Here is a 57092-nt window from a genome sequence, read left to right on the forward strand (position 1 = left end):
CGGAAGGGCGCCGGTCCGTCCTGCCCCACTCCAGGGTCGTGCTGCACCAGCCTGCGGCGCAGGGGCGTGGCACGATCCCGGACCTCATCCTCGCGGCGGACGAGGTGGTGCGGGTGCGCACGCAGCTGGAGAACATCCTGGCCCGGCACACCGGCCGGAACGTGGCCGAACTGCGCCACGACACCGACCGGGACCGCGTGTTCGACGCAACGGGCGCGGTCGAGTACGGGCTCGCCGACCAGGTGCTGGACCAGCGGGCCTAGGCGACCATCAGCAGCGGGCCCATCGCCACCGGGCCCGAGGGACGGCCGGTGGGACGTGACGTGTGGAAGTGGCTGACCTGCTGGACGCGGAGGTTTCGGACCTGACCGGCGATGCCGATCAGCAGGTCGGCCAGGTCGACGCCCAGCGCGCCGGCGACCGCGGCGATCATCTCGCTCGACGGTTCCTTGCGGCCGCGCTCGATCTCGGACAGGTACTGCACCGAGATGCCCGCCCGTTCGGCCACGTCGACCAGGCGGTCGCCCCGTTCCTCTCTGGTCTCGCGCAGCTTCCGGCCCAGGGCCTCACGCCACAACGGTTCGGGAGCGCGCTTGAAGTCCAGGATCTCCGCCATGTCGTCATGGTGACAGCACCGCGACCACCTCAAAGGAGCGTTCTGCTGTCAGCAGAAAGCCGGCCCTAAAACCACCCGAAGGTGACCGAAAGAGCGCTGAGCAGGCTGTTCCCCGCAAGGCAACGACCACCAAGGGGAGAACAGCATGAGAATGCTCATCGGGCTGGGTGCCGCCACGCTCGCCGCGATCGCCATGCCCGCCGTCGCGCACGCCGCACCGCACACCACGGTGTACGTGCAGAACAAGGTGCTGATCGTCGAGGCGGAGGCCGGCAAGACGAACAACATCGTGGTCGGGCTGGACACGGCGAACCACCGGCTCACCGTCACCGACTCCGGTGACCTGCTGGCCGTCGGTGCCGGCTGCACGCTGAGCGGCGCGAACGTGAACTGCGCCTACGAGTCCGGTGCCACGAAGCTGATCACGTCGATCCAGGTGAAGGCGAACGACCTCAACGACCGGATCAGCATCGCCTACGACAACACCAACGCCGACGCGATGCCGGCCAGCGTCTACGGCGAGGCGGGCAACGACGTCATCGAGACCCGCGCCAAGGGCCTCATCAACGGTGGCGACGGCAACGACACGTTGCGGCCGAAGCGCGGTGGCGTCTCCGTGTACGGCGGCACCGGCACGGACCGGGTCGACTACAACAACGGCAGCGCGCTGCACCCGAACTCGGGCGTCTCGGTGACCATCGGCTCGGGTACCGACGACGGCTACGACACGCTCGCGCTGAAGGACTACGTCGCGAGCGACGTCGAGAACTTGACCGGCACCAACTTCGTCGACCATCTGGTCGGCAGCGCGTCGGTCAACAACATCCTCGCGCTGAACGGCAACGACCTCATCTGGGGGCTGGCGGGCAACGACACGCTCAACGGCGGCCTCGGTGTGGACACCTGCCTGGACGCGGAGGACGGCGACGTCCTGGTCAGCTGCCCCTGACCTTAATGCGGCTTTAAGCGAGCGCGGCATCCTTCGGATCCGCGGGCTGAGAGGCCCGCGGACCCGAAGGGGGATGGACGTGAAGGTGATGAGCACGGCCCTGCTCGTGCTGAGCTTGACCAGCCCGGCTGCGGAAAGCGATGAGGTCGGGGTGGTGCAGAGCACCAGCCCGGCGACGTCGGTGGGAAAGACCGTCTCGGTCAGCTGCCCGAGCGGCACGAAGGTCGTCGGCACCGGCGGCTCGGTGACCGGTGAGCGGACGACGATCACGCGAGTCCGGCCGGGTGACGACCTCACCAGCGTGGAGGTCACGGCGGTCGAGCACGGGGCGGGGACCGTGCAGCCGTGGACGGTGACCGTGCGGGCGAACTGCGCGCCCGGCGAGTTCACCCTGGTGTCCAAGAGCGGCACGAAGAACGCCGAGGCGGCCTGCCCCGGCAACCAGAAGGCGCTCGGCGTCGCGGGGGAGACCGCCGGCGGGCACTTCACGAAGATGGCGCCCAAGAATAACCTCAAGGGCGGCGTGATCGAGACGTCCGGGAACGCGGACGTCACGGCGCACGCGATCTGCGGGACGCGACCCGGGCTGGTTCTGCGCGGCGGCAGCCCCTCGGTCGTGATGACCAAGACGGCCTCGAAGTCCGTTGCCTGTCAAGGTGACGAGCAGGTCGTCAGCGCCGGTGGTGCGGTCGCCGGCGCGATCATCGACGACGTCGTCCCCGCCGGCTCCGGCGCGACCGTCACCGGGGAGGGGACGGACGCGCAGGGCCAAGCCATTCGCTGGTCGATCACGCCCTACGTCGTGTGCTCGCAGTGAAAGGACGCGGGTCGACCTCGATCTCCCGCATCCGCGTGACGTAGGTCTGGTAGCACCTCCGAGCCTCGCCATGACTCCCTGCGGCGGCGAGGACGCGCACCAGCATCAGGTGCGCAGGCTCGTCGTACGGGTCGCGTTCAAGTACGCGCAGGCAATACCTGCTGGCCAGCGCGTACTCCCCACTGGACTCGGCCCGTGCGGCGAGCACCCCCACCACCTGCAGGTAGATCAACCGGGCTTCCTCGCGCAACCGCGCCGCCCAGTCCTCGTACGGATCTTCCTCCAGGAAGTCGCCGTGATAGGCGGACTCGGCGGCCGCCAGCAGTGACTGGGCCTCGGACGAGTTCCGTTGTGCCGCAGCGAGTCCGGCCCGCGCGTCGGCGAGGAACGCGGCCACGTCTACCGGCAGCACGTCCGTGTCGAGCCGGATCGCGTCCCCCTCTGCGACGATGCCCGTGCCCGCCCTGAGCACACTGCGGGCCGTGGACAACGCGACCGCCAGCCGGTTCGCAACTTTCTCCGGTTCCTCGTCCGGCCAGAGCAGGTTTCCCAGCGCCTCACGGGTGATCGGCCGTCCGCGCCGCGCGATCAGGATCTTCACCAGGTCCCTGGCCTTGCGCGACTGCCACGCGGCCGGTGGCAGCGGTTCACCGTCGCGCAGCACCCGGAACCCGCCCAGGGTCTGGATGAACAACGCGGGCCTGCTCGCCTTCCGGCACGTCTCGGCAACCGTTGCCGCCGCTTCGGCGAGCACGCGCGCACCGAGATCCGCAGCCTGGTGCCGTGCCTGTCCTGCCAGTTGTTCTCCCGCGGCACCACCGACGAGCGCCGCCTGCGCCGTGCGCACTCTCACCTCACCGAGCGGGTTGCCGATCTCGTGCCACAACGTCAGCGCCTGGTCGAGCAGCACCGGGTCGTTCTCCACGAGTCCCCGCAGCTGCAACGCCCGCGCGAACCCCGCCCGGTCACCCCGCCTGGTCGCGATCTCCGCGGCCTCCTGGCACAGGTCCTTGGCCTCGTCGAGCCGCGCCAGCACCAGCAGTGCCGCAACACTTTCGCCCAGCTCCAACGCCTTGCGGGCGTGCTCACGTGCGAGATCCGGGTCGTCGTCGGCGAAGAGCTCGGCGAGCCCGACGTGCGCCAGAACCAGGTGCGGCACGGTGTTCTTGGCCGACGCGAGCCGCAACGCCTCCTGCAGCGCGAATCCCGCCAGCGCGCGGTCACCTCTGAGCCGGTGCACCTCGCCCAGGTAGACCAAAGGCGCGGCCGCGAGCCAGCTGCCGGCCTGGTCGAACACCTGTTGCGCGGCGTGGAAATCGGCCGCGGCCTCGTCCAGCCTGCCGAGTCCGAGCAACGCCTCGCCGCGGTTGTGCAGCCCGATCGCCCGGTACGTGGCGAACCCGGTGACGTCCGCGAGCGGCAGCATCTCCTCGATCTCCTGCAACGCCGCCCGGTGCTCACCGGCCTCGACGTGGTGCGAAGCCCGGTTCGAGCGGATCCGGATGACACCGAGCACGTCGCCGGCCTTCTGCGCGTGGTCGAGCGCGATGTCGTAGTGCTCGGTCAGCTCGTCGCGTTTTCCTTGTGCCGCAGCGACCATCGCGAGCACGGTGTGCGCGGTGCCCATCGCGCCGTCGCTGGTGGCCGTCTTCAGAGCTTCAGCCGCCTTGGCCGACGCGGCCTCCAGATCACCCAACGCCCAGTGCGCGCTGGCGGCAGTGCTCAGCAGCATCGACTCCGCCGTCGGGTCATCGCCGTCCGGCACGTAGCCGTCGCAGATCTTCAACGCGTCCTGCGGCCCGCCGCGCAGGTGCTGGATCCACGCCATGCGCCACGCCAGTTCCGCGGTCAGCCCGTCCTCGGTGGCACGTGTGAACCGGTCCGCCGCCTGCCGCCATTCACCGCGCAGCTGGTGTGCGACGCCTTCGAGCTGCCACACCTCGGCCGTGCGCTGGTCGTCCGGCACCAGGCTCGTCGCGGTCAGCACGGCGTCCGCGCCTTTGGTCCGCAGCACGTCGTCGAGCAACGCCGTCACGCCGGGCCAATCCTCCAGCGCGGCAAGGGAATCCACCGCGCGAACGTACTCACCGCGTGACGTGAACCAGCCTGCCGCATCCGCGTGCACGCCAACCGCGGGCTCCAGGAACTCCCGCGCCAGCGGAACGAGCGCGAACCACCCCGGTTCCGCACGGACGTGCTCGACGAACAGCCCGCGCCGGGCGAGGTCCGGCAGGATCGCCGCCGCTTCCGTGTGCCCCAAGGAAGTCAGCAGATCGATGGTGAACCGGTCGAACGCGGCAGCGGTCCTGAGCAACTCCCGCGTCTGTTCCGGTTCTCTGCCGACGACCTCGTCGACGAGGTCGGCGAGCTCCTCGACCGTGCCCGTCTCCGCGACCAGCCGCACCGCGATCGGCCACCCACCGGTGACGTCGTGCACGTCGTGGCCGGCGACCACGGTGGTCTCCTCGGCCGTGAACGCCAGCTGGGCCGCGGTGATCTCGGTCAGCTCGCCGTCCACCTTCAAGCGCCGCAACGAGAACGGCGCCGGCGTGCGTCCGGACAACACGAGCCGGGCACTCGGCGGCAGCTGGAGGCAGAGCGCCTCCAGAAGTTGTACGGCCGAATCTCCTTGTCTCAGAACATGTATGTCGTCCAGCACGATGAGCACGTCTTCCGGCCAGGCTTCGGCCAGCAGCCCGGCGATGGCGTGCGCCCTGCCGGATTCGTCCTCACCGGACACCGCCGGGACGCTGGTCCACCCGGCTGCCAAAGCGGAAGCCATCGGCTGCAACAGCCGATGGCCTTCCTGGCAGGTGTGCCACACGACCGGACGGTCGGTGTGCGCTTGCGTCAGCAGCGTCGTTTTGCCGTAGCCGGCGGGTGCGACGAGCGTCGTGAGCCTCGTCGTGCAGAGCAGCCCCTCGAGCCGGGGCCGCCGGATCACCGTTGTCCTCCCACGCCCCAAGATCGCCGCTTCTCCGCCAACGTTACGGATGTATTCGGGCATACAGCGACAGGTTGGCAGTGACTGCCAACCTGGCGTACGGTGGCAGCATGGGAGTCGACTTCAGGAAGCAAACGGTGCTGGTCACCGGGGCGAGCTCGGGTATCGGCGCCGAGTTCGCGAGGCAGCTCGCGGCGCGTGGATCCGGCCTCGTGCTGGTCGCGCGTCGCAAGGATCGGCTGGAGGAACTGGCAGAGCAGCTGCGGGCGGCTCACGGCGTGACCGTGCACGTCGTGGCCGCGGACCTCGCTCAACCAGGCATCGGCGAGCGGCTGGCGCAGGAGGTCGCCGGATTCGGCGTCACCAGCGTGATCAACAACGCCGGGTTCGCGAACTTCGGGTCGTTCCACGAGGAGGAACCCGAGCGGTTGCGGCAGGAGATCGCGGTCGACGTCAACGCGGTCGTCGAGATCAGCAGGGCGTTCATCGAGTCGTTGCGCGCCAACGGTGACGGCTTCCTCGTGAACGTGGCGAGCATGGCGGCCTACCAGGCGAGCCCCTGGATGTCGGTCTACGGGGCGACGAAGGCGTTCGTCGTGAGCTTCACCGAGGGACTGTGGGTCGAGTCGCGCGGCACGGGTCTGCGCGTCATGGTGTTGTCACCCGGCGCGACGCGCACCGAGTTCTTCGAGGTCTCCGGCAGCGAGGAGATGGCGGTGGGGCTTCGGATGCAGACCGCGGAAGAGGTGGTCGCGACCGCGTTGCGCGCGCTGGACCGCCGGGTCACGCCTCCCGGTGTCATCGCGGGCAGGATGAACCGGCTGATGGCGTTCGCCTCGCGGCACCTGGCCTCCCGCGCTCTCAACGCCAGAGTGATCGGGCGAATGGCGCAACCCCACTAGAGTGGCGTCATGGAGAAGCCGGCGACGTTGTGGGACCGGTCGCGTCAGGCCGTGGTCGCCGAGATCGTCGACACGGCACTGACGTTGTTCGCCGAGCAGGGGTACGAGGCGACCACCATGGCGCAGGTCGCCGCGAGGGCGGGCGTGTCGCAGCGCTCGCTGTTCCGGTACTTCGGCACCAAGGAGGACCTCGTCTGCGGCGAGCAGGACGCGCTGGGTGAGCTGCTGGTCGCCACCGTCGCGGCCCAGGCTCCCGAGGTGTCTGCCTGGGACGCTCTGCGGGCCGGGTTCACCGCGATCCTCACCGCCTCCGGCCACACTCCGGAGAGGGTGCTGGAGATCTCCACGCTGATCTTCGCGAACCCGCCGCTGCGCGCCAGGTACTTCGAGAAGCGGCTGAAGTGGCAGCGGGCACTGACACCCGTCATCGAGAAGCGGATGGGCATCGAGCCCGGCGAGATACCGGATCCTGGCGCGATGGGCCTCATCGCCACGGTGTTCGCGTGCGTCGACACCGCGTCGGAACTGTGGGTCCGCCACGGCGGCAAGGCTGATCCGTTCGAGCTGTACGAACAAGCGCTTGCCGCCGTGCGCGATTAGACCATCACCTGTGACTTCTTGCGACGCAACCGAAGCACGACCGTCACCGCCAGCAGCACGACGAGCACGCTGTAGGCGACCGCCGCGAACGGACTGGTGACCAACGCGCTGAGCGAGCCCTCGCTGATCTGCAGGGTGCGCCGGACCTGTTCCTCCGCCATCGGCCCGAGGATCAGCCCGACCACCAGCGGTGCGACGGGATAACCGTGCCGCCGCATGAAGAACCCGACGACACCGATCACCAGCAGCACGATCAGGTCGTCCACGACGAAGTTCACCGCGTAGGTGCCCAGCGCCGCGAACAGCAGGATGCCGGCGTACAGGTACGGCCGCGGAATCTGCAGCACCTTCACCCAGATCTTCACGAGCGGCAGGTTCAGCACGAGCAGCATCACGTTGCCGATGTATAGCGACGCGATCAGCGCCCACACCATCGCCGAGTTGTTGGTGAACAACAACGGCCCCGGCTGGATGCCGTAGCTCTGGAACGCCGCCACGATCACCGCGGCCGTCGCCGTCGTGGGCAGGCCCAGCGTCAGCAACGGCACCAGAACGCCCGCCGCTGCGGCGTTGTTGGCCGCCTCCGGACCCGCCACGCCCTCGATCGCGCCCTTGCCGAACTCCTCGGGCCGTTTCGAGAGCTTCTTTTCCGCCGCGTACGACAGGAACGTCGACACGTCCGCGCCGCCGGCCGGCACGGTGCCGATCGGGAAGCCGATGAACGTGCCGCGCAGCCACGGCTTCCACGAGCGCGCCCAGAAGTCCCGCGTGAACCACTTGCCGCCGATGGGGATGACCTCGATCGGCCCGTGCCGCAGCCGTGACGCCACATACAGCGCCTCGCCGACCGCGAACACCCCGACCGCCACCACGACCACGTCGATGCCGTCGGCCATCGTCGCCACCCCGAGGGTGAAGCGCTGCTGCCCTGACAGCGTGTCGGTGCCGACGAGCCCGATGAACAGTCCGAGGCCCAATGACGCCAGCCCGCGCACGGGTGACGACCCGAGCAGTGCCGCCACGGTCGTGAACGCCACCACCATCAGTGCCACGTAGTCCGCCGGACCCAGCTGCACGGCGACGTCAGCGATGGTCGGTGCCAGCAGGGTCAGCAGCACCGTGGCGATCGTGCCCGCCACGAACGAGCCGATCGCCGCCGTCGCCAGCGCCGCCGCGCCGCGCCCGGCTTTGGCCATCTTGTTGCCCTCTAAGGCAGTCACGATGGACGCCGATTCGCCCGGCGTGTTCAGCAGGATCGAGGTCGTTGATCCGCCGTACATTCCGCCGTAGTAGATGCCCGCGAAGATGATCAGTGCGGCAGTCGGTTCCAGCGAGTACGTCAACGGCAGCAGCAACGCCACCGTCATCGCCGGTCCGATGCCCGGCAGCACGCCGACGGCGGTGCCGAGCGTGACTCCCAGCAGCGCGTAGAGCAGGTAGGCGGGCTGCGCGGCGGTGGCGAAACCCTCCAGCAGGGCGGTGATGCTATCCATCGAGGAACGGCACCCCTTCGAGAATCCCGGCGGGCAGCGACAGGCCCAGACCGGACGCGAACACCACCTGCACGACCAGCGCCAGCACCACCGCGATCGGCAGCGCCCGCCACCAGACCGCGCCCAGCGCCCACGCCGCACCGAAGAACAGCACGGTCGCCGCGACCGGCCAGCCGACCAGGTCGATGAGCACCAGGTGCGCCACCAGAATGGCCACCAGCTTGCCCACGGTCACCCAGTCGGTGCGGACGGACTCGTCGACGTCCTCGGCCTCTTCTGCCTGGCCGAGCTTTCCCCGTGCGGTGGCGATGATCGCCGCCAGGCCCGTCACGACGAGGAGAATCCCCACGGCGTAAGGGAATGCGCGCGGCCCGACGGCGTTGTCGTCACGAGCGGCGATCGTGGTCGCGTCGACGAGGGTGAAGACCCCGATCGCCGCGACCAGACCACCGAACGCGTACTCCTCGGCCTTCTCAGCGATCACTTGATGAGCCCGATGTCCTGCAGCGCGGGCTTGACGCGGCCGATCTCCTTGAACAGGAACGTGGAGAACTCGCCGCCGGTCAGGAACGTGTCGGTCCAGCCCTTCTTCTTGAGCTCGTCCTTCCACGCCTGGCTGGCGTGCATGTCGGTGACCAGCTTGGTCAGCCGGTTCTTGGCCTCGGCCGAGATCGAGCCGGGCGCCACCACGCCACGCCAGTTGATCAGCTCGACGCCCAGGTCCTTGAACGTCGGCACGTTCAGGTCGGCGTGCGGGTTGGGGCCGGACGTGCCGAGCGCGCGCAACTTGCCCGCCTTGATCTGCTCCCTGTACTCGCCGACACCCGAGATGCCCGCGTCGACCTTCTTGCCCAGCAACGCCGCCAGCGACTCGCCGCCACCGGAGTAGGGCACGTAGTTCAGCTTGGCCGTGTCGATGTTCTTCGCCTTGAGCAGCAGCCCGGCGAGGATGTGGTCGGTGCCGCCGGCGGAACCGCCGGTGATCGACACGCCCTTGCCCTTCTCGTTGACGGCGTTGAGCAGGTCGTCGATCGTCTTGTGCGGCGAGTCGGCCGGCACCACGACCACCTCGTCCTCGGCCGTCAGCCGGGCGATCGGCGTGGTCTCCTCGAGCCGCGCCTTCGACGAGTTGGTCTCCACCGCGCCGACCATGACCAGGCCGGTGACCATGAGGAACGACTCGGAGCGCTCCGAGGTGAGCTTCTGCAGCCCGACCGTGCCACCCGCGCCGCCGACGTTGCTGACCTGCACGGAGTTCGCGAGCTTGGCCCCGCTCACCGCCGTCTGCATCGACCGCGCGGTCTGGTCCCAGCCACCACCGGGGTCGGCGGGCGCCATGATCTCCAGCTTCGCGATGGAGTCACCGCCGCCGGCGCTCTTCGTCCCCTGGCCGCATCCCGCGAGCACCAGTCCGACAGCGGCGACCGCGGCCGCTCGTCTCCAGCCCGTGTTCATCGAGCACTCCTCGCTTCGTTGCGAACGTTGTGCGGGGACGCTAGGTAACTGCCGGAGGTCTCGTAAGTCTTCGGTCATAAGGTCCGTATTGGTCGTTTAGTTCGTGACCTGTTTCATAGCCGATACGTCAGAATGCCATTCATGTTCCGTCGGTCTGTTTCGTTCGCAGCTTTGCTGCTGGCGTTGCAGGTGGTCATCGTGCTGATGACGACCTGTGCCGCCGGTCTGCTCGCGGCCAAGCTGCAGAGCGATCGGATCAGGGAGGCCTACAAGGACAGGATGTTGTCCGTCGCGGAAAGCGTGGCGAAGCTACCCACGGTGATCGAGGCGTTCGATTCCCGTGACCCGTCGGCGATCATCCAGCCGTTGGCCGAACTCATCCGCAAGGCGTCCAACGTGACGTACGTGGTCGTCACCGATCGCCACGGCGTCCGCTACGCCCATCCGGATCCGAAGCGCATCGGCGAGCACGTCTCCACCGACCCGAGCGCTGCGCTCTCCGGCGAGGTCTTCGTCGGCACGGAGACCGGCACGCTCGGCACGTCGTTGCGCGCCAAGGTGCCAGTGCGCGCCCCAGACGGACGGATCATGGGCATGGCCTCGGTCGGCATCCTGGAGAGCCAGCTGTCCGCCGACCTCGCGGAGGACCTGCCGGAGCTGATCGGCTGGCTGGCCGCCGCCGCGCTGGTTGGCGTGCTCGGCGCGGCGCTGATCACGCAGCACGTGCGCCGCCGCACGTTCCGGCTCGAACCCGCCGAGATCGCGCAGCTGCTGGAGACCAGGGACGCGATGCTGCACGGCGTCCGCGAAGGCGTTGTCGCCGTTGACGATCAGGAGAAGCTGGCGCTGGTCAACGACGAGGCGATGCGCCTGCTCGGGCTCGTCGACGACCCGAGCGGCAGACCGGCAGCGGAGGTCCTCGATGACGGACTGCTGGACCTGGCGCGCGACGAGGACGACGTCGCCGACCGTCTTGTCCTTGCGGGAGAACGGGTTCTGGTCGCGAACCGGATGACGGCCAAGACGCACGGCCGCGCCGTCGGCGTCGTGCTGACGTTGCGCGATCGGACCGAGTTGCACGACGCGTTGCGCGAGCTCGACGGTCAGCGCACCGTCACGGAAGTGCTGCGCGCGCAGGCCCACGAGTTCTCCAACCACCTGCACGTCATCGGCGGCCTGCTGGACCTGGACCGGAGTGCCGACGCCGTCGCCTACATCGAACGGGTCGGCGGAGCGGGCTCGGTCACCGCGGACATCATCGACGGCGCGAACGCGGATCCGGCGCTGGCGGCGTTGCTGCTGGCGAAGTCCTCGACCGCGCACGAACGCGGCGTGGAACTGCGGCTGGACCCGGACAGCTCGGTGGACATCCGCGCGGGCGACGACGCGCTGACCGTGCTGGGCAACCTGGTGGACAACGCGGTGGACGCCGTGGAGATGGGCGGAATCGTGCGAGTGCTGGTTCGCTCGTCGGCGGGCGGGGTGCGGGTGGTCGTGGACGACGACGGGCCGGGAGTGGCGGAGTCGCAACGCGGTCGCATCTTCGACCTGGGCGTGAGCTCGAAGGACGCCCATGGCGCGCATGGCAGGGGGATAGGACTTGCATTGGTGTCCAGGGTGGTGACCCGGCGCAGCGGCCGGGTGGCGATCACGGACTCGGAGCTCGGCGGCGCGTCGTTCGACGTGTGGCTGCCGGAAACGGGGAACCGATGAGCGTGCGGACGCTGGTGGTCGACGACGACTTCGCCGTGGCCGCCATCCACCGGGGTTTCCTGGAGGCGATGCCGGAGTTCGAGGTGGTCGGCGAGGCCCACCGCGGAGGTGAGGCGTTGCGGGCCGTCGAGGCGCTCCGGCCCGACCTGGTGCTGCTGGACATCCACCTCCCCGACATGTCGGGGCTCGAGGTGCTGGCCCGCTTGCGCGCCCGCAACGGTCCGCCGGTCGACGTCATCGCGGTCACGGCCGCGCGCGAACGGGAGACCGTGCGGCAGGCCATGTCCAGAGGCGTGGACAACTACCTGGTCAAGCCGTTCACGCGGACGGCGTTCCTGGACCGGATGCGGGAGTACCTCGCCCAGCGCGTCGAAGTGCAACGGCTGGGACAGGTGCTGGATCAGGACGAGGTCGACCAGCTGATGCACCACCGGCCGCGCCCCTTGGCCATGCCCAAGGGGCTGTCGGCGGTCACGCTGCGGCTGGTGATCGATGCGTTGCGGGACTGCGAGAACGACCTCTCGGCGCAGGAGGTCGGTGACCGGGCCGGGTTGTCGCGCGTGAGTGCGCGCCGCTATTTGGAGCACCTGGTGACGATCGGCAAGGCCGAGGTGCAACCGCGTTACGGCATGGCGAACCGGCCCGCGCACGGGTATCGGCTGACCTGAGGTCAGCAGTTGTAGCTCTTGGTGGCGATGTCGCCGTAGTACTTCACGGCCTTGCCGTGCAGGATCGCCTTGACGTCGTTGCCGTTGAGGCGCTGTTCGTAGTGCAGGTGGGTGTAGGTCTGACCGCCGGACTTGCCGACTGTGCCGACCCGTGCGCCGCGGGCCACCCTCTGGCCGTCCCTCACCGCGACTGAGCCGAGGTGGGCGTAGTAGGTGGCCCAGCCGCCGCCGTGGTTGATCACGACGTAGTTGCCGTAGCCGGACGCCGCGTAACGCACGTCGACGGTGCCGCCGGCGCTGGCGATCACCGGTTTGCCCTTGTCGGAGTCGCCGCTGCCCATGTTGAAGTCGATGGCGTACAACGGTTTGTGGTTGGACCGCGTTCCGGCGCGCCAGGTCTGGCCGCACGGGAACGGCATCTCGAACGCCGGTCGTGCCGCAGCGTCCACAGTGGACCCTTCGGCGGTGGCGGTGGTCGTGAACGCGAGCGGTGCCAACAGTGCGAGTGCCGCGACAGCCAGGCGACTGATCCTCATGATTGCCCCTCTCCAGGTGAAGATCCCGACGGATCTGAGGCTGGCAGCGGGGCGGCATCGCAACCAGAGAGGGAAATCCCTCACCTGTGGCATGATCGGGCTCATGAGAACTGGGGGCAGGATTCTCGTGGTGCTGGCTGCGCTCGCCGGCCTGGCCGCGTGCGGAACACGTCCGGAGGTTTCACCGATCCCGGAACCGGCCGGCGCGCGCCCGATCTCCTTGGTCACGCCTGCGGCGCAGGAACCGTCGTGCGACACCGGGCTGCGGTTCACCACGGGTTTCACCGACGCGGCGATGGGCCTGCGCGTGATGTCCGTCGAGGTGGTCAACTGCGGCACCCAGCCGGTGCAGCTCAACGGCTACCCGCAGGTGAAGCTGCTCGACGAGCAGTGGCGGCAGTTGGACGTCGCGATCGTCGAAGGCTCGGGCGGCATCGCCTCGGTCGGGGGCTTCGACGACGCGCCGCAGCCGATCACGGTGCAGCCGGGAGAGCGCGCGAGGAGTGCGTTCCTGTGGCGGAACACGCACACGTCGGTCGACCCGCCGCAGGTCGGCAGCCACGTCGACATCGCGGCCGCGCCGGGTGGCACGTGGCAGTCGTTGCTGCCGGTGTCGCCGGAGAAAGGCATCTTCATCGACCTGGGCAGCACCGGGCGGATGGGCGTCAGGGCCTGGCACCGGTGACGGTGGAGCTGCGGCGCGCGACACCCGAGGACGCACCGGCGGTCGCCAGGATCTGGTACCCCGGCTGGTGCGACGCGCACCTCGGCAACGTGCCACAGCAGCTCATCGACGCACGGCCTGAAGCGACGTTCGAGCCGCGCGCCCTGGAACACGTCGAGCACACCACGTCGCGACCGTGAACGGTGAGGTCGCCGGCTTCGTGATGGTCGTCGGGGACGAGGTCGAACAGGTCTACGTCTCCGCGGACCACCGCGGGTCCGGTGTCGCGCCGGCACTTCTGGCCGCTGCCGAGCGGGAGGTGGCGTCGAACGGGCACTCGCTCGCCTGGCTGGCCGTCGTCGCCGGGAACACGCGGGCGCGCCGGTTCTACGAGCGGCAGGGCTGGACGGACGAGGGCCTGTTCGACCACCAGGCACCCCACCAGGACGGGCCCATCCCGGTTCCGGCCCACCGCTACACCAAGCCGGTGACGACATGACCATCGTCTCAGGCATTGTGGTGGCGCTGTTAGTTCATGTTTTCATGACGTCATGTCGACCACCGCGCTCCTGAGCTTCACGTTCGTCGCGCTGCTGACCGTCGTCACGCCGGGCCTGGAGACCCTGCTGGTGCTGCGGACGGCGCTGCTGGTCGGCCGCCGTGCCGCGATGGGCGTCGTGGTGGGCAGCACGCTGGGCTGCCTGGTGTGGGCGACAGCGGGCCTGGTCGGTCTGACCGCGCTGCTGCAGGCGTCCGAACTGGCCTACGACATCGTGCGCTGGCTCGGCGCCGCGTACCTGATCTACCTGGGCGCCAAGGCGCTCTGGACGTCCCGGCGTCCGGTGGAGATGGACGAACCCGCGCCGGTGCCGTCGGTGCGCGCGGCCGTCCGGGTCGGACTGCTGACGAACCTGCTCAACCCGAAACCGGGCGTCTTCTACATCTCGTTGCTGCCGCAGTTCCTGCCCGTCGGTCAGCCCGCGTGGGGCGCCGTGCTCGTGGCGATCCACCTCGGCATCGGTCTGCTGTGGTTCCCGATCCTGATCACGGCGGCCGGCCGGGCCCGTGCTTTCCTGCTGCGGCAACGGGTTCTGCTGGACCGCCTCTCCGCGTCCGCGCTGATCGCCTTCGGTCTGAAAACGGCCGCGGACGCACGCTGACGTGTGATCTGATGTGCCCATGTCGACCGCCGCACTTCTGAGCTTCTCGCTCGTCGCACTGCTCACCGTCATCACACCGGGCCTTGACACGGTGATGGTGCTGCGCACGGCGTTGCTGAGCGGCAAGCGCGCGGCGATGGGCGTCGTTCTCGGCATCACGCTGGGGTGCCTGGTCTGGGCGGTGGCGAGCCTCGCGGGTCTGACGGCATTGCTGACAGCGTCCGAAGTGGCCTACAACGTCGTGCGCTGGCTCGGTGCGGCCTACCTGATCTACCTGGGCGCCAAGGCGTTGTGGAACTCTCGCAAGGCCGTGTCCCTGGAGGACTCGCGTCCGGTGCCGGGAGCCAGGGCCTCGTTGCGGGTGGGCCTGCTGACGAACCTGCTCAACCCCAAGGTCGGCGTCTTCTACCTGTCGCTGCTGCCGCAGTTCATGCCCGCCGGCGAGCCCGCGTGGGGAGCGGTCCTCGTCGCCGTCCACCTCGGCCTCGGCCTGGTGTGGCTGCCGATCCTGATCGCGGTAGCCGGTCGAGCGCGTGCTTTCCTGCTGCGGCAACAGGTTCTGCTGGACCGCCTGACCGCGTCCGTCTTCGTGGCATTGGGCCTGAAACTGGCGTTCGAGGCGCGTTAGACCTGCTCTCCGGTGGCCGAACGGTGCCAGGCGGCGAGCGCCACCCTGTTCGGCAGCCCCAGCTTCACGCGGATGTTGACCACGTGCCGGTCCGCCGTGCGCGGCGAGATGAACAGCCGAGCCGCGATCTGCCTCGACGTGAGTCCCTCGGCGACGAGCCCGGCGATGGTGAACTCCTGCCTGCTCAGGCCACCGGGCAGCGCGGGTTTGGCCCGTCGGCGCTCGGAGTCCGGCACCGGTTCGACGGCGAACTCCATCGCCTGCTCCTGCCGCAGGTCGGCGCCCAGCGTCGTGATCACCGGGTAGTCGTCGCCGAGCGCGCGGCGGACGGTCCGGTCAGCGCGTTCCAGAACCTTGTGGAACGGGCTCATGGTGCTGAACGAGATCCGCGCGACGCGTTCCTGCGTTCGCAGTGCACCGAGAAGGCGTGCCGCGCGGTCGAAAGCTCCCAGCTCGGCACACGTGCAGGCGAGCAACCACAGGCTGTACGCGGGACCCCACGTGTCGCCCAGCGCCAGCTGGATGCGCAACGCCTCCACCGCCAGCGGAAGCACCTGCGCCGGATCACCGTGCAGCAGCTCGTACAGGCCCTGATGCCACAGCCCCCAGGCGTGCGACCAGTCCACGCCGTTGCTCTCGGCCAGCCTCGTCATGGCCTTGTCCGCAGCCTCGGCGTCCAGCAGGAAGCACGCCGCCATCGCGTGCATCAGCTCGGTGATGTACGTGTCGCCCGGCGACGCGTACTGGCGGCACAAATCGACGACATGGGCGTACAACGGCACGCAGTCCGGTGAGCCCTCGACGAAGAAGAGGTGCGTGGCCTCGGCGAAGACCAGATGCACATCGGTGACGGGCAGCCGTGGCAACGTGCGCGCCTCGTTCATCAGCGGGATCGCCGCCGACATGTCGCCCTGGGCCTGCGCGAGGTAGGCGCAGTGCGCCAGCAGCGATGTCCGCAGCGGTGCCTCGGTGATCGCCTCACGGGCCATCGCGAGCAGGTCCCACGCCTGGCCGAGCATGCCCGTGAACAACGTGAACCGGGTGCGCTGCACGCCCATCGCCATCACCGCGCCGGTTTCGGCCAGACCAGGAGTCCTGAGCGCGTGCCCGATCGCGGCACGGACGTTCGGCCACTCCTCCCGCAGCCTGCTCATCCACAGCGTCTCGTCCGGCGAGAACCACGAGCGGGCCGCTTCGTCGACGAACGCGCCGTAGTGCAGCGCGTGCCGTCGCAACGGCTCGTCGGGGCTCGTGAGCAGACGAGCGCCGAACTGCGACACGGTGTCCGGTAATCGGTACCGGGTGCGCCCGGTGACCGGGCTTGTCGTCGCCACCACGATCGACCTGAGGACCAGGGCGGACAACGGTTCCAGCACCCCCGCCACCGCCTCGGCGGCGTCGGTGTCGAAGTCCGCGGGGAACACCGACAGCGTCGCCCACAGCTGCCGTTCCTCGTCCGTGCAGTGCCGTGCCGACCAATCGAGCACCTGTTCCAGCGTTACCTGGTGCGGCAGCTGGGCGAGCACGTCGGCCAGGGACATTTCCGCGTGCCGCGCGGCCACGAGCTCGATCGCGAGCGGCGGCCCGTCCAACGCCCGGCACAGCGTCGTGACGTCCGCCAGGTCGTCCTGCGCCGCTCCCGCCCTCTCCAGGTACAGCTCGACGGAGTCCTCGTCGCTCATCGGCGGCACCCGCAGCAGGTGCTCGCCGTAGACACCGAGCTGTTCCCGCGAGGTCGTGAGGATCGTCAGCCCCTCGCAGTCCCGCAACAGGCGGTGCACGAGATGCCGCACCGCATCCAGCAGGTGGTCGCAGTGGTCCAGGGCGAGCAGCAAATGCTTGTCGTACAACGACTCCACGAGCCGGCCGAGACCGGCGTCCCGCGAGTTGTCGACGATCCGCAGCTCGGCCGCGACCGTGCGGGCGAGCAACGCCGGATCCTTGAGATCCGCGAGCCGCACCTCCCAGACCCCGTGCTGGAACGCCCGCGCCATCGCACGGCTGGTCTCGACGGCGATGCGGGTCTTCCCCGCGCCGCCGGCACCCACCAGCGTGACGAGCCGGGCTGTGCCGAGGAGCGCCTCGGTTTCGGCGAGCACCGCCCGGCGGCCGATGAACGTCGTGGTCTGGGCAGGCAGATCGCCCCGCACGGTCATCGGCGCATTTTTGCCTAGTGGCGCACGGGTGTGATGATGAGGATCGCCTCACCACCCTTTCGGCCTAGTGAGTTCGGCCGTGCGTGGTCACGCGCTCACGGGTCCGGATGATCATCTTGGTCGCGAGCCGGATTCCCTGGCGTGCGTTGAGGTGCGGGAGGTACGCGCGGCTCACGGCGTTCGCGATGCGCGGCAGTGCGGCCGAGTCCGGGTATGCCATGAACATCGGGCGGTAGGTCGGCTGGAACTTCGCCTTGAACGCGAACAGCGAGCGGAACCCGTACACCGGCTCCAGCACGTGCCCGGTGAGGTCCAGTACGCGTTGCAACGCGCGGGGACGTTCGCCGCGGTCCAACCGGGCCAGCGGCGCTCCCGACAGACTCAGGAACCGCGCGCCCTCGGCCTGAAGTTGTTGTGCCGCAGAGGCGATCAGGAACTCCATGGAGCCGCGGAACCCGTGCGTGCGGCGGCGCATGAAGTCGAGCGTCCACCCGATGACCTCGCCGTCGGCGTACACCGGCAGCCAGCTCGTGATGCCGTGCACCGTGCGGTCGCCGTCGACGGCGATCAGGCAACGGACACCGTCGCCGGCCAGCTCTTCCAAGCCTCCCAGCGTGAAACCCATCTCCGGCAGGCCCTTGTCCGCCACCCACTCCGCCGAGATCGACCGGATCTGGTCGGTGATCGCGTACGGCGCGTCGGCGTACGTGCACCACTCGGCGGTGATGCCGGCCTTGGCGGCCTTGTTCAGCGCCGTGCGGACGTCCTGCCACTTCTTGCCGGTGAAGCTCAGCGTGTCCAGCTCGATCACGGTGTCCTCGGCGACCTGCACCGTGGACCACCCGAGGCTCTCGACCGCTTCCCGTGTTTCAGTGCCCACGCTGTAGAGGCACGGCGTCCATCCGTTGTGCGTGCAGAACTCCGCGAACCCGCGCACGGCGTTGACGCGCGCCGGTCCGATCGGGTCGCCGACCGTCAGCGCGATCGTCGCCACCACCCGGTACGCGATCGCCGTCTCTCCATCGGGCGTGAACCAGTACTGGTTGCCGCGCCACGTCGTCATGTAGGACAACGACGAACCGCCGTAGCGCCGCATCAGCTCGCGGGCGTGCGCCGCCTCCTGCTCACACGACGACGGCCACGTGCGCCACGACGCCATCAGCAGGCCGGCCAGCACGATCAGCCAGAACACCACGCCCGTGTACTCGAACAGCAGCGCTCCGACGAACCCCTCGCCGGAGAACTGCAACGGCACCAGGCCGAGCAGGTAGCCGGGCGGCAGGAACCGCGTCGGCAGGTCCGAGAGGAGCTCGGCGAAACCGGGCTCCGGCGTGAAGTGGTCGCGGACCAGGTACCCGCCGAAGACGTAGAGCGCCGACAGCAACGCGACGCTGCCCGCCGTGAACCGCCAGAACTTCCTGACGGCATGCCGAGGCAGACGCACAGCGAAGTGCTTGCGCGTCAACAGCAACACGATGGTGATCGCGAGCGGCACCAGCATCGGGATGCTGAAGGAGAACGCGATCTCCAGCGCGCCGACGTCCGGAATCCGCGCGGCGTCCACGACGTACCACCCGATGAACGCGGAGTACGCCACGTTGCACACCAGCGCCGACCACCACGCGAACCGCCGGCCGCGCCGCAGCCCTTCCGCCAGCACGAGCAGCAGCAACGCCGGCAGCAGCGACATCACGAGCGCGGGGAACCGGTCGTACGACAGCTGGATCATCATCGTCCGGCACAGCTCGATCGCGTCCGAGCCGCACACCGCGTCGACGTCCTCCTGCGACGGCTGCGCGACCGCCACGACGTCCGCGAACCACCACAGAGGCCCGTTCGGCGACGGCGACATCATCGCCACCACCGGCCCGAGCGCCGACGCCGCGAGCAGCAGCGCCACCAGCACACGCGTCTCCTGGAACGAGCGCGCCTTGTGCACGGCCCCGCTCTTCAGGAACAACGCCCCGATCACCAGCCCGGCCACGCCACCGGACAGTCGAAGCAGATCTTCAAGCCAACCCGAGTACAGAGTAAGCACCAGCACCGACAAGATCATCATCAGTCGGACCCGCCGCCTCCACAGCGGTGGCATCCGGAACGTCAGCGCGAGCGCCAGCCCCACCCCGCCGATCGACGGTCCCGCCGCGACCCCGTCCACCAGCGACTCGAGCCACGACCAGTGAACGTCCCGCCCGATCAGCACCACCCAGATGCCCAGGAACGAGCCGGCCACGTGCGAGGAGAGGAAGATCGCCGCGGTCCGTAGCCCACCGAACGTGCGCTCCGCCAGCGGACCGAAGGCGAGCAGCAGGACGGTGGTCGCCACGTACCCCAGCAGGTCCATCGACCACAGCGCCGAGCTGAACACCGTCCACAGGGGACTGTCGGTGCCGAACCCGACGAGCGCGAGGAGGTCGTCGTTCGTGCCCGCGATCGCGCTGGTCAGCGCCCCGACCGTCCAGAAGACGATCAGGAACGCGCACGTCAGCGGTGCGGTGCGGAAGAGCCTCGTGATCATCTGACCAGCCCTGCTCGCTGCGCGAGCCACGGCAGCGAGCCGTACAGACCCGGCCGCCACACGTTCCAGTCGTGTCCTCCCGGCAGTTCTTTCCACAGCACGTCCATTCCGGCCTTGCGACAGGCCTCGAACACCTCGGCGCCCGCCGGGCGGTAGAGACCGTCGTCCTTGCCGACGACGATGATGCCCGCGGTCTGCGGGAACCCTTGCCTGGCAAGGATGTCCATGGGGTTGACGCGGACGAACGCCGCCTCGTCGCCGCCGAACGCGGCCTTGACCGTCTCGGCGCGCGTGCCGAGCGTGGGCTCGCGCTGCCCGGACAGGTCGATGAAGCCTGCGTACACGTCCGGCGCGCGCACTGCGAGCTGAAGAGAGCACGTGCCGCCGTGTGAGAGACCCGCAACCGTCCACGCTTCACGGCGTTCGTCGACCGTCAGGCGTTCTTTGACCCACTTGGGCACGTCGCGGGTCAGGTACGTCTCCGACTGGCCCAGCTTCGAGTCGAGGCACAGCGGGTTCGCGGTGAGCGCCCCGAGCGAGTCGGGCATGACGACGATCGGCGCGAGACCGTTGTGGGCGCGCGCGAACTCGTCCATGTGCTCGGAGATCCGGCCGGCGTCGTGCCAGTCGCGAGGTGATCCCGGCTGGCCGGCCAGCAGAACCAGCACCGGCAGCCGCGGACGGGGTTTCGCCACGTACGCGGGCGGCAGGTAGATCCACGCCGGACGCGTCTTCAACGCGCCGGGGATCTCGATCTCGGACAGCGTGCCCTTGTCAGGCAGGCCGGTGCCGGTCCAGACGTCGGCCAGCTTCTTGCCAGGAGGTACTTCGAGCACGTCCGAGGGCTGGACGCTGTCCGGCAGGTCGACGCTCGGGTTGGTGAACACCTCCAGCGCGGCCCGTGCCGTCGGGTACAGCCCGTAGTACGCGTTCGTGGCCGTCAGCGCGCTCGAGATCACGACGACGGCGGCGATCACGGTCAGCACACGTCCGTACCAGCGCGAGGGGCGCAGCCGTGCGACGGCCAGGCTCAGCGCCACCAGTGCCGCGCCCAGCCACACCATCAGGATGATCGGCATCGGCTCGGGCCACGGTTTCCACAGGTGGTTGATGACGAGGGTCAGCCCGGTCACGAAGAGCGCGCACGTCAGCACGATGATCGGCAACACGCGGACCCACCAGGTCCGGTTCTTCCGAATCGCGAGGTACGTCAGAGCGAGCACGGCCGCGACGGTGGCGACCTTGGGGATCGGTCCGTGTATCAGCGACAGATCCAACGGGCTGAGCATGCCTCGGATTCTTCAGGAACTCTTCAGCCGGTACATCGGAGGTTCGACTGAGTTCAGAGGCGTGAACATCAGACTTTAGGTTGACAACCTTTCAGTCCGATGGCGCGTCGCGCCACGCGTTGGTCAGCACCCGCAACGCGTCGGGGTGCTCGGCGATCTCCGCAGCACGGGACAAATCGGACTCCGCCATCCCCAGTTCACGCAACGATGTTGCCGCACCGAACCGTGTGGCCGTGTCGTGGATGCGCTTGGCCAGATCGGCCGGCGCCGTGTGAGAGAGCAGCGCCGTGTGTGTGGCGGCGTGCGGTAGTCCGAACGAACCGCCCAAAACGTGCGCGAGCTTGTGGTGCAGTCCCATGGGGACGGACGCGAGGCAGGTGCCCGCGAGCCATGCGGAGTACAGCAGCTCGGTCCGTGCATCCACAGTGGATGGATTTCCGCTCAAAGCGTGCAAAACGCCCTCGATCGCCTTGGTCGCGATGGCGTCGATCAACGGGTTCTCGTTGCCTCGCGCGGTGACGGCGTGCGCGAGGGCGTTGAGCGCGCTCGTCACCGTGACGTCGAGCGGCAGGTCCAGCGTCAGGTCGACGTCGTAGATCACCGTGTCCGGCTGGATCGCCGCGTCCCGCCGCGTCTTCTTCAGGCCGGAGGCCGTCTCCCCGAGCACCGGCGTGACCTCGGAACCCGCGTAGGTCGTCGGAAGGATGATCTGCGGCACGCCGGCGCGCACCGAGAGCGCCTTCGACAACCCCGTGCTCGACCCGCCACCGACCGACACCACGCAGTCCGCGCTGTGTTCGCGCAACAACGCGAGCGCGCGCTCCGTGACCTCGACCGGGGTGTGCATGGCCGCGCCGGTGAACCGCGTCGCGAGCAGTGGCCCGAGCTCGGCGGCCACCTTGTCGCCACCGTGGCGGGCGATCAGCAGAACACGCGTCCCGCCCAGACGCTCGACCTCCGCGCGCACGGAGGCGGCGGTGCCCCGGCCGAAGACGACACGGGTGCGCGCGGGTTCGAAGGTGAAGCTCACGAAGGTCGAATATTCGCCACGAGGCGTAGTTGACGCAACAGCTGAGGATCAAGCCTTTCGGCTCTGACGGGTGACTTCGTCACTCCATAGCGTGAATCTTCATGAAGCGTGTTCGTGTTGTAGTGGCGTTAGCAGGGGCCCTGACCCTGACGCCAATCCCTGCCACAGCGGCGACACCGGCGTTCACCCTGTCCGGCGGCGTGTCCGCCCCGATCCACTCGCTGGCCGACGCGGTCCGCGAGACCGTCTACGTCGACTCCGGCCTCGACCTCGACGGCGACGGCGCCCGCGACCGGGTGACCGCAGACATCATCAGGCCGTCCACGACCGGGCGCGTGCCCGTGATCATGGAGGCGAGTCCCTACTACCAGAGCACCGGGCGCGGCAACGAGAGCGAGGTCAAGACCTACGACTCCGCCGGCGTGCCGGTGAAGTTCCCGCTCTTCTACGACAACTACTTCGTGCCACGCGGCTACGCCGTCGTGCTGGTCGACTTCCTCGGCACGAACCGGTCGCGCGGCTGCGTCGACGTCGGCGGCCGGTCGGAGATCGCGTCCGGCACCGCTGTGATCGACTGGCTGAACGGCCGGCGCACCGGCTACACGACCATGACCGGCAGCGCGACGAAGGCGGCCTCCTGGTCGACCGGAGCCGTCGGCATGATCGGCAAGTCGTGGGACGGCTCGATCGCGAACGGCGTGGCCGCCACCGGGATCGACGGACTCAAGACCATCGTGCCGATCGCGGCCATCAGCTCGTGGTACGACTGGTTCCGCTCGGACGGCGTCGCCTATCCCGGCTACAGCTCGCCGACCGGACTGGGTTCGCAGTTCGAGAACTCCAATGCGCGCTCACGGTGTGGTGCGGTGCGCACGCAGATGACGAACGGTTCTCCCGCCAACGGCGACTACACGCCGATGTGGCAGACACGTGACTTCGTGCGCAACGCCTCGCGCGTGAAGGCGTCGATCTTCGCGATCCACGGCCTGAACGACCTGAACGTGAAGACGTTGCAGTACGGCCAGTTCTGGGACGCCGTGCCCGCGTCGGTGCCGAAGAAGCTGTGGTTCTCGCAGACCGCGCACGTCGACCCGTTCGACTTCCGGCGCAGTGAGTGGGTCCCGACCCTGCACCGGTGGTTCGACCGCTGGCTGCTGAACGTGCAGAACGGGATCGAGAACGAACCGCAGGTGTCCGCAGAGCGCGCGCCGAACGAGTGGGCGGACGACCAGACGTGGCCGCCCGCGGGCACTGTCGGCACCGTGCTGCGTCCTTCTTCTTCGGGACTCGGTACAGCGCCTGGCACGGGCACGGCGGCATTCGCCGACAACGGCAGTGCTACGCCGTCGAGCTGGCTCTCGGGCTCGAACACCGGCAGAGTGATCTACTCGACGGCACCTCTGACGTCGGACCTGCGTGTCGCGGGCACGTCGTCGATCACGGTGGGCGTGTCGTCATCGACGCCGACCGCGCACCTCACGGCGTACCTCGTCGACTACGGCCCGGCTCGGGTGCGGACCGGCGAGGGCATCCGAACCCTGACCACGGAGTCGTGCTGGGGCGAGAACCGCACGGGCGATGACGCCTGTTACCGCAACACGGAGGCCACGGCAGGCAACGTCGACGCGCAGATCATCGCGCGCGGGTGGGCGGACCTCGCGAACTACGAGTCGCTCTCGGTTCCGCGCACGATCACGCCGGGAACCAAGTACCGCATGACGTTCCGACTGTCCACAACGGACCACGTGATCCCGGCGGGACACCGGCTGGGCCTGCTGATCGGTGGCACCGACTCGAGCGCGATCGTGCGGCCGAGCCAGCTGCCCAGGCTGACCGTCGACCTGGCGGACACGTCGGTGCGGATCCCGTTGCGTGGTTCGGTGCCGTCCTCATCCGCTGATCCGATGATCGTTACCAGCGTTTCCGCTGGTACGAACGGCGCCTTGGGCTAGCGGTAAAGACTGTCGGTGCTGCTCGCTAGCATCGGCGCCATGGGTTCAACCGACCACGGAGACGCGCTGCAGGTCCTGCAGCGCGTCTTCGGGTATCCCGAGTTCCGCGGCGACCAGGCCGCCATCGTCGAGCACGTGATCGCGGGTGGCGACGCGCTCGTGCTGATGCCGACCGGCGGCGGGAAGTCACTGTGCTACCAGGTCCCCGCTCTGGTCCGGCCTGGCACCGGCGTGGTGATCTCACCGCTCATCGCGCTGATGCAGGACCAGGTGGACGCTCTGCGCGCCCTCGGCGTGCGCGCGGGCTTCCTGAACTCGTCGCTGTCCTGGGACGAGCGCCGCGAGGTCGAGGCCCAGTTCGTCGATGGCAAGCTCGACCTGCTCTACCTGGCGCCGGAACGCCTCACGTCCGAGGCGACCCTGCGTCTGCTGGACCAGGGTGAGATCGCCCTGTTCGCGATCGACGAGGCGCACTGCGTGTCCCAGTGGGGCCACGACTTCCGCCCCGACTACCTCTCGCTGACGCACCTGCACGAGCGTTGGCCGAAGGTTCCGCGCATCGCGCTGACGGCCACCGCGACGGAGGCGACGCGCAAGGAGATCCTCACGCGCCTCGAGCTGTCCGACGGCCGCCAGTTCGTCTCCAGCTTCGACCGCCCGAACATCCAGTACCGCATCGTGGCGAAGAAGGAACCGAAGAAGCAGCTCCTCGACCTGCTGCGCGGCGAGCACCCAGGGGATGCCGGCATCGTCTACTGCCTCTCCCGCGCGTCCGTGGAGAAGACCGCCGAGTTCCTGGTGGCCAACGGCATCGAGGCCCTCCCGTACCACGCGGGTCTGGACTCCTCGGTCCGCCAGCGCAACCAGGCCCGGTTCCTGCGGGAGGACGGCCTGGTCATGGTCGCCACGATCGCGTTCGGCATGGGCATCGACAAGCCGGACGTCCGCTTCGTGGCCCACCTCGACCTCCCGAAGTCCGTCGAGGGCTACTACCAGGAAACGGGCCGGGCCGGCCGCGACGGCCTCCCGTCCACCGCCTGGCTCGCCTACGGCCTCTCCGACGTCGTCCAGCAACGCAAGATGATCGAGTCGTCAGAGGGCGACCTGGCGTTCCGCCGCCGCTCGCAGGCGCACCTCGACGCGATGCTCGCTCTCTGCGAGACCATCACGTGCCGCCGCACCATGCTCCTCGACTACTTCAGCCAGACCGGCGTCCCGTGCGGCAACTGCGACACGTGCCTGATCCCGCCCGAGTCCTGGGACGGCACGGTCGCGGCCCAGAAGGTCCTTTCGACGGTCTGGCGCCTGCGCAATGAGCGAGGCCAGAAGTTCGGTGCGGGGCAGATCATCGACATCCTGCTGGGCCGCAAGACCGCCAAGGTCATCCAGTTCGACCACGACCGGCTCAGCACCTTCGGCGTCGGCGAGGACCTGAACGAGAGCGAGTGGCGAGGCGTGGTCCGCCAGCTCCTCGCCCAGGGCTTCCTGGCGGTGGAAGGCGAGTACTCGACCCTCGTCCTCACCCCGACCAGCTCCGAGGTCCTGAGCCGCAAGCGCGAAGTCAAGATGCGCAAGGACCCGACGCCCACCCGCTCGGCCACGCGCGTGGCCGCTGCGAGCGCCGCCAAGCCGAAGGTGGACCTTCCCGCCGAGGCGGCCCCGCTCTTCGAAGCGCTGCGCGAGTGGCGTGCCCAGCAGGCCCGTGAACAGAGCGTCCCTGCCTACGTGATCTTCCACGACGCCACCCTGAAGTCGATCGCCGCGTCACGTCCAGGCTCGCTGACAGCGCTGGGCGCCGTGAGCGGTGTGGGCCAGGCGAAGCTCACGAAGTACGGCGAGCAGATCCTGGAGGTGGTGGCCGGCGGCGGTCCCGCACCGGCCGAACAGGACACCCCGCCTGCCCCCAAGCCCAAGTCGAAGACGACGAGCACCGGCGGCGCGGCGTGGGGGTCGGGTGGCGCGGACGAGTGGCCGGAACCGGAAGAGCCGGACGAGCCGATGGACTGGTAGCGGGTCAGACCGCAGCGAGCGCCTTGGCCACGGGAGGCGTCATCTGCTGCAGCTGTCGCAACGCCGCGAGCCTGGCCGCGTTCGGGTCCTCGGACACGGCGTTGCTGCCGTAGACGACGAGCAGGTCACCGCGGGCAAGGTACGCCTGGCAGTTGTCCTGCCCCTGGGCGACGTCCGGCGCTGTCTCGCAGAAGGCGTAGAACCCGTCGAAGCCTGCTGGCGGCGTCACGGCCGCGTCAGGCGTCACCGCCCGCGTGGGCTTGCCTTCCTTCCGCGGGTAGGCAGAGCAGGTTCGCGACTTCTCCCGGATCTGCTCGACCAGCTCGGCTGCCTTCTGTGACGACAACGCGTGAACGTTCTGCCACACAACAGTGTCACCGCGCCACAGCCTGCTTCGCGTCACCTTGAACCCAGAGCCGATCTTGACTCCGCCGCACACCCCGGCCACGTCAGGAGTCCCGTGCTCATAACCACCAGGCGCGGCCGGCTGGTCTTCCTTCCACGGCGCGTCCGGCCCGAACTCCTCCTTGGCCACGTAGGCCGACAAAGCCCGACCGGCCAGTTGGTTCCACTGGTCTGGCACCGACACGGCCGACGACGAAACCGGCGGTGGGGACGAGGGTGGCGCGGCCTCCTGCGCGGTGCATCCCGCCAGCAGGACAGTCAAGATCAGAAAACGTCGGAACACGCTCACACCCCCAGGTCGGGAGGGAGCATATGTCGTCAGGTCACCTTTTCGATCTGTGCTCGCTTGATCACGTTCTTCTCCGGCTCCCCGACCAACTTGAACGCCGCGCTGTTCAGCACCACGCAGGCCGATCCGACTCCGACGATCCGCACGGTCGTCTGCCGGCCGTTGTCGAGATTGGTCACCCGAACCGACGTCCCGACCGGCAGCTGCGACGAAAACGCCCCAGGCGCCCCACCTACAGCCGACAGCCCGACCGTCGCCCCGTCACACACGACCTGACCGACAACTCCGGAAGCGCGAACTCGTGATGACGTGGAAGGCCGGGCAGGCGCGGGCGCCGGCGCATTCCCCACGATCTCCACCCGAGTCCGCCGGAGAACGCTTTCCGCAAAGTCCCGTCCCGAATCGGCCGGGCGCAGCGAATCGAAAGCAGCGGTGTTCAGCACGGCGCAGCCGGACGAAACCCCGGTGACCGAAACGGTGATCGCCCGTCCGTTGGCGAGATTCGTGATCCGCAAGGCGGTTCCGACCGGGAATTGATCCGATGTGACACCGGCCGGTCCTTCCGAACTCACCGAACTCAGAGGCTGCCCCGCGCACACCTCCTTGCCCGTCACCCCCGACTGCGACGCGGGGACACCGGATCCAGCAAGGGCGAAGGCCGTACCCCCGATGGCCGCGGCGACCGAGAACACCCCGGCACCCGCGATCCAGCCTTTCGTCCAGCGCATGCGCAACACCCGACCTTTCTGTCAGGCCGTACGGCCCGCAGATCGGGAAGGTTCAACGGCGCGTGGCCCGAACCAGCGCGGTTGGGTCACACGACGCCAAATGATCACGCAGGGCCACGTGGGCGAAGCGGTACTCGCCGTCGACTCGGGTGAGCAGCAGCCGGTCCTGGGCGAGGTGCAGCAAAGCCTTGCGGCGGAAGGACAACTCGCCCAGCGACAGCGGACGGGTGACGCCCTCGGCGGCGACTTCGGCGAGTGCGTCGAACGGCCAGACGTAGTCGCGGGCAGCGGTCGGCGTCACAAGCAATCCCAACGCCACGCCCAGTGTGGTGCCCCAGGATCCCATCATCCCGAGCCCGCCCAGCGCACCGACCAGTCCCAGCACGGGGACGGCTGGCTGAACCCACCACGCCGGCCGACTCGCATGCGTTGTTGTTGCACCGGGCGCACCGTGCGCCACACGCGTCCCACGGCCGCGGCGAACACGCCGCCCGCCACGCCTGCGGAGAAGCCCATTCCCATGCCGGCCAACACCGCGTAGGGACCGGTCCAGATCATTGAGACACCCGGCGCGGCGGCGATCATCACGGCCCAGGGCACGGGAGCGTTACCCGGCACGAAGCCCAATGCCAAGAAGAAAGACCCCACCACCACGAACACGTACGCCACGAAGTACGGCCACGGCGTACCGATGCCGCCAAGCCACAAGCCTGCGAGCCCGACCAGAAATCCGGCGAAAACGCCGGCGATGAATCCAAGCGCGGCAGTCAGAATGCCGTGCGCGCGCCCAGGCGGGTGGAAGACGTGCGGCAACTTGTTCACCAGCACGAGCAAGGACGAAGCTGCGACCACGAACGCCAAAGCAGGCCACAATCCGAGCCGGATCCCAGTCAGGAACGCCACGGCGCACACACCACCGGCGTATGCGGCTGGCACCGCGCGCACGAACAGCAGCCACAACGGACGCGTCGGCAGCAGCGGGAGCCACGCATGGCGGTGAGGCATGTGCACGGGCGCACCGAGGTCTGGCCGGCCCAACCGCGCGAGGAACTTCAACGCGCGGATCGTGGGACCCGCAGCGCGTTGGCCGGAAAGTCGCTCCACCACGAAGGAACCCACGAAGTCGGTGCCGATCGTGTCGACCTGTTTGTCCAAGTGCGTCAGCGCCAGTAGGTTCAGCGCCAGCGGTGAGTCCAGCCGCTCCCAGATCGCCGGCGTCAGCGCTGATTCCAGGCTGTCGAGACGAGGACTGACCGAAGCGATGTACTCGAGCACCTGACCGCGCGACAACGGCTCGACGAACACCGACGGCAGGTTCTCGATCGGATCGGTCGAGCACACGACCGAGGCGAACGGCGCGAGCTCGGATTCGCACAGGGCGCGGTCGACGCGCGGCACCTCGTCCAGGCCGTCGATGAGCACGGCCACCCGCTCGCGGCGCAGCCAGATCGTGCCCGCCGAGCGGCTGATGCCGTAGCGGCGGTTCATCTCGCGCAGCAGCCACGCCGTGAACTCGGTCGGCTTGCGCGTGCCGTACGCGCGCCACGTCGCCAAGTCCACGACGACAGGAATGGGCGCCTCAGGGTCGTTGCGCGCGCGCTCGACCAGCACCAGGCAGAGCTCACGCAACAACGTCGAACGTCCGCTGCCGACCGGGCCGACCAGCACCATGGTGTGACCGAGGCGGTCGTAGACGGCTTCGAGGTCCACAGAGGAGATTTCCTCGCCCTCAACGCGGACGGAGAGCTTCGGTTGCCGCAGCGCGCCGAGCTTGATCTGGGTCTGCGCGGCCATGGAGGAGGCGAGCAATGCCTTCACCCTGGACTCGACGCGCCCGAGAACCGCGGTCCGGCTGCTCGTCTCGTGACCGCGGACACGTTCCCAGAGCGCGAGACCGATCGCGACGAGCACCATCGCGCCGACCGCGGGCCACAGCCACTGGCCGAACCTGCCGAAGAACACCGGCACGGCCCCACCGGTGCTCACGCTGATGGCCGCAGGGAGCAGTAAAACGACGGTGACCAGGCACAACGCGGCCAGTGCGGTCAGTCGTGCAGCTCGTGTCACCCCGCTCGGATCCACCTTCACCTCCGCGATCCCGGCGAACGACGGTAACCGGGCCGCCGGGATCGCGGAAGTGACTCAGAGGCGCTGCCAGAGGGAGGCCGCGTTCGGCGGCTCCCAGGTCGCGATCGACGTGTGCGCCTGCAGGCACTGATAGTCCAATCCGGCGTAACTCACACGCGAACCAACCGCATAAGCAGTCCCAGGCGACCACGCTGGGTATGCCCCGCCGCTCGGAGGTTCCGTCGTTGTGGTGGTTCCACACGCCCCGAACACTTCGAATTCCCAGAACGAGAACCCGTAGACGGTGGCTCGCTGGGTGCCGTTGAACCTCACGTAGCGGGCGGTACCGGAAATCCCGATGTCCTCCACTCCGCCTGAGCCGGTGAACGTGGAATAGGCCTCACGCCACGAACTGCCGTTGTCGGACAGCTGAATCGAGTACGCGCGCCCGTACGCGGCCTCCCAGTTGATCCGGACCCTGGACAGGGCGCGTGAGGACCCGAGATCGACCTGCCACCAGTGCGGCTCGCTGTGTGCGGAGGACCAGCGCGTCGACGTCGAACCGTCGACCGCGAACGCCGCGGCCTGGTTCCCGCTCTCCACGCTGGACGCCGACGTCGGCCGGTTCCGCGACAGCAGCGGCCCGCACGTTGGCGGGGGAGTGGTGGTGGTCGTGGGCCCGCCGCCAGATCCCCGCGTCCACACACCCACGTAGTCCACGACCATCGGAACACCCGGCACGATCCCCGGACCGGGCGTGCGCGTGCCGGAGTAGTTGTCGGGGAACTCGCCGCCGATCGCGACGTTCAGGATGATGAAGTACCCGGCGTGGCCGGTCATCTGGTTCCACGTGTCCGCGGGCAGCTGGTTCTGGTTGACCTGGTGGAACAACTCTCCGTCGACGTACCACCGCAGCTGCTGTGGTGAAACCGAGGCGTCCCACTCGAAGCGGTAGGCGTGGAAGCCGCCCTGGCACGAGGCGCCGGGACACGGACGGCTGTTCGCGATGCCGTTCTTCTCGTTGCACGGCCCGCCCGGCGAGACGCCGCAGTGCAGCACACCCCACACGCGGTTGACGCCGTTGACGTTCTCCATGATGTCGAACTCGCCGACACCGGGCCAGTTCCACCAGTTCCCGCGGTACGGCGAACCCAGCGCCCAGAACGCGGGCCAGTACCCCAAAGCCGCGGCACCGGAGACGTTCGGCATCTGGATCCGCGCTTCCATCCGCATGACGCCACCGTTGGGCGCCTTGAAGTTCTGAGCGTTCGTTTCGATGCGAGCGGACGTCCAGTTGCCCGCGCCGTCACGACGCGGCGTGATGCGCAGGTTCCCGCCGCCGTCTAGCGAGACGTTGGCGGGGTTGCTGGTGTGCGCGGCGATTTCGCCGGTACCCCAGTTCGCCGGGCCGCCCGGATAGCCGTGGCCGAGCGAGAACCGCCAGTTTCCCGTGCTGGGCAACGAGTTCGCCGGTCCGGTGAAGTCGTCGCCGAACACCTGCGTCCACCCGGCGGGGGGAGGTGGAAGCGCGGCGTTGGTCTGCTGGGCGACAGCGACCAGCGCGCTCGCGGTGAGCACGCCGGCCGCTGCCAAGGCGATGGATGTTCGTTGTCGAGTGAGCCTCATTGCCAACCCTCCGAACGAGCGCGTGAGAGCGCTCCCACGGATGATGGTGGCAGGCCTGTCAACGGTGAGGAGACATCACTTTCGCCGGTACCGGTTCCGTGCGATCACTGCTGCTGGTCGCCGAAATTCCGGAGGCCTTCCTTGAGCTTGTCCTCGCCCTTGTCGATGTGCTCGCTGTGCTTGCCGCCGGTCTTCTCATCGGCGAACTGCCCGGCGCGCTCGACGCCCTGGTCGACCTTGTCGCCGTGCTGACCGACCATGTCCTTGGCCTTGTTCTTCAGCTCGTCGAAGCCCATGACTGCATCACCTCCCTATGCAGTTCGAATACCCGGTCTCGTATCCGGTACACGTCACTGGATCGAGTGAAGTGCCGCGACAGGGCTCACCCGCGCCGCACGACGGGCAGGCAGCAGCCCCGCACCTGCTGTGAGTGCGGCCAGGACGAGCACCACCACGCCGACCGGGAGGACCGGCACCTGCAACGGCCATTCGACGCCGAGCGAGATGATCGCGAGCCACGCGTAGGGAATCCCGATGGCGAACCCGGCCAGCGCGCCGACGATCCCGTACAGGCCGGCCTCGGTCGTGACCAGGCGGCCGAGTTCCTTGCGGGTCAACCCGATCGCGCGCAGCAAACCGGACTCTCTGGTCCGTTCGAGCACCGACAACGCCGTGGTCGAGCCTACTCCCACCACCGCGATCAACATCGTGAGGAACAGCAGTCCGACCGCGATTGCCACCAATGTGGTGAACCAGTTCTCCTGAGCGAGGCGACGGTCGGTGAGCGACTCCACCTCGAACCCCGCGGGCACGCGTTCCCTCGCGCCGTTGGCGAGCGCGCCGACCGGCTCTCCCTCCACATCGGACGCGTGGAGCAGTGCGCTGCCGAGCGGCACACCGCCGAACACCGTTGCCGCCACGATCATCTGCACACCGTTGACGTCGACCTGTGTTCCCGCCGCCACCCCGAGCCTGGCCGCGGTGTAGGTCGACAGGGCGATCTTGCGCGGGCCCATGTCACCGAGGGCGCCGGTGTCGACGCGGAAGTCCGAGAGGTCTCGCAGCCTGGTCATGTCGAGATCGGTGCCTTGCATGGTGAGCCGCCCGTTGACGGTGATCTCCTTGCGCCGGTACGGGAGCACGTTCGTGAGCCCGGCCGCCTGCAACGCCCGCACGTCGACCGGTCCGGTGATCTCCAGATCGGCGGGGCAGGCACTGGCCATCTCGGCCTTTCCCAGTCCCTGCAACGTGTTCGCGCCCGTCAGCGTCGCGATGATCAGGCTGACCCCCAGCGCCACCACCGCGGTGACCGAGGCGGCACGGCGCGGCGCACCGCCGACCCCGCTCACCGCCAACGACCCGATGGTGCTGCGCCGTAACGGAATGCCGATCAGCCGAAGCACCGGCGAGATCAACGCGGGCCCGAGGGTGATCAACGCGCCGAACGCCAGCGCACCGCTGATGGTGGTGCGCAGCAGCAGGTCTTCCGTCATCCCGCTCGGCCGTTGTTTGGTGGCCAGGCCTTCGACCGCGACGTTGACCAGCAGCACACCTGCACCTGAAGCCATCAGGACTCCGAGCGTCCAGCGCAGTCCGCCGATCCGGCTCTTCGTGTCCTGGACGGCAGAGGTGCGCAGCGCCTCCAACGGCGAGACCTTGGCCGCGGACCACGCGGGCGCCAGTACGGCGAGCGTCGTGAGCACGAACGACCCGAAGACCACGATCAACGCCGGCGTGAGCGGGAACCCCGGCGCCTCCAGGCCCGCCAGCGGCACGAGCTGCCCGGCGCCCACCGCCAGCGCGACCCCGGCGACCGAGGCCAGCAACCCGGTGAATGCTCCCTCGACGACGAGTCCCCGTGCCAGGCGTGCTCGCGAGGCACCGACGGCCCGCAGCAACGCGAGCTCTCGCATCCGTTGCGCGAACACGATTCGGAACGTCGACGTGGACACCAGCGCGGCCACGATCATGGCGACCGTGACGAACGCGCCGAGCAACGCGAACACCTCGACCAGCTTGGCGGCCTTGACGGCGAGCGAGCGTTCGGTGATGTCCTTGGCGAGCACGGTCGCGTAGGCGAAGAACGCCGCGATCATGATCGAGAGAACGGGCAGGAACTTCCTCATGCGGCGACCGCCTGCACGACACGTCCGTCGGCCATCCGCACCACGGCGTCGGCGTAGGAGGCGGCCCGGTCGTCGTGCGTGACCATCACGATCGTCTGGCCGAACTCCCTCACCGCCTGCCGCAGCAGGTTCAGCACGTCCACGGACGACCGTGAGTCCAGGTTCCCGGTCGGTTCGTCGGCGAAGATCACCTCAGGCCGCGTGACCAGTGCACGCGCCAACGCGACGCGCTGCTGCTGCCCGCCGGACATCTCCGACGGCCGGTGAGACAGCCGTGACGACAGTCCCAGCACCTCGACGAGCTGCGCGAACCAGGCGCGGTCAGGCCGGCGCCCTGCGAGGTTCAACGGCAGGAGGATGTTCTGCTCGGCCGTCAGCGTCGGGAGCAGGTTGAACGCCTGGAACACGAACCCGATCCGATCGCGCCGCACCTTGGTCAGCGCGGTGTCGGAGAGCTGGGTCAGGTCCTTGCCGCCCAGCAGTGCCGCGCCGGACGTGGCCGTGTCGAGGCCCGCCAGGCAGTGCATCAGGGTCGACTTGCCGGACCCGGACGGCCCCATGATCGCGCTGAAGGCGGCTGGCCGGAACCCGGCCGTCACGCCGTCGAGGGCTCGAACCGCGGTGTCGCCGGAGCCGTACACCTTCACGAGGTCGACTGCGGCGGAAGCGAAGTTGTTCACATGGCCAGCAAAGTCCAGCACCGAGGTGAAAACCTCCGTCCCGAGCACGGCCCGCCTCTGTCTTTCGGCCGATCTGCGGAAGACGCACAAGTGCATAAGGTCGTGGCCATGCTCTGGAAGTCCGGCGCGATCGCCGCACTGGTCGCCGCCGCGTTCGTGGACGCCTACTACGGCCTGTTCAGGTCACCGGGCCTCTACCCGTGGACCGGCTGGGCCGCGTTCGGCTGCATCGTGCTGCCTGCGGTCGCCTGGCTGCGTCCCCATCGGGCTCTGGCCGCCCTCGCCGCCACCGCGTGCCTCACGTTCACCGTGCTCAACCCGCTCGACAAGGAGTTCGGCCTGGCCGAGACCCTGGCGCTGACCGGCGTGCTGGCGGTCACGACGCACCGGGCGAAGTCGTGGTGGGACGCGCCGTTGATCGGCTGGGTCGCCATCGCACTGGTCACGCAGCCCCTGCGGTACCCGTTCGGCAACACCGAGCTCACGCTGGCGATGGGGCTGCTCGTCGTCGCCACCGGCGTGCTCGCGCTCGCCGGCTACCTCCGTCTCCTGGGCAACGCCCGCGAGAAGCAGGTGGCCGCCGTCCAAGCCGAGCAGAGGGCGGAGTTCGCCAGGGACCTGCACGACTTCGTGGGACACCACATCACCGGCATGGTCGTGCTCGCGCAGGGCGCGAGCCGGATCGTCGAACGCAATCCCGTACAGGCGAAACAGGCTCTCGAACGCATCGAGGAGGCCGGCGGTGAGGCCATGACCGCGATGCGGCGCATGGTCGGCATGCTCCGCGACGACGTCCCGGTCGCACCGGTCGCGGGCATAGTCGACATCGAGCCGTTGATCGAGGCCGAACCGCGAGCAACGCTCGAAGTCCACGGCGACACGGGGAACCTTCCGCTCGAGGTCGCCAGCTCGGTCCACCGAGTGGTCATGGAGTCGTTGACCAACATCAGGAAACACGCCCACGAAGCGACCAAAGTGGACGTGCAGATCCAGACCACGCCGGACTGGGTCACTGTCAAGATCTCCAACGACGGCAAGCCCGCGAGGCAGGGCAACGGCTTCGGCCTCATCGGACTCACCGAACGCGTCCAGGCGCTCGGTGGCAGGATCAAAGCGGGTCCCGGCATCGACGGCGGCTGGGTCGTCGACGCCGCACTCCCCACAGGAAAGGCGACCGTGTGATCAGGGTTCTCGTCGCGGACGACCAGGCGATGGTGCGGACGGGGTTCGGCATGATTCTGGGCGCCGAGCCCGACATCGAGGTCGTGGCGGAGGCTCAGGACGGCGTCGAGGCCGTGTCCGAGGCACGCCGCACCAAGCCGGACGTCGCGTTGATGGACATCCGCATGCCGCGCATGGACGGCCTCGAAGCGCTCAAACAGATCGCGAACGACGTCCACGTGGTGGTGTGCACGACGTTCGACCACGACGAGTACGTGCACACAGCGTTGAAGAACGGCGCGTGCGGGTTCCTTCTGAAGGACGCCGGCCCGAACCTGCTCATCGAAGCGGTCCGTGCGGCAGTCACGGGCGACGCGCTCATCAGTCCGTCGATCACCGTCCGGCTGTTGCAGCACATGAACGCGCCGGCACAACAACAGCCGCACAACCTCTCAGCGCGTGAGCTCGACGTCGTGAGGCTCGCCGCCGTCGGCAGGACGAACGCGGAGATCGCGCAGGAACTGTTCATCTCGATAGGCACGGTGAAGACGCACCTGGCGAGCGTTCAGGCCAAATTGGACGCCCGCAACCGCGTCGAGATCGCCGCCTGGGCGTGGGAAGCCCGGCTGGTCGGCCAAAAGTAGGACCCACAACCGGTCTGCGGACAGAAGTCCCGTCCTCCGCACATCACCAGAATTCGAGCCATGAAGAAACTCCTCCTGCTGATTCCCGTGCTGGCGCTCGCGGCGTGTGGCCAGAAGAGCTACACCTACGAGGCGTTCTACGACATCGAGGGCACCGGCAAGGCCGAGATGACGCTCAGTGTTCCCGGTGGCGCGCCGCAGTCCGAAACCGTTGATCTGCCGGTCAAGAATCGCGCCATGCTCGCCAACGCGCTCGGCAAGATCTCGCTGACCGTGAAGCCTGAGAACGGCCAGGTCACCTGCAAGCTCCGTGTCGAGAAGGAGAAAGAGATCTCGAACGCCGGGAAGGTCGCCACGTGCGAGTACGAGATCACCGAGGACACCGACAACTAAGTGATCCGTTAAACCTTGCCGGGTCACCGCCGGCTCCACTAGGAATCGCGCATGAGGCGAATCGCAGCTGGGCTGGCAGTGGCGGCACTGGCCGTCGGGTTCATCACCACCGGAACCGCGTCCGCGCAGTCTGAAGTGCAGTCTGAGGCACGGCCTGACTGCGCCTACACCGCGACCCCGGCCGAACCTCCCGCTCGTCCGGTGTCCATTCCTCACGACCCGTGGTTCACCAAGGGCAAGGTCCTGGTGAAGGTCAAGACGAGCCAGGGCGACATCCCGCTGGTGCTCGACCGCACCAAGGCGCCGTGCACCACGCACAGCTTCATCCACCTGGCACACCGCGGGTTCTACAACCAGACCGAGTGCCACCGCCTCACCGCGTATCCGACGCTGAAGGCGCTGCAGTGCGGCGACCCGTCCAACACGGGTGAGGGCGGCCCCGGCTACAAGTACAAGGACGAACTGCCGACGGACCTGAAGCCGGCGCCGAACGACCCGACCGGCCAGCGCCGCATCTACCCGCGCGGCACGCTCGCGATGGCGAACGCCGGCCCGGACACGAACGGCTCGCAGTTCTTCCTGGTGCAGTCGGACTCGATCCTGCGCCCGAACTACACGGTGTTCGGCCAGATCCTGCCCGAGGGCATGAAGACCCTGGACAAGATCGCGGCCGGTGGCATCGCGGGGGAGAACCCGCTGGACGGCCGTCCGAACATCAAGTCCGAGCTGAAGTGGGTGTTCCCGCTCGGCGTCTAGCGCGAAGCCCACCCCGTCAGCGCACCGTAGAACGCGTCTGAGAGCCGCCGGACCACCTGCTCGTCAGGTAGTCCGGCGGTTTTCGTCAGGTCGATGATCTCGCGCGGGTCGAACAACGCGTTGTGCAGAAACCGCGCCACGGACAGCAAAGCGTCCGGCAGGGCCAGGTCGATCAGCACTCCGCGCAACGCACGGTCCCACGCCTCGCACGACCGTGCTGTCGTGACGTCAGCCGAGTGCAGACGCTCCAGGAACCCGCGCTGGGACCAGAACCGCACGATCACGGGGCCGTGCACGTTCTGCAACTTCACCCAGCGCGCTGCCTGGTGTTCGAACAGTTCCTTGCCGCTCTTGCGGGAACGTTCGCCGTGCTCGACCAACGACGCTATGACGTCCTCGTGGTAGGCCGTCACAAGTGCTTCCACGGACGGGAAGTGCCGATACGCCGTCGCTTGCGAAAGCGCCGCCTTGCGCGCGATCGACTGCATCGTCGCCGTTGCTGGTTCAGCCCGCAGGACGTGCGTCGCGGCATCCAGCAATCGCTTGCGGTTGCGGCGCGCGTCACTGCGGCTGCTTGTCTCCTCCGGCAGAGCGTCCTCCCACCTGCGAACCGATTGCGAGTGCAGGATAGGCGGAACGATCAGCGGAACGAGGTGATTCCGGTCAACGCGTGGCCGATGGATAGCAAATGGATGTCGGAAGTGCCCTCGTAAGTCAGTACGGATTCCAGGTTGTTCGCGTGACGCAAGGGCGAGTACTCGAGCGAGATGCCGTTGGCGCCGAGGATCGTCCGGCTTTCCCGTGCGATCGCGATGGCGGCCTCGACGTTGTTGTACTTGCCGACGCTGATCTGCTCCGGCTTCAACGTGCCGGCCTCCTTCAGCTTCGCGAGGTGCAACGCCAGCAGCATCGCGTTGTTGACCTGCACCGACATGCTCGCGAGCTTCCGTTGCGTCAGCTGGAACGCGGCGATCGGCTTGTCGAACTGGATGCGCGTGCCGGAGTAGTCCAGCGCCGCCTGCAACGAATCCCGCGCGGCACCGACAGCACCGAACACGATCCCGAACCTGGCCTCGTTCAGGCACGAAAGCGGAGCGCGCAAGGAAGTCGCGAGCGGCAGTCGCGCGTTTTCCGGCAGTCGCACGTCCTCGAGGATCAACTCGGACGTGACGGACGCTCGCATGGACAACTTGTGCTTGATGTCCTGGGTCGAGAATCCCGGTGTGCCGCGAGGTACGAGGAATCCTCGAATTCCCTCCTCGGTCTGCGCCCACACCGTCGCCACGTCCGCCAGACCACCGTTGGTGATCCACATCTTGGTGCCGTTGAGCACCCAGTCCGAGCCGTCCCGCACGGCCCGCGTGCGCATGCCCGACGGGTTCGATCCGAAGTCCGGTTCGGTCAGCCCGAAGCACCCGATCGCCTCACCGGTGGCGAGCCGCGGCAGCCATTCCTGCTTCTGCTCCTCCGACCCGTACTTCCAGATCGAGTACATCGACAGCGAACCCTGCACGGACACGAAGCTGCGGATCCCGCTGTCCACGGCCTCCAGCTCCAGGCATGCGAGCCCGTACGCCAGAGCGGACGTGCCGGCGCACCCGTAGCCCTCGAGGTGCATGCCCAGCACGCCGAGCTTGCCCAGCTCCTGGGCGAGCTCGCGAGGCAGGATGCCCTCCTCGAACCACTTCCCGATGTGCGGTCGCACGTTGTCCGTGAGGAACGCCGCGACGGTGGCCTGGATGTCGCGCTCCTCGTCGCTCAGCAACGACGGGATCTCCAGCAACTGCAACGGGTCCTGCACTTCACTGCTCCAGCTTCGGCGGGCGCAGCCGGTAGGTGACCGGCGTGCGCGACAGGCGGATGGGGTTCGCGACGAGCGTCATGTCGCCGATCGTCGCGGTGGGGCTGAGGTCCAGCGACTCCGCCAGCGCGAACGCGTGCGCCACGTCGTTAACGGGACCACAGGGAACGCCAAGGGGCGTCAAGATTTCGAACCAGTGCTGCGCCGGATGAGTCCGCAGGCGCACCGAGAGGATCTCGAACAGCTCGTCGACGTTCTCAACCCTGTCGGAGTTCGTGACGAACCGCGGATCCGTGGCCAGCTCCGGCACGTCCAGCACCGAGCACAGGCGGCGGAACTGCCTGTCGTTGCCCACCGCGAGCACGATCGGCTGGTCGACCGTCGGGAACACCTCGTACGGCGCGATCGACGGATGCCGGTTGCCCATCGGCTTCGGCACCGAGCCCGCCAGCGTGAAGCCCGCGCTCTGGTTCACCATGCTGGACAACAACACCGTCAGCAGGTCCAGCTCGACGAGCTGTCCCTGCCCGGTCGCCTCCCGGTGGCGCAGCGCCGCGAGGATGCCGACGCAGGCGTGCAACCCCGTCAGCACGTCGACCAGCGCCACGCCGGTCTTCACCGGCTCGTACGGGCCTGGCCCCGTCACGCTCATCAACCCGCCCACGGCCTGCACGAGCAGGTCGTACCCGGCCAGGTCCGCGCCCTTGCCCGAACCGAACCCCGAGATCGAGCAGTAGACGAGGTCGTCACGCCCCAACGACTCGTAGTCCAGCCCGAACTTCTTCATGGTGCCCGGTTTGAAGTTCTCGACGACGACGTCCGCACGCGCGATGAGCTCACGCGCCTGCCCCCGGCCTGCCTCGGTCGACAGGTCGATCTGCACGGACGTCTTGTTCCTGTTGACGGACAGGAAGTACGTGGCCTCGCCCTCGAAGTGCGGCGGACCCCACGTGCGGGTCTCGTCGCCCCTGCCGGGCTGCTCCACCTTGATGACCTCGGCACCGAGGTCGCCGAGCATCATCGTCGCGTACGGCGCCGCCAGCACCCGGCTGAAGTCCGCGATCACCACACCTTCGAGCGAGCTCATGCGACCCGCCCCCGCAGCTTCATCGCGGCCAGCACACGTTCCTGCGCCAGCTCGCGCGCAGCCACATGTGTTGTCGTACCACGATTTCTTGCCTCGACGATGATCTGAGCCGCGTTCGCCCTCAGCTTCGAGGACACGGCGTCCAGCACCGTCGCGGGGTTCACCGGGAACGGTGAGTACCGCGCGTCCATCCCGAACGCCGCCGCGACCACGCCACCGGCGTTCGCGATGAAGTCCGGCACGACCGTGATCCCGCGCTCCGCGAGAACCTCCTGTGCCGCAACGGAAGTCGGCAGGTTCGCGCCCTCGATCACCAGGGTGGTGTCGAGCTCGCCCGCGAGTTCCGCGTCGATCACGTCCTGCAGCGCCGCCGGCACCAGAACGTCGCACGGCACCCGGAACTCGGAACCCAGCGCCTGCACCGGCCCGTACTCCTTGACCGCGAGATCACCGGACGAGGCCCGCAGGTCGAGCAGCCGTGCCACGTCCAGCCCGTCGGGGTCCACCAGCGCACCGTGCACCGACGACACGGCAACGACAACAGCGCCGAGTTCGGCGAACCGCTTCGCTGCCGCGGCGCCAACCGCACCAAAGCCCTGAATTGCGACACGCTTGCCGCGCAGTGAGCCGCTTCGGGCCATCAGTTCGTCCGCCACCTCGGCCACGCCAAACCCGGTGACGCCCAGCTCGTCGTACGGAAGACCGCCGAGTTGAGCCGGTGCGCCCATCATAGCGCCGCGGTCCGACAGTTCGTCCTGGACGATCGCGGCGTCCCGTTCGGTGAGCCCCATGTCGAGCCCGAGCACGTACTCGCGCGGCACCTCGTTGGAGAGCTTGCGCGCGAACGCCCGCAGCGCCGCTTCCTTGTCAGGAGAGGAAGGATCGAACACGATCCCCGCCTTGGCGCCGCCGAAGAACAGGTCGACCCCCGCCCACTTCCACGTCATCACGCGCGCGAGACGGGCGATCTCCGCGACGGTCACGTGCGGGCTCATCCGCGTGCCGCCCTTGCCCATGCCGCGCGCGGTGTTGTCGATGACGAGCACACCTTTCATGCCGGTGCGCCGGTCGGACACGCAGACGACCTTCTCAGGTCCCCACTCGTCCATGAGCTGGAGAACGTCCATCAGCATTCCCTCACACGCAGTTGAGCTCAGGCCGCGCCCGGTCGGCGGCGAACCGTGAGGCGTCCAAACTGGACACGTCGACGAAGGGCTCGCGGTCCAGCACGAGGTCGCGCACGACCTCTCCGACCGCGGGGCCCTGCAGGAAACCGTGCCCGGAGAAACCGGTGGCGTAGAAGAACCGGCCGGCCGACCCGATCAGCGCGTTGCGGTCCGGCGTCTCCTCGTACAGCCCGGCCCACCCGTCGCGCACACCCACGTCCAGCAGTTTCGGCGCGCGCCTCCCGATCGCCTCGGTGAGCCGCGGGAGCCACGCGTCGGACATGTCCAGCTTGAAGCCCGGCGTCTCCTCCGGGTCGGACATGCCGATCAGCAGCCCGCGGCCCTCGCGGTGGAAGTAGAAGGTGCTGCCGAAGTCGATGGTGAAGGGCACCACCCGATCGTGTAGTTCGGGCATGGGTTCGGTGAACATGATCTGCCGCCGCAACGGGGAAACCGGCAGGTCAACGCCCACCATCTCGCCGATCGACCGCGACCACGCACCCGCTGCGCAGACGACAGTTCCCGTCGAAATCTCGCCGCGGTCGGTCAGCACGCGAAAAGTGTCAGACCCCGTCCCTACGATCGATCTCACGGTGGTTCTGGTGCAGAAACGGGCACCGGATCGGCGGGCCGCGGTGGCATAGCCGAGGACCACGGACTCTGGAGTGCAGTGTCCGTCGTCCGGCGAGAAGGTCGCCGCGAGCAGGCCGTCCGTTTCGATCAACGGCGAGATCCGTTGCGCTTCCTCGATAGTCAGCATGCGACTGCGTACGCCGAGGGAGTTCTGGAGGTCGACGTTGCGCTCGAACGCCGTGACGTGTTCCCGAGAAGAAAGGAGAAACAGGTAGCCGACCTGGTGCAGATCGATCTCCTGCCCCGGCCGCTGCGGAAAGCGCTGGAACGCTTCGAGTGATCGGGCTCCGAGCCTGATGTTCAGCTCGTCGGAGAACTGGGCGCGCACCCCACCCGCCGCTTTGCAGGTGGAGCCGGAACCCAGCTCGTCCTTCTCGACGACCACGACATCCCGGACGCCTGCCTCGGCGAGGTGAAAGGCGATGGACGTCCCCATCACCCCGCCGCCGATGACGACGACCTCGGCCTGACTTGGCAGCTCAGCCGAGCCGGAAGTCAAGGTTCGCCCCGATCTCGAGCGTGTCCATCTGCGCCTTCTGCAGCTTCCCTGAGTAGTCCCAGTTCATGGACTGCCAGCGGGTGAACTGATCGAGCACCCACACGCCCGACTGCCGGGAGCCGTTGCCGCTCTTGCCGTTGCCGCCGAACGGCAGGTGCGCTTCGGCCCCGGACGTCGAGTTGTTGACGCTCACCATTCCGGCGGAGATGCCGGCGCGGAACCGGAAAGCCTTGTTCGGGTCCGTGGTGTAGATCGAGCACGACAGGCCGTAGCCCGGCTTGTTGCCCAGCTCGATCGCCTCGTCCAGGTCCGAGTACTTCATGACGCCGACGATCGGGCCGAACGTCTCCTGAAGGAACAGCTCGTCGTCGGAGCGCACACCGGAAACGATCGCGGGGTGGTAGAAGAAGCCGTTCTCACCAGTGAAGCCGTTGCGGGGGCTGGCAGCCGTGATGCGGCCGGTCGGGCCGTGCACCTCGTGGTGCTCGCCGATCCAGCCGAGGTACTTCTCGTACGCCAGTGCGAACTTCTCGTCCAGCAACGGTCCATAGAGGACATCACCGGTCGGGTCGCCGACGACGGCGCCGGACGCGGCCTCGACGAACCGGGAGAGGAACTCGTCGTACACCGACTCGTGCACGATCGCCGTGCCGAGCGAGGTGCACCGCTGGCCCGCGGAGCCGAAGCCGGCGAACAACGCGCCCTGCACGGCCAGGTCCAGGTCGGCGTCCTCGGTGACGACCATCGGGTTCTTGCCGCCCAGTTCCAGGCACGGCGTCTGCAGGTGGCGGCCGCACAGCTCGCCGATCCGCACGCCGACCTCGCTGGACCCGGTGAACCCGACCTTGTCGACGAGGCCGTTCTGCAACGCCTGCTCCAGGCCGTTGAACGTCTCCGAGCCTTCGGCGAAGACGATCTCAAACACGCCGGCAGGGATGCCGGCGGCCTGGAACACGTCGTAGAAGGCCTGGGCGGACGCGGCGGAGTACTCGGCGGGCTTCCACACGACCGAGTTGCCGCACAGCAGCGCCGGGATGATGTACCAGGACGGCACGGCGACCGGGAAGTTGCCGGCGGTGATGATCGCCGCGACGCCGACGGGGTTGCGGAACGTGAAGAGCTGCTTGTCCGGCATCTCCGACGGCACCGTCTGCCCGTAGAGGCGCCTGCCCTCGCCGACGAAGAAGTTGCAGGTGTCCACGATCTCCTGCACCTCGCCGCGTGCCTCCGCGATCGGCTTGCCGATCTCGCGGGTCACCAGCTGGGCGAGCGGCTCGAAGTTCGCCTCGACGAGCCTGCCGATGTTGCCGATGACCTGTCCACGCACGGGCGCGGGCACGCGCGCCCACGTGCGCTGCGCCGCTTTCGCCCGCTGAGCTGCGTCGACGAAGGTGCGGCTGGTCCCGAGCTCGATCTCGGTGACCACGTCGGAGGTGTTCGACGGGTTCGTGGAGACATAGGGCATGCATCCCACCCTGGTAGTTACCCGGTGGTTCCGCCAGGGGTTGCAGAATGAAACCTCGCGACGTCGAGCATAAGCTGGCCTGGTGCTCAACCCGGTCCATCTCCGCACGCTCGTCGAGGTCGTGAAGACGGGTTCGTTCGCCGAGGCAGCCCGCCGCCTCGGCTACACGTCGTCGGCCGTGTCCCAGCAGATCTCGGCGTTCGAACGCGCCGTCGGCGTCACGCTCTTCGAACGTGAGGCGCACTCGATCAGGCCGGCCAGCGCCGCTCTGCTGATAGCCGACCGCGGTGGCGAGTTGCTCGCGGCGTTCGACGGCTTCGAGCACGAGGTGAAGGCGATGGTGCAGGGCCTGCGCGGCCGCCTGCGGATCGGCACGTTCCCCACGGCGAGCTCGCGGGTGGTGCCGAAGGCGTTGGCGAAACTGTCGGCGGACCTGCCGGACGCCGAGATCCGCCTGGACGAGGCCGAGCCGGAGGACGTGCTGCCGCTCGTGCTGACCGGTGAGCTCGACCTCGCGCTCGTCTACGTCTACGACCTCGTCCCGCGGACGTGGCCGGAAGAACTGACGGTGCTGCCGTTGCTGGACGAGTCCCTTCTGGTCATGGTTCCGGCCGATCACCCGGCCGCGAAGAGCAACGTCAAACTCGAGGATCTCAAGGACGAACGCTGGATCGCGTCCCGCGATGGCACTTCTGGAGCCACCTGCCTCACGCGATTGTGCGCCGCAGCGGGATTCGCCCCGAGAATTGCTTTCCGCAGCAACGACTACGAGGTTGTGCAGTCGCTCGTGGCGGCAGGCGTCGGCGTCGCCCTGGTGCCCGCGCTCGGCTTCAGGGCGCTGCCCGGCGCACACGCCATGCCGTTGCGCAGCAAGCCTTTGCGCAGGCACGTGCACGTCGTCCACCGCACGGCGAACACGAACCCGTTGCTGCGCGACGCTGTTAACGCTCTCAAGGACGTCTGCCAGAACGCCGTGGGCGGCTATCTGCATCAGCCATGAGCATGAGTTGAGCCGAATGGCTCATTGTCTTCGTATGTCCGAGTTAGGCATGCTCAGCGCGTCAACTGGGGTCGGGTGAGCAGCGGAAGCTCACCCGCTGACAACACTCTTCCTGGGGGAAGACGAATATGACGCGTCGCATTGCGGCGCGGTTGTCTCGTGCTCGAAGAGCACGAGCGATCGCTGCTGCGCTCGTTGCAACACTCACGTTCTCCGTTGCGGAGGTGCCCGCGTTCGCGGCGCCTCCCGCCAAGCCCGCGGCGATCAGTCCGGGTGAGGTTCCGGCGCTCAAGAGCGCCGAGCTCAAGCAGCCGCCGATCCAGCCCGCGGATCCCAAAGCGGACTTCACGCCGCTGATGGGGAGCGGTCAGAGCAGCAGTTTCGACCCGCAGAAGTCCAAAGTGGTCTCCAGTTCGACGTTCGTCGACGAGTACGAGAACCCGGACGGCACCAGGACGATCAAGCAGTCCACCGAGCCGCGCAACGTCAAAGACGCGCTGGGCAACTGGCGTGCGGTCGACCCGACGCTGGTCGCGGACACGCCGACCCGGCGCGTCAAGGCCAAGCAGCACCCGCTGAAGCCGTCGCTCGCGCAGAACGCGGACGATCCGGCACTGGTCACCGTGGAGTTCGAGGGCCACAAGGTCTCGCTGTCGCCCGAACGTCCTGCGAAGGACCGCAAGGCCAAGGTCGAGGACAAGACGGCGGAGTACTCCGACGTCAGCCCGGACACGGACCTGACGTACGAGGTCACGCCGGGGTCGGTGAAGGAGACCATCAAGCTCAAGAAGGCGCCGTCCACCAACAAGTGGCGGTTCACCCTCAAGAGCGGCGCGCTGACGCCGACCGTGACGGAGCAGGGCACGGTCGAGCTGCGCGACGCGAACGGCGCCCCGAAGATCGTCATGCCGCCGATCGAGACGTGGGACTCGGCCGGCGACGGTGAGAACACGCCGCCCGGCAGGACCGGCGGCACGTACACGGTCGAGAAGTCCGGAAAGGACTGGACGCTCACCGTCGCGGTGGACGAGGCGTGGCTGAAGGACTCGAAGCGCGTCTACCCGGTGAGCGTCGACCCGACGTTCACCTACGGCGTCGCGTACGCCGAGTCGTACAAGTCGGACGGTTACTGGTGCACCAACTGCGGTGTGAAGTTCGGCAACGCGCTGGACAACGGTGACAAGTACTGGCGCAACGCGATCCGCTTCAACTACGAGAACCTATACGGCAAGCGGATCGTCGGCGCGAAGCTCGACATCTCGAACCTGCGCTCGCCGCAGAGCCCGGACAAGACTTGGCCTGCGAACCTCTACCACGCCTCGGCGATGAACTTCAACGGACTCGGCGGTCACCTGGCCACCGGGCTCGTGGGGCAGGTCGGCACGCTGAGCGGCGAGAGCCTGAGGGCGTTCCTGCAGCACATCGCGGACATCCGGCACATGGCCACGTTCATGCTCACCGGCCACGAAGCCGCAGGCGTGTGGACCTACAAGAACGTCAGCGCCACGCTGACCGTCGACACGGGTTCCGCGCCGCCCGCACCGGCGCTGGTCGGCCCGGCCGACCACAGCGTCATCACCGGCACCACGCCGACTCTCCAGGTCAGCCCGGTCAGCGACCCCGACGGCGACGCGGTCAAGTACTGCTTCACCGTCGCCACCGGTACGGACGCGAAGTCCGGTGTCGTCGTGGACTCCGGCTGCCTCGACACTCCCACGTGGACGGTTCCATCCGGCGTCCTGCAGGACGGTGTCGCCTACACGTGGCAGGCCAAGGCGACCAGCGGTGCCACTTCGGTGATCCCGAGCGCGGTGTTCCACCTGAAGGTCGACCAGCGCATCGGTGAGCGCGGCCCGGCGCCGGCGACGACGTCGGCCCGATCTCGGTCAACGCCGCCAACGGCAACGTCACCACCACTGTGGAGGGTCCGACCTTCAACACAGTCGGTGGCGAGACCGGCCTGAAGATGACGTACAACTCGCAGCAGCAGGAGCAGAAGGGGCTCAAGGCCTCCTACTTCCCCGACCTGTCGCACAACGGCGAGATCAGCCCGCAGCAGGAACCGGTGCTCGTGCGCACCGAGCCTCAGGTCAACGTCGACTGGGGCTTGGGTTCGCCGTTCGCTCCCGCGTTGCCGCAGGACTATTTCGTCGCGCGCTGGGAGGGCTACTTCCAGGCGCCGGAGACCGGCACGTACCAGTTCGCCGGTGTGCACGACGACCGGCTGCGGGTGTGGGTCAACGGGAACTCGGTCTACGACCAGGGTTGCTGCAGTGACGTGAACTGGGGTGTGGCGGGCAACGTCTCCCTGACCGCCGGTCAGCGCGTGCCGATCAAGGTCGAGCTCGCCGAGGTGACCCACAGCGCGTTCCTGCGGCTGTTCGTCCGCACCACGGAGGGCAACGTCAAGGCCCAGGTCGTGCCCGCCGACTGGCTGCACTCCTCGGATCTGCCGGTGCTGCCGAAGGGCTGGACCCTGTCCGCGGACCTGGACGGCACCGGCACGACCTTCACCGAGGCCAAGGTCACCGACCAGAACGTCGTGCTGACCGACGGCACGGGCGCGAAGCACACGTGGACCAAGAAGAGCACCGGCGGGTACACGCCGCCCGACGGTGAGGAAGGCGTGCTCGCGCTGGACAGTGCGGGTCGCATCACGCTGACCTACGGCTCCGAGGTGTTCGTCTTCAACGCCCAGGGCAAGCTGGTGTCGCAGACTGGCGCGATCGACTCGCGCAAGCCTGCCACGCTCCAGTACGTCTACGACGGCGCGCCGTCGCGGCTGAAGGAGATCAAGGACCCGGTCTCGGGCCGTTCGCAGCGCCTGCACTACAACCGGCCTGGCGACGACTGCTACGGCGGCACGACGCCTCCGGCGCACGTGGACCCGTTGCCGCCGGCGCAGATGCTGTGCCGGATCGTGTACTGGGACGGCAGCCAGTCCAAGCTGTTCTACTCGCGCGGCCAGTTGTCCCGGTTCGAGGACCCGGGCCAGGAGATCACCGACTTCGGGTTCAACACCTACGGTCTGCTGGACAACCTGCGTGACAGCAGGGCGATCGACTGGGTGAGCGCTGACTGCGCCAACCGCTGCAACACCGACCACTCGAACTACATGGTCCACTACTGGGACGTCACGGCGACGAAGCCTTGGTGCGTCAGATCTTCGAGCCGAAGACGAGCGCAGAAGAACGCGGGCACCACGCGTACCGGTACGAGCCGGCGCAGAAGACGTCCTATGTGGACGCTGCGGGGATCAACCCGATCGGCGGGTTCTACCGCAAGTTCGTCTATGACGACGCTTTCCGCCTGTTGTCCACGACGGACGCCACCGGCAAGGTGACGTCGCAGACGTGGAACGTCAAGGACCTGCAGCTCAGTTCCACCGACGCGGCAGGCCGGATGTCGACCACGGTGTACGACGCGCAGGACCGCCCGACGGACCAGTACGGCCCGGCTTCGCCGTCGTGCTTCAACGGCCAGCTCCCCAAGCCGGAGTGCGCCGCGACCGTGCCGCACCAGAAGACGGGTTACGACGAGGGCATCAACGGTCTCGCCGTGTCCTTCTACGACAACAAGGACATGGTCGGTGCGCCGAAGGTGTACCAGACCGGTCTGGCCGCGGACGGCGCGTTCGCTCGCGACTGGGGCACCAACGCCCCTGCCACGGGCGTCCCGGTCGACTCGTTCTCGTTGCGCGCCACGGGCGACATCGTGTTCCCGGAGGCGGGCAGCTACAAGCTCCGCGTCCTGGCCAACGACGGCATCCGGGTGTGGATCGACGACGCGATCGTGATGGACGACTGGATCAACACCACCGAGAAGTGGCGTGAGGCCACGGTCACCAGCCCGTCGGCCGGTGCGGTGAAGAAGATCCGCATCGAGTACTACGAGGACGTCAACCTGTCTCGGCTCGAGCTGCACTGGACCACTCCGGGTGGCACCCAGCAGATCGTGCCGGCGACGAGCCTCAAGCCGAAGTACGCGCTGACCACGTCCAAGCGCAAGCTCCAGTCGCACGGCTACGGCGACCTCGTCGAGTCGCACAAGTTCGGCGAGAACGGCCTGGACGCGGCGTTCGGTCAGGTCACGAGCACCACGATCAGCGGCGTCGAGACCAAGTTCTCCTACGAGGCCGCCGGTTCCGGCTACCTGCGCAAGACCGGCAAGACCATGCCGAACGGTGCCCAGACCACCTACCAGCACTACGGCGACACCGAGACGCGGGACAACCCGTGCACCGCGGAGGTCGAGGCGGTCAACCAGGGCGGTCTGCCCAAGCTCACCAGGATGCCCGCCGCGTCGGACGGGACGGCACGCGAGGACGAGCGCATCGTCGACGCGTCCGGCCGCCCGGTCGCCGAGGGTGGCCCTGGCAGGTGGACCTGCACCAGGTACGACGCGCGTGACCGCACCGTCGAGGTGAAGTTCCCGGGCAACGCCGCTCAGGGCGAGCGCGTCGTCACCACCAACCACGCGGTGAACGGCGACCCGCTCGTGTCGAGCGTGACGGACCACAACGGCACCGTCACCACCAAGGTCGACCTGCTCGGTCGCACGGTCGAGTACACCGACGTGCACGGTGTGCGCACCGAGACCAAGTACGACCGCGCCGGGCGTGCCACGTCGGAGAAGGTGAACCTGCCCCTGAACCCGGTGCAGGCCATCACCTACACCCACGACGACGAGGGCAGGCCGACGAGCGTGTCGCTCGACGGCACCCTGCTGGCCACGCCGTCCTACGACGCGGCCGGTGAGCTGAAGTCGGTCGTCTACGCCAACGGCACCTCGCTCGCGGCGGTCGGCAAGGACAACGCCGGCGACATCACGTCCGTCACCTGGAAGACCAAGGCGGGCGCCGAGATCGCGTCGACCGTGACGCGCATCCGCGGTGGCCGGATCATCGACGAGTCACTGGGCGGGTTCGACGCCAACCCCGGCGGCGCGAACTACCTCTACGACGCGGTGGGCAGGATGACCGAGGCGTGGGTGAAGGGCCACGTCTACAAGTACGACTTCACCACCGCCGCCACCGGTTGCCCTGCTGGTTCGGTGGGCAACGCCGGCCTGAACAGCAACCGCCTGCGGCTGCTGGACCAGACGTCGGCGGGCACGGCGGAGACGGGTTACTGCTACGACTCCGCTGACCGGCTCCTCGGCACGGTCGGTGCGAACGCGGCGTCGAACGTCAAGTACGACGCCAAGGGCAACACGACCGAGTACACCGTCAACGGCTCCACCACACACCTCACCTGGGACGGGGCGGAACGCAACATCGGTGCCCGTTCGGTCGGAGCGGACCCGGCGGCGGTCGCGTACCAGCGCGACTCGACCAACCGGATCATCCGTCGCAGCACGGAACAGGGCGACCAGCAGACGGTCGCGCTGTACGGCTACACCGCCGACGGCGACACCGCGGACATCGTGCTCGGCGAGGACAAGAAGCTGTTGTCCCGCACGATCTCGCTGCCCGGTGGCGTGCTGCTGACGATCAGCGGCGACGACGGGGCCACCCGCTCGTACGACCACCCGACCGTGCGCGGCGACCTCGCCCTCACCACGGACGCGGCGGGCAACCAGGTCGGCGAGCTGCGGCACTACACGCCGTTCGGTGAGCCGCTGGCCGCCAACGGCGCGGTCGACGCGGACGCGGTGCCGGACAACCAGCCGGGCCAGATGGACTTCGGCTGGCTCGGGCAGCACCAGCGGCACTACGAACACGCCGGTGCGCTGTCCCTGGTGCAGATGGGTGCCCGTCCGTACAGCCCGCTGCTGGGCAGGTTCCTGTCGGTCGACCCGGTCGAGGGCGGGTCCGCCAACGACTACGACTACGTCAACGGCGACCCGGTCAACGTCACGGACATCGACGGCAGGTGCCCGCCGTGCCTCTTCCTCGGGGTGGTGGGACTTCGCGTCGGTGTGCCGATCCTCGCGAGGTTCGCCGTCAGGGCCGCGGTCCGCTTCGTGCCCCGCGTGGTGGGTGCCATGTCGCGCGGGATCAACAGGGCGGCGGCGTGGCTGGCTCCGCGCATCTACTCCGCGAAGAAGTTCGTGTACAACACCGTGCGGAACGGCTTCACGCGCCTGTCGGGCTGGTGGAAGACCCATGGCATTTTCCGGGTCCACGGTGCGGCGCGGGCGGCCATCGGCGGGTACAAGGCCGGAAACAAGCTCGGCCTGCCGGAAGCGGGGAAGGTCGGTCTGGCCGCTGCCGGTTTCCTGGGCGGTCTGCTCCGGTTCAAGTTCCGCCGCCGAAGGTGACGTGGTGGTCTTGACAGCAGGCACCGCTAGCGAAGGAGAACGGTGATGGGCAGCACGACGTCGGACGCCAACGAACAGCAGGCGCTCGACCGGATCGCCTCCTCCACCTCGGAGGAGGACTGGCGCGAGGCCGCCGTCGTGCTGTCCAGCGGTTCGGGAGCCGAGGTCGACCACGAGTTGCTGGCGATGTTCCACACCGCCCTCGACCGTGGCGAGGACTCCCGCGCCGAACTGGTCAGCAGGATCCTGGCCGAGCGTGATCCCGACAGGGACCCCTCCTACGCCGAAAGGCTGCTCCCCGAGCCCGTCGCCGAGCCCGGTCGCGGCGAACGGCTTGCGGAGTGGCTGGTGGGAGAGATCCCGCCGGGGGCGGAGGAATGGGGCTTCACGCGCCTCCGCCGGCTGGAACCGGTCAAGCACTACGCCGGCCAGCTTCGCGACGGCGCGTCCACGGCCAGGTTGCTGGCGGCGGGGAACCTGGGTGACACGGCGGACGCGGACGCGTTCGACGTGCTGCTCCCCGCCCTGTCCGACCGGAGCAGGAACGTCCGCTTCGCCGCCGTGCAGTCAGTGCGGCGGCTGGCAGAGGCGGGCTTCGCGGAGGAGTACTCCGGGCACGCCGTCCGGCAACGGCTCGCCGAGCTGCTGTCGGAGGACGACCGCCTGGTGCGCGTCGCCGCCGCGCGAACGCTGTTCCTGTTCGGCGACGAGGCTCTGGTCGCCGAAGCGCTCAGCCGGACGACCTGGTCGCAGCGCAAGCTGAAGCGCGAGCTCGAAGCGGTTCTGCGCGGCGACGTCCCGCCGCTGCCGAAGATGTGGATCGGCGAACGCTAGCTATTCGCCGGTCTGCCCGTCCGCGAGCTCGCGGAGCAGATCCAGATGGCCCACGTGGCGCGCGGTTTCCTGCGCCACGTGGGCCAGGATCCACCGCACGGTGCGCTCGCCGTCCGCTGCCGTCGCGTCGGCATCGAGTTTCTTCAGCGCCTCGGCATTCGTCCATTCCTCGCGGTAGGCCTGGATGAGCGACTCCGGGGTGTCGTCGTCGGTCAGGTCCCACGACGGGTCCGGGCTGCCCTCCCACAACGACGGCAGGTCGAGGCCCGCGCCCGCGATGCACAGCCAGTACCGCTCCACGGCGACGAGGTGCTTGAGCACGCCGAGTGCGGTCAGCTTCGGGGACGTGGAGATCGGGGCCGCCGCGGCTTGGTCGCGGGTCAGTCCGTCGACCTTCACCACGGCGGTCTTGCGGAGGAAGTCCAGGAACTCCCAGGCGAGTACGCCTTCGTCCGTGGCGAGGTTGGTGGGCCAGGTTCGGGTCACCGAGCGAGTTTGTCAGCCTTGGTGGCGGCGAGGAACGCGGACCAGGCACTCGTTCCGATCGCCAGGTGGGCAACAGGAGACTTGCTGTCCCGGACGCCGACGCCGCGACCGACCTCGACGCAGTCAGAGGTGTCGGCGCTGTAGCTGCTCTTCCGCCACTCAGTCATCTTTCGCGGCTCCTCACGAGGCGATTTTGGCGATCAACCCCTTCGATTGTTCCTCATCCAGGGCCACACGATCGAGCGCCTTCACGACCTTCAGGTACGCGTCGACGGATTCCTTGTCGTCCAGGAACAAGCCGTAGCTCTCGGCGTCCGTGTAGACGACCGGTTCGTGCTTGGCGAACCTCATGAACGTGAAGGACCCGTTCAGTCCCGGATGAGCGCCCAGCGATGTCTCCACGACCCGAAAAGCCAGGTACGGCCGCACCGACAGGTCGAGCAGGTGATGAAGCTGGTCGGACATCACCTCAGGGCCGCCCACCGGTAGACGGAGCGCCTGCTCGTGGATGAAGAAGGTCATCTTGCAGCGCCGCTTGAGCAGTTGCGCCTGACGCTCGGCGCGAACCGCTACACGTGCATCGGATTCCTTGTTCGGCACGTTGGGGGAAGTGCCGATCGTGGCGCGATAGTAGTCGGGTAGCTGAACCTGGCCGGGAATGAGGTTGATGCTCCATCGAGTGAGCTCGGTGGTGGCTGCCTCGTGCTCAGAGAGTGTCCGCAAGCGGATCGGTGGCGTAGCGCCGTGAAGCTGCAGCCAGCCAGGTCGCTGAGTCTCGCGGAACAGTGTCAGCAGGTGCTCGGACTCCTCGATCGGAGTTCGGCACACGCCCAGCAGGCGGACGAGGTCGTGCTCGGTGATGCCGCCCTTGCCGTTGAGCAGGTCGGACAGCTTCGCCGGATCCCAGCCCGCGAGTTCTGCGGCGCGGCGTCCGGTGAGGCCTGCTTTGCGGAGGGCTTCGCGCACGCCCGCGCCGAACTCCCGTCCGCGCACCGTGGAATCTCTCTTTGGCATGAAAAGAAGCTAGAGCCAGTTGCTCATTGATTCCAACAGGTTCGGCCAAATTCAGCCGAAGGGGCGTCGGTGTTGGAAGTGCTCCAATGTCCTAAGTGGTCAGTAGCGCTTCAGTAGTAGTGGCGCAGCCTCGGCCAGATGTCTTCCCATGTTCCCGTTGGTGCCGTGCACGCCCATATCTCCGTGCCGTCTTCTTCGTTCTCGATGACGTTGTTGTGCTGGGCAACGCGCTTGCACCCGTCGAACGGCAGTGTGCCGAAGCCGACGAGCAGGACCTTCTTGTTCAACGTCTGGGGCGGTCCCCAGTCGTAGTAGGACATGTGGCCGGAGTACACGGGGATCTGCGTGTGGGCCTCGATCGCGCCCGCCTGGCCGTAGTTGCGGGTGATCACGATGGGGCGGTCGTTCTGCAGCCACGCCTTTTCGACGGTGTCGGCGAACTCCTGCCAGCCGACCTGTTCGCCCTGTTCTGGGTTGATGGCGAGGACCGGTGCGAGGGCGCTCGGCGGCAGGATCGGCAGCGATCCGATCACGGCGGGCACGACGCTCAGCGCCACGAGCACGCCGCCGATCACCTTGCGGCGCAACAACCATTCCTGAGTCTGGCGTGCACCTGCGGCCATCAGCACCAGCAACAGCGGCACCGCGTAGTACGGCTTACCGCCCGCCACCAAACACAGCACGCACAGGATCGGATAGGCCAAAGCCAGCGAGCGGAAGGTCTTGTCGCGCCACAGGTTCCGGAAGCCGACCACCCACACCGGCACCAGGAACGGCGAGAGCATGACCAGCTGCATGGGGACGAACATGATCCGGTTCTCGGCGCCGTCGTCCTCGCTGATGCCGCGCGCCACCGTGAGCAACGGGAAGTCGTGCATCGCCTGCCACGCCAGCACGGGCGCGGCGATCACCAGGCTCAGCGCCGCGCCTGCGGGGAGCCACCAGGTGCGCAGGACGTCGCGCGGGCCGATGGCGATCAGCGCGATCGCCATGGCTGCCAACAGCAACAGCAGCAGCCACTTGTTGGCGAGGCCCACGCCGACGGTCGCGCCGAGGGCCAGCCACCAGCGTCCGTCCTTGGTCTTCAACAGCTTCACTGCGAAGTACCCGATGAGCACCCAGACCAACAGGTCGACGGTGGCCGTGGACAGCATGTGGCTCACCGCGAGCACGAACGTCGACGTCGCCGACGCGGCGGCCGCGAAGACCGCGCCACCGCCGAGTTCCTTGGCGATCAGGGCGACCACGACGGTGATGGCGAGCGCGAGAACGGTGGCGATCACGCGGAGGCCGACCGGGGTTTCGCCGAACACCTCCGTGCTGAGGCGGGCGAGATCGGCGTGATCGGCGGCTGGTCCACGTAGCCCCAGGCGGGGTGTTTTCCCGCCGCCATGAAGTACAGCTCGTCCCGGTGAAACCCGTACCGTCCCGACAACGCGGTCAGCACCACTGCCTGCACAGCGAGCACGATCCCCAGCCCACGTCTCATGGCGGGACGGTACCGGGCGGGTTCGTGATCAAGTGGCGTTTTTGCGGTACCACCGGGGTGAGGTGTTGATCGGCGGCTTGAGGCTCGCGTTCACCACGATCATGGTGGGGCCCACGGCGCCGGCCAACGCGTCCTTGAGCCCGTCGAAGCCTTCGAGGGTGACCGCCGGGATGCCGAAGCTCTCCGCGAGCTTCGCGAAGTCGGGCCTGGTCAGGTCAACCCCGCTGATGGTGTGGTTCGCGACCTGCTGGTCGTACCGGAGCATTCCGTAGCCGCCGTCGTCGACGAGCACGATCGTGAGCGGGAGACCTTCTTGCCTGAGCGTCGCGAGATCCCCGCAGGCGAACAGGAAACCGCCGTCACCGACCACCGCGATCGTCCGGTGCTCGACGGCCGCGCCGATCGCCGCGGGGAACCCGAACCCGAGCGTGCCCCAGCCGACCGGGTACGCGAGGCCTCGTTCCTTGGTGACGTGGTGGAAGCCGCCGATCCAGTAGCCGGGGATGCACATGTCGGCGACGATCGTGGCGTCGGAGCCTTCGAGCGCCTTCAGCAGCTTCACGGCTTCCGGGGAGTCCGCTTCGGCCAGCGCCCGCACTTCGGCGTTGACCGCGTCGACGTCGACGACTGCTTCCTTCTCGCTCACCTTGGTCGCGAGGGCCGCGGTGACGGTGGCGGCGTCGCCTTCGATCGTGACGTCCGCGGGGTAGTTCTTGTTCGCCTCCGCCTTGTCGATGTTGATGGCCACCAGGGAACGCGGCTTCGGCTGCAACCAGTTCTGCGTCATCATGCCGTCGAAGTCCGTGCCGATCGCGATCACGAGATCGGCGTCGTCCCACAGCTTCCCGACGGGCGGCGCGTGCACCGGCCCTCGCACGACAAGAGGGCTGTCGGTCAGCCCACGCGCGCCGTACGTGGTGACGATCGGCGCCTGCAACTTGGCCGCCAACGCTCCCACGGCAGCTCCGGCACCTGATCGAGCCGCGCCACCGCCGGCCCAGATCAGGGGCCTCGATGCCTGGGCGATGAGCTCCTCGGCTTCGGCGAGGTCCGGGACGACGTGTGCCTCTTCGATCTTCGACGAAGTGTGGCGGGGAACCTCGGCGGACAAGAAGTCCGTTGGCACACCGAGATAAACGGGCCCGTGCGGGCTTTGGACGGCCTGCTGGACCGCCTTGTCGGTGTACGCGCCCAGCTCCTGTGCGGACGGCACGTCGAAGGCGGCCTTGGTGACCGGCCCGAACATGGCTTTCTGATCACGCGTCTCGTGCAGCACGCCCCGGTAGACCCCGGGCTGCCGCAACGTGCTGGGGATGTCCGTGGCGATCACCAGCACCGGGCTGCCCGACGCCCACGCCTCGCCGGTGGCGCCGAGCGTGTTCGCCGCACCGGGACCGGTCGTCACCACCGCGACGCCGAGCTTGCCCGTGGCCCGTGCGTAGCCGTCCGCCGCGTAGACCGCCGTCTGCTCGTGCCGCACCCCGATCATGCGGATACCAGGGTGCTTCCGCAGTGCCTCCCAGATGGCGAGGTTGTGCACGCCGGGCAGGCCGAACACGACCTCGACGCCGTGCGCGGCCAGCACTTCCAGCACACTCTCTGCACCCCTTGGCATGCGAGCGACGCTAAGGCCTGCTTACCGCCTCGACAACGGGTCCGCAGCAGGTCTGGCGCTCAGCCTCACCTGCGCCACGGCTCATGTGAACGTTCCGGTACTCGGCGTTGGAACGACTTGGCGGAAAGTGTTCGTTGTTCGATCGGGCTGCACACGGAATCGAGGAAGTTGAATCCGGGCCGGCGCCGCGGCGTGAGCCGAATTCGGCCTCGGCGCCGGGGCCATTTCACCCTCTGGGGTGAATTGGTTGCGCGGGTCGGCCCATGGCGGCGGACCTGTTCAGCTGAGCGCGCGAACTGGTGGTTGGTGTTCGCCGCCGTCTGTGGCTAGGCTAATTCCACCTCAGGTATCACTCGGGCCACCAGGGGCGTGGCAGGTTTGCGCCCATTTCGAAAAGGTGGAATGAAACAAGCGTTTTAAGGCGAAGTGACAACCCTTGCTCGCCGGGGATTCGCGACTACGCGAAATGCTCCGCAGATGATTGACGACTGAACCATGTTCATGGCGTGTCCCTTGTGCCACGATGTGCGCGACCGCACGACCTGGGGGTGGAGATGCTGTACTTCGGTGGGCTGTTCGGAGTGGTGATGTTGTGTCTGACGATCTTCGCCGTCGTGGACGTGATCACGACCGACGAAGGCTCAGTTCGCAATCTGCCGAAGATGTTGTGGCTTCTCCTGGTCTTGCTGTTCCCGTTGGTGGGCTCGATCGCGTGGTTCGTGGCGGGTCGTCCGGTGGTGGGGACCGGACGCGCGCGCCGTGGTGCA

At 68.1% G+C, this 57092-nt stretch carries 54 protein-coding genes (1 of these 54 running past the window's edge); 24 read left to right on the top strand and 30 right to left on the bottom strand.

The genetic code is table 11. The features are described from left to right. On the top strand, positions 1-263 hold a 263-nt coding region (locus FXN61_RS09050), incomplete at its 5' end, for a ClpP family protease (protein WP_188134849.1). On the opposite strand, the gene FXN61_RS09055 is transcribed toward FXN61_RS09050, so the two are convergent. Continuing rightward, positions 260-616, bottom strand: a complete 357-nt coding sequence (locus FXN61_RS09055) for a helix-turn-helix domain-containing protein (RefSeq protein WP_167972164.1) — start codon at positions 614-616, stop codon at positions 260-262. The two genes, FXN61_RS09050 and FXN61_RS09055, sit on opposite strands and share 4 nt — an antisense overlap. Positions 617-761: 145 nt before the next feature. On the opposite strand from FXN61_RS09055, the gene FXN61_RS09060 reads away from it, so the two are divergent. Then, on the top strand, positions 762-1565 hold the full coding sequence (locus FXN61_RS09060) for a calcium-binding protein (protein ID WP_167972166.1): 804 nt from the start codon (positions 762-764) through the stop codon (positions 1563-1565). Positions 1566-1653: 88 nt separating this feature from the next. After that, positions 1654-2382 (top strand): hypothetical protein, encoded by a 729-nt coding sequence (locus FXN61_RS09065; protein WP_167972168.1) that lies wholly within the window; start codon positions 1654-1656, stop codon positions 2380-2382. Here FXN61_RS09065 and FXN61_RS55185 read toward each other — a convergent pair. Then, entirely contained in the window at positions 2354-5326 is a 2973-nt protein-coding gene (locus FXN61_RS55185) for an AfsR/SARP family transcriptional regulator (RefSeq protein WP_167972170.1), read from the bottom strand. The two genes, FXN61_RS09065 and FXN61_RS55185, sit on opposite strands and share 29 nt — an antisense overlap. A gap of 110 nt (positions 5327-5436) precedes the next feature. Between FXN61_RS55185 and FXN61_RS09075 the strand changes: the two genes are divergently transcribed. Continuing rightward, positions 5437-6228, top strand: a complete 792-nt coding sequence (locus FXN61_RS09075; RefSeq protein ID WP_167972172.1) for an SDR family NAD(P)-dependent oxidoreductase — start codon at positions 5437-5439, stop codon at positions 6226-6228. A 9-nt stretch (positions 6229-6237) separates the two neighbouring features. Then, positions 6238-6828 (top strand): TetR/AcrR family transcriptional regulator, encoded by a 591-nt coding sequence (locus tag FXN61_RS09080; RefSeq protein ID WP_167972174.1) that lies wholly within the window; start codon positions 6238-6240, stop codon positions 6826-6828. Here FXN61_RS09080 and FXN61_RS09085 read toward each other — a convergent pair. From FXN61_RS09085 to FXN61_RS09095, 3 genes are read right to left on the bottom strand one after another with little or no spacing between them, the layout of a single operon-like run. Continuing rightward, positions 6825-8321, bottom strand: a complete 1497-nt coding sequence (locus tag FXN61_RS09085; RefSeq protein WP_167972176.1) for a tripartite tricarboxylate transporter permease — start codon at positions 8319-8321, stop codon at positions 6825-6827. The two genes, FXN61_RS09080 and FXN61_RS09085, sit on opposite strands and share 4 nt — an antisense overlap. Continuing rightward, positions 8314-8805, bottom strand: coding sequence for a tripartite tricarboxylate transporter TctB family protein (locus tag FXN61_RS09090; protein ID WP_167972178.1), 492 nt, complete (start codon positions 8803-8805; stop codon positions 8314-8316). Before FXN61_RS09090 ends, FXN61_RS09085 begins: the two co-directional genes overlap by 8 nt. Beyond that, the gene (locus tag FXN61_RS09095; RefSeq protein WP_167972180.1) at positions 8802-9776 is read right to left on the bottom strand and encodes a Bug family tripartite tricarboxylate transporter substrate binding protein; all 975 of its coding nucleotides are present in this window, start codon (positions 9774-9776) and stop codon (positions 8802-8804) included. Before FXN61_RS09095 ends, FXN61_RS09090 begins: the two co-directional genes overlap by 4 nt. Before the next feature lie 141 nt (positions 9777-9917). Here FXN61_RS09095 and FXN61_RS09100 point away from each other — a divergent pair, with 141 nt between their 5' ends. Further along, on the top strand, positions 9918-11489 hold the full coding sequence (locus FXN61_RS09100) for an ATP-binding protein (protein ID WP_246291109.1): 1572 nt from the start codon (positions 9918-9920) through the stop codon (positions 11487-11489). Beyond that, entirely contained in the window at positions 11486-12157 is a 672-nt protein-coding gene (locus tag FXN61_RS09105; RefSeq protein WP_167972184.1) for a response regulator, read from the top strand. The genes FXN61_RS09100 and FXN61_RS09105 overlap by 4 nt, the downstream gene beginning before the upstream one ends. Positions 12158-12159: 2 nt before the next feature. Here FXN61_RS09105 and FXN61_RS09110 read toward each other — a convergent pair whose 3' ends face one another. Next, positions 12160-12693, bottom strand: a complete 534-nt coding sequence (locus FXN61_RS09110; protein ID WP_167972186.1) for a M23 family metallopeptidase — start codon at positions 12691-12693, stop codon at positions 12160-12162. A gap of 103 nt (positions 12694-12796) precedes the next feature. Here FXN61_RS09110 and FXN61_RS09115 point away from each other — a divergent pair, with 103 nt between their 5' ends. The 5 genes from FXN61_RS09115 to FXN61_RS09130 are packed head-to-tail and all read left to right on the top strand — an operon-like array spanning position 12797 to position 15145. After that, entirely contained in the window at positions 12797-13378 is a 582-nt protein-coding gene (locus tag FXN61_RS09115; protein WP_167972188.1) for a DUF4232 domain-containing protein, read from the top strand. Beyond that, on the top strand, positions 13375-13557 hold the full coding sequence (locus tag FXN61_RS51725) for a hypothetical protein (RefSeq protein ID WP_246291111.1): 183 nt from the start codon (positions 13375-13377) through the stop codon (positions 13555-13557). Before FXN61_RS09115 ends, FXN61_RS51725 begins: the two co-directional genes overlap by 4 nt. Beyond that, positions 13554-13856, top strand: a complete 303-nt coding sequence (locus FXN61_RS51730) for a GNAT family N-acetyltransferase (RefSeq protein WP_312877608.1) — start codon at positions 13554-13556, stop codon at positions 13854-13856. The genes FXN61_RS51725 and FXN61_RS51730 overlap by 4 nt, the downstream gene beginning before the upstream one ends. 52 nt (positions 13857-13908) lie before the next feature. Further along, positions 13909-14517: a LysE family translocator gene (locus FXN61_RS09125; protein WP_167972190.1), complete on the top strand. Its 609-nt coding sequence runs from the start codon at positions 13909-13911 to the stop codon at positions 14515-14517. A gap of 19 nt (positions 14518-14536) precedes the next feature. Next, positions 14537-15145 (top strand): LysE family translocator, encoded by a 609-nt coding sequence (locus FXN61_RS09130; RefSeq protein ID WP_167972192.1) that lies wholly within the window; start codon positions 14537-14539, stop codon positions 15143-15145. Here FXN61_RS09130 and FXN61_RS09135 read toward each other — a convergent pair. The 4 genes from FXN61_RS09135 to FXN61_RS09150 form a co-directional block, all read right to left on the bottom strand. After that, positions 15142-17301: an ATP-binding protein gene (locus FXN61_RS09135; RefSeq protein WP_167972194.1), complete on the bottom strand. Its 2160-nt coding sequence runs from the start codon at positions 17299-17301 to the stop codon at positions 15142-15144. The genes FXN61_RS09130 and FXN61_RS09135 overlap by 4 nt on opposite strands. Positions 17302-17365: 64 nt before the next feature. After that, positions 17366-19819, bottom strand: a complete 2454-nt coding sequence (locus tag FXN61_RS09140) for a rhomboid family intramembrane serine protease (RefSeq protein ID WP_167972196.1) — start codon at positions 19817-19819, stop codon at positions 17366-17368. Then, the gene (locus tag FXN61_RS09145; protein WP_167972198.1) at positions 19816-21108 is read right to left on the bottom strand and encodes an alpha/beta hydrolase-fold protein; all 1293 of its coding nucleotides are present in this window, start codon (positions 21106-21108) and stop codon (positions 19816-19818) included. The genes FXN61_RS09140 and FXN61_RS09145 overlap by 4 nt, the downstream gene beginning before the upstream one ends. A gap of 91 nt (positions 21109-21199) precedes the next feature. Further along, positions 21200-22138: a maleylacetate reductase gene (locus tag FXN61_RS09150; RefSeq protein WP_167972201.1), complete on the bottom strand. Its 939-nt coding sequence runs from the start codon at positions 22136-22138 to the stop codon at positions 21200-21202. Positions 22139-22239: 101 nt separating this feature from the next. Between FXN61_RS09150 and FXN61_RS09155 the strand changes: the two genes are divergently transcribed. Both FXN61_RS09155 and recQ read left to right on the top strand, forming a co-directional pair. After that, a complete protein-coding gene (locus tag FXN61_RS09155; protein WP_167972204.1) occupies positions 22240-24090 on the top strand; it encodes a Xaa-Pro dipeptidyl-peptidase in 1851 nt (616 codons plus the stop codon). Between the two features lie 39 nt (positions 24091-24129). Continuing rightward, entirely contained in the window at positions 24130-26100 is a 1971-nt protein-coding gene (gene recQ / locus FXN61_RS09160) for a DNA helicase RecQ (RefSeq protein ID WP_167972207.1), read from the top strand. Between the two features lie 4 nt (positions 26101-26104). On the opposite strand, the gene FXN61_RS09165 is transcribed toward recQ, so the two are convergent. From FXN61_RS09165 to FXN61_RS09200, 8 genes are all read right to left on the bottom strand, one after another. After that, positions 26105-26788 (bottom strand): hypothetical protein, encoded by a 684-nt coding sequence (locus tag FXN61_RS09165; protein ID WP_167972210.1) that lies wholly within the window; start codon positions 26786-26788, stop codon positions 26105-26107. Positions 26789-26823: 35 nt separating this feature from the next. After that, positions 26824-27486 carry an RlpA-like double-psi beta-barrel domain-containing protein gene (locus tag FXN61_RS09170; RefSeq protein WP_167972212.1) on the bottom strand — a complete coding sequence of 221 codons (663 nt, stop codon included), beginning with the start codon at positions 27484-27486 and terminating at the stop codon, positions 26824-26826. 88 nt (positions 27487-27574) lie between these two features. Then, a complete protein-coding gene (locus FXN61_RS09175) occupies positions 27575-27907 on the bottom strand; it encodes a hypothetical protein (RefSeq protein ID WP_167972215.1) in 333 nt (110 codons plus the stop codon). Next, positions 27868-29589 (bottom strand): NACHT domain-containing protein, encoded by a 1722-nt coding sequence (locus FXN61_RS09180; RefSeq protein ID WP_167972217.1) that lies wholly within the window; start codon positions 29587-29589, stop codon positions 27868-27870. Before FXN61_RS09180 ends, FXN61_RS09175 begins: the two co-directional genes overlap by 40 nt. Positions 29590-29664: 75 nt before the next feature. Then, on the bottom strand, positions 29665-31182 hold the full coding sequence (locus FXN61_RS09185; RefSeq protein ID WP_188134850.1) for a galactose-binding domain-containing protein: 1518 nt from the start codon (positions 31180-31182) through the stop codon (positions 29665-29667). 137 nt (positions 31183-31319) lie between these two features. Next, the gene (locus FXN61_RS09190; RefSeq protein ID WP_167972221.1) at positions 31320-31511 is read right to left on the bottom strand and encodes an antitoxin; all 192 of its coding nucleotides are present in this window, start codon (positions 31509-31511) and stop codon (positions 31320-31322) included. A 54-nt stretch (positions 31512-31565) separates the two neighbouring features. Further along, positions 31566-33341, bottom strand: coding sequence for an FtsX-like permease family protein (locus FXN61_RS09195; protein ID WP_167972223.1), 1776 nt, complete (start codon positions 33339-33341; stop codon positions 31566-31568). Further along, positions 33338-34042, bottom strand: a complete 705-nt coding sequence (locus tag FXN61_RS09200; protein ID WP_312877609.1) for an ABC transporter ATP-binding protein — start codon at positions 34040-34042, stop codon at positions 33338-33340. The genes FXN61_RS09195 and FXN61_RS09200 overlap by 4 nt, the downstream gene beginning before the upstream one ends. An 87-nt stretch (positions 34043-34129) precedes the next feature. Between FXN61_RS09200 and FXN61_RS55190 the strand changes: the two genes are divergently transcribed. Genes FXN61_RS55190 through FXN61_RS09220 form a run of 4 tightly spaced genes read left to right on the top strand, consistent with a single transcriptional unit; the run spans position 34130 to position 36975 of the window. Next, a complete protein-coding gene (locus tag FXN61_RS55190; RefSeq protein WP_167972227.1) occupies positions 34130-35203 on the top strand; it encodes a sensor histidine kinase in 1074 nt (357 codons plus the stop codon). After that, on the top strand, positions 35200-35826 hold the full coding sequence (locus FXN61_RS09210) for a response regulator (protein WP_167972230.1): 627 nt from the start codon (positions 35200-35202) through the stop codon (positions 35824-35826). Before FXN61_RS55190 ends, FXN61_RS09210 begins: the two co-directional genes overlap by 4 nt. 60 nt (positions 35827-35886) lie before the next feature. After that, entirely contained in the window at positions 35887-36219 is a 333-nt protein-coding gene (locus FXN61_RS09215) for a lipoprotein (RefSeq protein ID WP_167972232.1), read from the top strand. A 51-nt stretch (positions 36220-36270) separates the two neighbouring features. Next, complete coding sequence (locus FXN61_RS09220) at positions 36271-36975, top strand: peptidylprolyl isomerase (RefSeq protein ID WP_167972234.1); 705 nt, start codon at positions 36271-36273, stop codon at positions 36973-36975. On the opposite strand, the gene FXN61_RS09225 is transcribed toward FXN61_RS09220, so the two are convergent. The 6 genes from FXN61_RS09225 to FXN61_RS09250 all read right to left on the bottom strand — a co-directional run bounded on the left by FXN61_RS09225 (position 36972) and on the right by FXN61_RS09250 (position 43626). Further along, positions 36972-37514, bottom strand: coding sequence for a TetR/AcrR family transcriptional regulator (locus FXN61_RS09225; RefSeq protein ID WP_167972236.1), 543 nt, complete (start codon positions 37512-37514; stop codon positions 36972-36974). The two genes, FXN61_RS09220 and FXN61_RS09225, sit on opposite strands and share 4 nt — an antisense overlap. Before the next feature lie 101 nt (positions 37515-37615). Beyond that, positions 37616-38776, bottom strand: a complete 1161-nt coding sequence (locus FXN61_RS09230; protein ID WP_167972239.1) for an acyl-CoA dehydrogenase family protein — start codon at positions 38774-38776, stop codon at positions 37616-37618. Position 38777: 1 nt separating this feature from the next. Then, complete coding sequence (locus tag FXN61_RS09235; protein WP_167972241.1) at positions 38778-39863, bottom strand: CaiB/BaiF CoA transferase family protein; 1086 nt, start codon at positions 39861-39863, stop codon at positions 38778-38780. Further along, the gene (locus FXN61_RS09240; RefSeq protein WP_246291115.1) at positions 39860-40990 is read right to left on the bottom strand and encodes a Glu/Leu/Phe/Val family dehydrogenase; all 1131 of its coding nucleotides are present in this window, start codon (positions 40988-40990) and stop codon (positions 39860-39862) included. Before FXN61_RS09240 ends, FXN61_RS09235 begins: the two co-directional genes overlap by 4 nt. A 10-nt stretch (positions 40991-41000) precedes the next feature. Further along, on the bottom strand, positions 41001-42098 hold the full coding sequence (locus FXN61_RS09245) for an NAD(P)/FAD-dependent oxidoreductase (protein WP_223165359.1): 1098 nt from the start codon (positions 42096-42098) through the stop codon (positions 41001-41003). Positions 42099-42141: 43 nt separating this feature from the next. Then, positions 42142-43626, bottom strand: a complete 1485-nt coding sequence (locus FXN61_RS09250) for an aldehyde dehydrogenase family protein (protein WP_167972243.1) — start codon at positions 43624-43626, stop codon at positions 42142-42144. Between the two features lie 82 nt (positions 43627-43708). Here FXN61_RS09250 and FXN61_RS09255 point away from each other — a divergent pair, with 82 nt between their 5' ends. The 5 genes from FXN61_RS09255 to FXN61_RS09265 all read left to right on the top strand — a co-directional run bounded on the left by FXN61_RS09255 (position 43709) and on the right by FXN61_RS09265 (position 51721). Then, positions 43709-44626, top strand: coding sequence for a LysR family transcriptional regulator (locus tag FXN61_RS09255; protein WP_167972245.1), 918 nt, complete (start codon positions 43709-43711; stop codon positions 44624-44626). A 224-nt stretch (positions 44627-44850) separates the two neighbouring features. Beyond that, positions 44851-46590 carry a hypothetical protein gene (locus tag FXN61_RS51735; protein WP_246291116.1) on the top strand — a complete coding sequence of 580 codons (1740 nt, stop codon included), beginning with the start codon at positions 44851-44853 and terminating at the stop codon, positions 46588-46590. Next, positions 46545-47969, top strand: a complete 1425-nt coding sequence (locus tag FXN61_RS51740) for a PA14 domain-containing protein (protein ID WP_312877610.1) — start codon at positions 46545-46547, stop codon at positions 47967-47969. Before FXN61_RS51735 ends, FXN61_RS51740 begins: the two co-directional genes overlap by 46 nt. A 239-nt stretch (positions 47970-48208) precedes the next feature. Continuing rightward, entirely contained in the window at positions 48209-50887 is a 2679-nt protein-coding gene (locus FXN61_RS51745; RefSeq protein ID WP_246291147.1) for a PA14 domain-containing protein, read from the top strand. Between the two features lie 45 nt (positions 50888-50932). Next, a complete protein-coding gene (locus FXN61_RS09265; RefSeq protein WP_167972247.1) occupies positions 50933-51721 on the top strand; it encodes a HEAT repeat domain-containing protein in 789 nt (262 codons plus the stop codon). Here the strand turns inward: FXN61_RS09265 and FXN61_RS09270 are convergent, their stop codons facing one another. From FXN61_RS09270 to FXN61_RS09290, 6 genes are all read right to left on the bottom strand, one after another. Then, positions 51722-52207, bottom strand: coding sequence for a DinB family protein (locus FXN61_RS09270; protein ID WP_167972249.1), 486 nt, complete (start codon positions 52205-52207; stop codon positions 51722-51724). Beyond that, positions 52204-52374 (bottom strand): DUF397 domain-containing protein, encoded by a 171-nt coding sequence (locus tag FXN61_RS09275; protein ID WP_167972251.1) that lies wholly within the window; start codon positions 52372-52374, stop codon positions 52204-52206. The genes FXN61_RS09270 and FXN61_RS09275 overlap by 4 nt, the downstream gene beginning before the upstream one ends. 13 nt (positions 52375-52387) lie before the next feature. Then, positions 52388-53221: a helix-turn-helix domain-containing protein gene (locus FXN61_RS09280; protein WP_167972253.1), complete on the bottom strand. Its 834-nt coding sequence runs from the start codon at positions 53219-53221 to the stop codon at positions 52388-52390. A gap of 110 nt (positions 53222-53331) precedes the next feature. Then, entirely contained in the window at positions 53332-54534 is a 1203-nt protein-coding gene (locus FXN61_RS09285) for a glycosyltransferase family 39 protein (protein ID WP_312877611.1), read from the bottom strand. Beyond that, positions 54501-54710, bottom strand: coding sequence for a hypothetical protein (locus FXN61_RS51750; protein ID WP_246291120.1), 210 nt, complete (start codon positions 54708-54710; stop codon positions 54501-54503). Before FXN61_RS51750 ends, FXN61_RS09285 begins: the two co-directional genes overlap by 34 nt. Positions 54711-54738: 28 nt before the next feature. After that, positions 54739-56325: a thiamine pyrophosphate-binding protein gene (locus tag FXN61_RS09290; protein ID WP_167972255.1), complete on the bottom strand. Its 1587-nt coding sequence runs from the start codon at positions 56323-56325 to the stop codon at positions 54739-54741. Between the two features lie 554 nt (positions 56326-56879). On the opposite strand from FXN61_RS09290, the gene FXN61_RS09295 reads away from it, so the two are divergent. Beyond that, positions 56880-57092, top strand: partial view of a PLDc N-terminal domain-containing protein gene (locus FXN61_RS09295; protein WP_167972273.1) — the 5' portion only. 144 nt of this gene lie beyond the right edge of the window; only the first 213 of its 357 coding nucleotides appear in the window; the start codon lies at positions 56880-56882; its stop codon lies off the right edge, out of view.

The sequence above is a fragment of the Lentzea indica genome (assembly GCF_012184385.1).
GTDB lineage: Bacteria > Actinomycetota > Actinomycetes > Mycobacteriales > Pseudonocardiaceae > Lentzea > Lentzea indica.

Excerpts from the sequence above, each read along its gene's own strand:
- FXN61_RS09100 (WP_246291109.1), top strand. The coding sequence starts at position 9,918 with ATGTTCCGTCGGTCTGTTTCGTTCGCAGCTTTGCTGCTGGCGTTGCAG.
- FXN61_RS09265 (WP_167972247.1), top strand. The coding sequence starts at position 50,933 with ATGGGCAGCACGACGTCGGACGCCAACGAACAGCAGGCGCTCGACCGG.
- FXN61_RS51745 (WP_246291147.1), top strand. The coding sequence starts at position 48,209 with ATGGTCGGTGCGCCGAAGGTGTACCAGACCGGTCTGGCCGCGGACGGC.
- FXN61_RS09195 (WP_167972223.1), bottom strand. The coding sequence starts at position 33,341 with ATGAGGAAGTTCCTGCCCGTTCTCTCGATCATGATCGCGGCGTTCTTC.
- FXN61_RS09250 (WP_167972243.1), bottom strand. The coding sequence starts at position 43,626 with ATGCCCTATGTCTCCACGAACCCGTCGAACACCTCCGACGTGGTCACC.
- FXN61_RS09220 (WP_167972234.1), top strand. The coding sequence starts at position 36,271 with ATGAGGCGAATCGCAGCTGGGCTGGCAGTGGCGGCACTGGCCGTCGGG.
- FXN61_RS09235 (WP_167972241.1), bottom strand. The coding sequence starts at position 39,863 with ATGAGCTCGCTCGAAGGTGTGGTGATCGCGGACTTCAGCCGGGTGCTG.
- FXN61_RS09280 (WP_167972253.1), bottom strand. The coding sequence starts at position 53,221 with ATGCCAAAGAGAGATTCCACGGTGCGCGGACGGGAGTTCGGCGCGGGC.
- FXN61_RS09275 (WP_167972251.1), bottom strand. The coding sequence starts at position 52,374 with ATGACTGAGTGGCGGAAGAGCAGCTACAGCGCCGACACCTCTGACTGC.
- FXN61_RS09190 (WP_167972221.1), bottom strand. The coding sequence starts at position 31,511 with ATGGGCTTCGACGAGCTGAAGAACAAGGCCAAGGACATGGTCGGTCAG.
- FXN61_RS09215 (WP_167972232.1), top strand. The coding sequence starts at position 35,887 with ATGAAGAAACTCCTCCTGCTGATTCCCGTGCTGGCGCTCGCGGCGTGT.
- FXN61_RS09125 (WP_167972190.1), top strand. The coding sequence starts at position 13,909 with ATGTCGACCACCGCGCTCCTGAGCTTCACGTTCGTCGCGCTGCTGACC.
- FXN61_RS09145 (WP_167972198.1), bottom strand. The coding sequence starts at position 21,108 with ATGCTCAGCCCGTTGGATCTGTCGCTGATACACGGACCGATCCCCAAG.
- FXN61_RS09060 (WP_167972166.1), top strand. The coding sequence starts at position 762 with ATGAGAATGCTCATCGGGCTGGGTGCCGCCACGCTCGCCGCGATCGCC.
- FXN61_RS09245 (WP_223165359.1), bottom strand. The coding sequence starts at position 42,098 with ATGGGGACGTCCATCGCCTTTCACCTCGCCGAGGCAGGCGTCCGGGAT.
- FXN61_RS09110 (WP_167972186.1), bottom strand. The coding sequence starts at position 12,693 with ATGAGGATCAGTCGCCTGGCTGTCGCGGCACTCGCACTGTTGGCACCG.
- FXN61_RS09085 (WP_167972176.1), bottom strand. The coding sequence starts at position 8,321 with ATGGATAGCATCACCGCCCTGCTGGAGGGTTTCGCCACCGCCGCGCAG.
- FXN61_RS09105 (WP_167972184.1), top strand. The coding sequence starts at position 11,486 with ATGAGCGTGCGGACGCTGGTGGTCGACGACGACTTCGCCGTGGCCGCC.
- FXN61_RS09055 (WP_167972164.1), bottom strand. The coding sequence starts at position 616 with ATGGCGGAGATCCTGGACTTCAAGCGCGCTCCCGAACCGTTGTGGCGT.
- FXN61_RS55190 (WP_167972227.1), top strand. The coding sequence starts at position 34,130 with ATGCTCTGGAAGTCCGGCGCGATCGCCGCACTGGTCGCCGCCGCGTTC.
- FXN61_RS09135 (WP_167972194.1), bottom strand. The coding sequence starts at position 17,301 with ATGACCGTGCGGGGCGATCTGCCTGCCCAGACCACGACGTTCATCGGC.
- FXN61_RS09290 (WP_167972255.1), bottom strand. The coding sequence starts at position 56,325 with ATGCCAAGGGGTGCAGAGAGTGTGCTGGAAGTGCTGGCCGCGCACGGC.
- FXN61_RS51750 (WP_246291120.1), bottom strand. The coding sequence starts at position 54,710 with ATGAGACGTGGGCTGGGGATCGTGCTCGCTGTGCAGGCAGTGGTGCTG.
- FXN61_RS09240 (WP_246291115.1), bottom strand. The coding sequence starts at position 40,990 with ATGGACGTTCTCCAGCTCATGGACGAGTGGGGACCTGAGAAGGTCGTC.
- FXN61_RS09075 (WP_167972172.1), top strand. The coding sequence starts at position 5,437 with ATGGGAGTCGACTTCAGGAAGCAAACGGTGCTGGTCACCGGGGCGAGC.
- recQ (WP_167972207.1), top strand. The coding sequence starts at position 24,130 with ATGGGTTCAACCGACCACGGAGACGCGCTGCAGGTCCTGCAGCGCGTC.
- FXN61_RS09155 (WP_167972204.1), top strand. The coding sequence starts at position 22,240 with ATGAAGCGTGTTCGTGTTGTAGTGGCGTTAGCAGGGGCCCTGACCCTG.
- FXN61_RS09080 (WP_167972174.1), top strand. The coding sequence starts at position 6,238 with ATGGAGAAGCCGGCGACGTTGTGGGACCGGTCGCGTCAGGCCGTGGTC.
- FXN61_RS09095 (WP_167972180.1), bottom strand. The coding sequence starts at position 9,776 with ATGAACACGGGCTGGAGACGAGCGGCCGCGGTCGCCGCTGTCGGACTG.
- FXN61_RS09115 (WP_167972188.1), top strand. The coding sequence starts at position 12,797 with ATGAGAACTGGGGGCAGGATTCTCGTGGTGCTGGCTGCGCTCGCCGGC.
- FXN61_RS09140 (WP_167972196.1), bottom strand. The coding sequence starts at position 19,819 with ATGATCACGAGGCTCTTCCGCACCGCACCGCTGACGTGCGCGTTCCTG.
- FXN61_RS09065 (WP_167972168.1), top strand. The coding sequence starts at position 1,654 with ATGAGCACGGCCCTGCTCGTGCTGAGCTTGACCAGCCCGGCTGCGGAA.
- FXN61_RS09130 (WP_167972192.1), top strand. The coding sequence starts at position 14,537 with ATGTCGACCGCCGCACTTCTGAGCTTCTCGCTCGTCGCACTGCTCACC.